Annotated in this window: 65 protein-coding genes and 1 tRNA gene (2 of these 66 cut by a window edge); 21 read left to right on the forward strand and 45 right to left on the reverse strand. The window is 34.2% G+C overall.

What is annotated here, in order from left to right; translation table 11 throughout:
- From MTX13_RS09080 to MTX13_RS09090, 3 genes are all read right to left on the reverse strand, one after another.
- A protein-coding gene (locus tag MTX13_RS09080; protein ID WP_250434279.1) for a ParB/RepB/Spo0J family partition protein crosses the window boundary here: on the reverse strand, positions 1-307 show its 5' portion. It extends 599 nt beyond the left edge of the window; the window shows 307 of its 906 coding nt (coding positions 1-307); its start codon is at positions 305-307; the stop codon falls past the left edge of the window.
- A 2-nt stretch (positions 308-309) separates the two neighbouring features.
- Positions 310-1,074 carry a ParA family protein gene (locus tag MTX13_RS09085; RefSeq protein WP_223034052.1) on the reverse strand — a complete coding sequence of 255 codons (765 nt, stop codon included), beginning with the start codon at positions 1,072-1,074 and terminating at the stop codon, positions 310-312.
- A gap of 114 nt (positions 1,075-1,188) precedes the next feature.
- Positions 1,189-2,070 (reverse strand): SDR family oxidoreductase, encoded by an 882-nt coding sequence (locus MTX13_RS09090; RefSeq protein WP_250434280.1) that lies wholly within the window; start codon positions 2,068-2,070, stop codon positions 1,189-1,191.
- 113 nt (positions 2,071-2,183) lie between these two features.
- On the opposite strand from MTX13_RS09090, the gene MTX13_RS09095 reads away from it, so the two are divergent.
- Positions 2,184-4,952 (forward strand): M16 family metallopeptidase, encoded by a 2,769-nt coding sequence (locus tag MTX13_RS09095; protein WP_250434281.1) that lies wholly within the window; start codon positions 2,184-2,186, stop codon positions 4,950-4,952.
- Between the two features lie 154 nt (positions 4,953-5,106).
- On the opposite strand, the gene MTX13_RS09100 is transcribed toward MTX13_RS09095, so the two are convergent.
- From MTX13_RS09100 to MTX13_RS09145, 10 genes are all read right to left on the reverse strand, one after another.
- Positions 5,107-5,844 carry an acetolactate decarboxylase gene (locus tag MTX13_RS09100; RefSeq protein ID WP_250434282.1) on the reverse strand — a complete coding sequence of 246 codons (738 nt, stop codon included), beginning with the start codon at positions 5,842-5,844 and terminating at the stop codon, positions 5,107-5,109.
- A 95-nt stretch (positions 5,845-5,939) separates the two neighbouring features.
- Positions 5,940-6,497, reverse strand: coding sequence for a hypothetical protein (locus MTX13_RS09105; RefSeq protein WP_250434283.1), 558 nt, complete (start codon positions 6,495-6,497; stop codon positions 5,940-5,942).
- 67 nt (positions 6,498-6,564) lie between these two features.
- Positions 6,565-7,125, reverse strand: coding sequence for a hypothetical protein (locus MTX13_RS09110; RefSeq protein WP_250434285.1), 561 nt, complete (start codon positions 7,123-7,125; stop codon positions 6,565-6,567).
- Positions 7,126-7,329: 204 nt separating this feature from the next.
- Entirely contained in the window at positions 7,330-9,453 is a 2,124-nt protein-coding gene (scpA, locus tag MTX13_RS09115; protein ID WP_250434287.1) for a methylmalonyl-CoA mutase, read from the reverse strand.
- On the reverse strand, positions 9,453-10,097 hold the full coding sequence (locus tag MTX13_RS09120) for a hypothetical protein (protein ID WP_250434288.1): 645 nt from the start codon (positions 10,095-10,097) through the stop codon (positions 9,453-9,455). Before MTX13_RS09120 ends, scpA begins: the two co-directional genes overlap by 1 nt.
- Before the next feature lie 17 nt (positions 10,098-10,114).
- A complete protein-coding gene (locus tag MTX13_RS09125; protein WP_250434289.1) occupies positions 10,115-10,855 on the reverse strand; it encodes a hypothetical protein in 741 nt (246 codons plus the stop codon).
- A gap of 19 nt (positions 10,856-10,874) precedes the next feature.
- A complete protein-coding gene (locus tag MTX13_RS09130) occupies positions 10,875-12,236 on the reverse strand; it encodes a methylmalonyl-CoA mutase subunit beta (RefSeq protein ID WP_250434290.1) in 1,362 nt (453 codons plus the stop codon).
- Positions 12,229-12,555 (reverse strand): FtsB family cell division protein, encoded by a 327-nt coding sequence (locus MTX13_RS09135; protein ID WP_250434291.1) that lies wholly within the window; start codon positions 12,553-12,555, stop codon positions 12,229-12,231. Before MTX13_RS09135 ends, MTX13_RS09130 begins: the two co-directional genes overlap by 8 nt.
- A 3-nt stretch (positions 12,556-12,558) precedes the next feature.
- Positions 12,559-13,164, reverse strand: a complete 606-nt coding sequence (udk, locus tag MTX13_RS09140) for a uridine kinase (protein ID WP_250434292.1) — start codon at positions 13,162-13,164, stop codon at positions 12,559-12,561.
- A 77-nt stretch (positions 13,165-13,241) separates the two neighbouring features.
- Complete coding sequence (locus tag MTX13_RS09145) at positions 13,242-14,333, reverse strand: PQQ-dependent sugar dehydrogenase (RefSeq protein WP_250434293.1); 1,092 nt, start codon at positions 14,331-14,333, stop codon at positions 13,242-13,244.
- 93 nt (positions 14,334-14,426) lie between these two features.
- Here MTX13_RS09145 and MTX13_RS09150 point away from each other — a divergent pair.
- The 8 genes from MTX13_RS09150 (at position 14,427) to MTX13_RS09185 (ending at position 19,420) form a co-directional block, all read left to right on the forward strand.
- A tRNA-Pro gene (locus MTX13_RS09150) sits at positions 14,427-14,501 on the forward strand.
- 147 nt (positions 14,502-14,648) lie between these two features.
- Positions 14,649-14,978 (forward strand): YtxH domain-containing protein, encoded by a 330-nt coding sequence (locus tag MTX13_RS09155; protein ID WP_250434294.1) that lies wholly within the window; start codon positions 14,649-14,651, stop codon positions 14,976-14,978.
- Positions 14,979-14,984: 6 nt separating this feature from the next.
- A complete protein-coding gene (locus tag MTX13_RS09160; protein WP_250434295.1) occupies positions 14,985-15,335 on the forward strand; it encodes a hypothetical protein in 351 nt (116 codons plus the stop codon).
- Positions 15,336-15,337: 2 nt separating this feature from the next.
- A complete protein-coding gene (locus tag MTX13_RS09165; RefSeq protein WP_250434297.1) occupies positions 15,338-15,538 on the forward strand; it encodes a DUF6327 family protein in 201 nt (66 codons plus the stop codon).
- A 141-nt stretch (positions 15,539-15,679) separates the two neighbouring features.
- Positions 15,680-16,660, forward strand: coding sequence for a thioredoxin-disulfide reductase (gene trxB, locus MTX13_RS09170; RefSeq protein ID WP_250434299.1), 981 nt, complete (start codon positions 15,680-15,682; stop codon positions 16,658-16,660).
- 146 nt (positions 16,661-16,806) lie between these two features.
- Positions 16,807-17,394, forward strand: coding sequence for a YceI family protein (locus MTX13_RS09175; protein ID WP_250434301.1), 588 nt, complete (start codon positions 16,807-16,809; stop codon positions 17,392-17,394).
- Between the two features lie 27 nt (positions 17,395-17,421).
- Positions 17,422-18,720 carry a hypothetical protein gene (locus MTX13_RS09180; protein WP_250434303.1) on the forward strand — a complete coding sequence of 433 codons (1,299 nt, stop codon included), beginning with the start codon at positions 17,422-17,424 and terminating at the stop codon, positions 18,718-18,720.
- A 163-nt stretch (positions 18,721-18,883) separates the two neighbouring features.
- Complete coding sequence (locus MTX13_RS09185) at positions 18,884-19,420, forward strand: YceI family protein (RefSeq protein WP_250434305.1); 537 nt, start codon at positions 18,884-18,886, stop codon at positions 19,418-19,420.
- Between the two features lie 119 nt (positions 19,421-19,539).
- Here MTX13_RS09185 and MTX13_RS09190 read toward each other — a convergent pair whose 3' ends face one another.
- From MTX13_RS09190 to MTX13_RS09205, 4 genes are all read right to left on the reverse strand, one after another.
- The gene (locus tag MTX13_RS09190) at positions 19,540-20,268 is read right to left on the reverse strand and encodes a head GIN domain-containing protein (RefSeq protein WP_250434307.1); all 729 of its coding nucleotides are present in this window, start codon (positions 20,266-20,268) and stop codon (positions 19,540-19,542) included.
- A gap of 38 nt (positions 20,269-20,306) precedes the next feature.
- Positions 20,307-22,133: a PspC domain-containing protein gene (locus MTX13_RS09195; protein WP_250434309.1), complete on the reverse strand. Its 1,827-nt coding sequence runs from the start codon at positions 22,131-22,133 to the stop codon at positions 20,307-20,309.
- Positions 22,133-22,471 (reverse strand): PadR family transcriptional regulator, encoded by a 339-nt coding sequence (locus MTX13_RS09200; protein ID WP_223034113.1) that lies wholly within the window; start codon positions 22,469-22,471, stop codon positions 22,133-22,135. Before MTX13_RS09200 ends, MTX13_RS09195 begins: the two co-directional genes overlap by 1 nt.
- A gap of 83 nt (positions 22,472-22,554) precedes the next feature.
- Positions 22,555-23,001, reverse strand: coding sequence for a DUF4870 domain-containing protein (locus MTX13_RS09205; RefSeq protein ID WP_250434311.1), 447 nt, complete (start codon positions 22,999-23,001; stop codon positions 22,555-22,557).
- A 145-nt stretch (positions 23,002-23,146) separates the two neighbouring features.
- Here MTX13_RS09205 and MTX13_RS09210 point away from each other — a divergent pair, with 145 nt between their 5' ends.
- The 3 genes from MTX13_RS09210 (at position 23,147) to MTX13_RS09220 (ending at position 24,878) form a co-directional block, all read left to right on the forward strand.
- Complete coding sequence (locus MTX13_RS09210; RefSeq protein ID WP_250434312.1) at positions 23,147-23,602, forward strand: DUF4442 domain-containing protein; 456 nt, start codon at positions 23,147-23,149, stop codon at positions 23,600-23,602.
- A gap of 67 nt (positions 23,603-23,669) precedes the next feature.
- On the forward strand, positions 23,670-24,470 hold the full coding sequence (locus tag MTX13_RS09215; protein ID WP_250434314.1) for a TIGR00266 family protein: 801 nt from the start codon (positions 23,670-23,672) through the stop codon (positions 24,468-24,470).
- Positions 24,471-24,680: 210 nt separating this feature from the next.
- Entirely contained in the window at positions 24,681-24,878 is a 198-nt protein-coding gene (locus MTX13_RS09220; RefSeq protein ID WP_250434316.1) for a hypothetical protein, read from the forward strand.
- 26 nt (positions 24,879-24,904) lie between these two features.
- Here the strand turns inward: MTX13_RS09220 and MTX13_RS09225 are convergent, their stop codons facing one another.
- On the reverse strand, positions 24,905-25,843 hold the full coding sequence (locus tag MTX13_RS09225; protein WP_250434317.1) for a hydrogen peroxide-inducible genes activator: 939 nt from the start codon (positions 25,841-25,843) through the stop codon (positions 24,905-24,907).
- Between the two features lie 104 nt (positions 25,844-25,947).
- Between MTX13_RS09225 and MTX13_RS09230 the strand changes: the two genes are divergently transcribed.
- Complete coding sequence (locus MTX13_RS09230; protein WP_250434318.1) at positions 25,948-26,427, forward strand: Dps family protein; 480 nt, start codon at positions 25,948-25,950, stop codon at positions 26,425-26,427.
- 49 nt (positions 26,428-26,476) lie between these two features.
- Here MTX13_RS09230 and MTX13_RS09235 read toward each other — a convergent pair whose 3' ends face one another.
- From MTX13_RS09235 to MTX13_RS09270, 8 genes are all read right to left on the reverse strand, one after another.
- On the reverse strand, positions 26,477-26,965 hold the full coding sequence (locus MTX13_RS09235; protein WP_250434319.1) for an RDD family protein: 489 nt from the start codon (positions 26,963-26,965) through the stop codon (positions 26,477-26,479).
- 1 nt (position 26,966) lies between these two features.
- Positions 26,967-27,377, reverse strand: coding sequence for a DUF2141 domain-containing protein (locus MTX13_RS09240; RefSeq protein WP_250434320.1), 411 nt, complete (start codon positions 27,375-27,377; stop codon positions 26,967-26,969).
- A 142-nt stretch (positions 27,378-27,519) separates the two neighbouring features.
- Complete coding sequence (locus tag MTX13_RS09245; RefSeq protein WP_250434321.1) at positions 27,520-28,851, reverse strand: DUF58 domain-containing protein; 1,332 nt, start codon at positions 28,849-28,851, stop codon at positions 27,520-27,522.
- Complete coding sequence (locus MTX13_RS09250; protein ID WP_250434322.1) at positions 28,851-29,849, reverse strand: AAA family ATPase; 999 nt, start codon at positions 29,847-29,849, stop codon at positions 28,851-28,853. The genes MTX13_RS09245 and MTX13_RS09250 overlap by 1 nt, the downstream gene beginning before the upstream one ends.
- Before the next feature lie 3 nt (positions 29,850-29,852).
- Complete coding sequence (locus tag MTX13_RS09255; RefSeq protein ID WP_250434323.1) at positions 29,853-31,046, reverse strand: DUF4350 domain-containing protein; 1,194 nt, start codon at positions 31,044-31,046, stop codon at positions 29,853-29,855.
- Complete coding sequence (locus MTX13_RS09260) at positions 31,039-31,767, reverse strand: hypothetical protein (RefSeq protein WP_250434324.1); 729 nt, start codon at positions 31,765-31,767, stop codon at positions 31,039-31,041. Before MTX13_RS09260 ends, MTX13_RS09255 begins: the two co-directional genes overlap by 8 nt.
- The gene (locus MTX13_RS09265; protein WP_250434325.1) at positions 31,760-32,680 is read right to left on the reverse strand and encodes a hypothetical protein; all 921 of its coding nucleotides are present in this window, start codon (positions 32,678-32,680) and stop codon (positions 31,760-31,762) included. The genes MTX13_RS09260 and MTX13_RS09265 overlap by 8 nt, the downstream gene beginning before the upstream one ends.
- Positions 32,681-32,688: 8 nt before the next feature.
- Positions 32,689-33,654: a stage II sporulation protein M gene (locus MTX13_RS09270; protein WP_250434327.1), complete on the reverse strand. Its 966-nt coding sequence runs from the start codon at positions 33,652-33,654 to the stop codon at positions 32,689-32,691.
- A 34-nt stretch (positions 33,655-33,688) separates the two neighbouring features.
- Between MTX13_RS09270 and MTX13_RS09275 the strand changes: the two genes are divergently transcribed.
- The 3 genes from MTX13_RS09275 to MTX13_RS09285 all read left to right on the forward strand — a co-directional run bounded on the left by MTX13_RS09275 (position 33,689) and on the right by MTX13_RS09285 (position 35,624).
- Positions 33,689-34,414 (forward strand): RDD family protein, encoded by a 726-nt coding sequence (locus MTX13_RS09275; protein WP_250434329.1) that lies wholly within the window; start codon positions 33,689-33,691, stop codon positions 34,412-34,414.
- 171 nt (positions 34,415-34,585) lie between these two features.
- On the forward strand, positions 34,586-34,999 hold the full coding sequence (locus MTX13_RS09280) for a hypothetical protein (protein ID WP_250434331.1): 414 nt from the start codon (positions 34,586-34,588) through the stop codon (positions 34,997-34,999).
- Between the two features lie 19 nt (positions 35,000-35,018).
- Positions 35,019-35,624 (forward strand): trimeric intracellular cation channel family protein, encoded by a 606-nt coding sequence (locus MTX13_RS09285; protein WP_250434332.1) that lies wholly within the window; start codon positions 35,019-35,021, stop codon positions 35,622-35,624.
- Between the two features lie 138 nt (positions 35,625-35,762).
- On the opposite strand, the gene MTX13_RS09290 is transcribed toward MTX13_RS09285, so the two are convergent.
- Positions 35,763-36,464 (reverse strand): peptidylprolyl isomerase, encoded by a 702-nt coding sequence (locus MTX13_RS09290; RefSeq protein WP_250434334.1) that lies wholly within the window; start codon positions 36,462-36,464, stop codon positions 35,763-35,765.
- Between the two features lie 2 nt (positions 36,465-36,466).
- Here MTX13_RS09290 and MTX13_RS09295 point away from each other — a divergent pair, with 2 nt between their 5' ends.
- Together MTX13_RS09295 and MTX13_RS09300 are read left to right on the forward strand one after the other, a co-directional pair.
- Complete coding sequence (locus MTX13_RS09295; RefSeq protein ID WP_250434336.1) at positions 36,467-37,108, forward strand: NUDIX hydrolase; 642 nt, start codon at positions 36,467-36,469, stop codon at positions 37,106-37,108.
- A gap of 47 nt (positions 37,109-37,155) precedes the next feature.
- Positions 37,156-37,968, forward strand: coding sequence for a lysophospholipid acyltransferase family protein (locus tag MTX13_RS09300; RefSeq protein ID WP_250434338.1), 813 nt, complete (start codon positions 37,156-37,158; stop codon positions 37,966-37,968).
- Here MTX13_RS09300 and MTX13_RS09305 read toward each other — a convergent pair whose 3' ends face one another.
- Both MTX13_RS09305 and MTX13_RS09310 read right to left on the reverse strand, forming a co-directional pair.
- The gene (locus tag MTX13_RS09305) at positions 37,969-38,610 is read right to left on the reverse strand and encodes a cytochrome P450 (protein ID WP_250434340.1); all 642 of its coding nucleotides are present in this window, start codon (positions 38,608-38,610) and stop codon (positions 37,969-37,971) included.
- A 4-nt stretch (positions 38,611-38,614) separates the two neighbouring features.
- Positions 38,615-39,109, reverse strand: a complete 495-nt coding sequence (locus MTX13_RS09310; RefSeq protein ID WP_223034134.1) for an RNA polymerase sigma factor — start codon at positions 39,107-39,109, stop codon at positions 38,615-38,617.
- Between the two features lie 130 nt (positions 39,110-39,239).
- Here MTX13_RS09310 and MTX13_RS09315 point away from each other — a divergent pair, with 130 nt between their 5' ends.
- Complete coding sequence (locus MTX13_RS09315; protein ID WP_250434342.1) at positions 39,240-40,520, forward strand: NAD(P)/FAD-dependent oxidoreductase; 1,281 nt, start codon at positions 39,240-39,242, stop codon at positions 40,518-40,520.
- 65 nt (positions 40,521-40,585) lie between these two features.
- Here the strand turns inward: MTX13_RS09315 and MTX13_RS09320 are convergent, their stop codons facing one another.
- Entirely contained in the window at positions 40,586-41,245 is a 660-nt protein-coding gene (locus MTX13_RS09320; RefSeq protein ID WP_250434343.1) for a lysoplasmalogenase, read from the reverse strand.
- A gap of 134 nt (positions 41,246-41,379) precedes the next feature.
- Here MTX13_RS09320 and MTX13_RS09325 point away from each other — a divergent pair, with 134 nt between their 5' ends.
- A complete protein-coding gene (locus MTX13_RS09325; protein ID WP_250434344.1) occupies positions 41,380-43,533 on the forward strand; it encodes a TonB-dependent receptor in 2,154 nt (717 codons plus the stop codon).
- On the opposite strand, the gene MTX13_RS09330 is transcribed toward MTX13_RS09325, so the two are convergent.
- From MTX13_RS09330 to MTX13_RS09400, 15 genes are all read right to left on the reverse strand, one after another.
- Positions 43,528-44,271 carry a sulfite exporter TauE/SafE family protein gene (locus tag MTX13_RS09330; protein ID WP_250434345.1) on the reverse strand — a complete coding sequence of 248 codons (744 nt, stop codon included), beginning with the start codon at positions 44,269-44,271 and terminating at the stop codon, positions 43,528-43,530. The genes MTX13_RS09325 and MTX13_RS09330 overlap by 6 nt on opposite strands.
- Positions 44,272-44,275: 4 nt before the next feature.
- Positions 44,276-46,345: a prolyl oligopeptidase family serine peptidase gene (locus MTX13_RS09335; RefSeq protein WP_250434346.1), complete on the reverse strand. Its 2,070-nt coding sequence runs from the start codon at positions 46,343-46,345 to the stop codon at positions 44,276-44,278.
- A gap of 227 nt (positions 46,346-46,572) precedes the next feature.
- Positions 46,573-46,980 carry a putative quinol monooxygenase gene (locus MTX13_RS09340; RefSeq protein ID WP_250434347.1) on the reverse strand — a complete coding sequence of 136 codons (408 nt, stop codon included), beginning with the start codon at positions 46,978-46,980 and terminating at the stop codon, positions 46,573-46,575.
- 129 nt (positions 46,981-47,109) lie between these two features.
- Entirely contained in the window at positions 47,110-47,616 is a 507-nt protein-coding gene (locus MTX13_RS09345; RefSeq protein ID WP_250434348.1) for a cupin domain-containing protein, read from the reverse strand.
- 152 nt (positions 47,617-47,768) lie between these two features.
- Complete coding sequence (locus MTX13_RS09350; protein ID WP_250434349.1) at positions 47,769-48,779, reverse strand: hypothetical protein; 1,011 nt, start codon at positions 48,777-48,779, stop codon at positions 47,769-47,771.
- Positions 48,780-48,912: 133 nt separating this feature from the next.
- Complete coding sequence (locus MTX13_RS09355) at positions 48,913-49,677, reverse strand: DUF6090 family protein (RefSeq protein WP_250434351.1); 765 nt, start codon at positions 49,675-49,677, stop codon at positions 48,913-48,915.
- A gap of 224 nt (positions 49,678-49,901) precedes the next feature.
- The gene (locus MTX13_RS09360) at positions 49,902-50,312 is read right to left on the reverse strand and encodes an STM3941 family protein (protein ID WP_250434353.1); all 411 of its coding nucleotides are present in this window, start codon (positions 50,310-50,312) and stop codon (positions 49,902-49,904) included.
- A 166-nt stretch (positions 50,313-50,478) separates the two neighbouring features.
- On the reverse strand, positions 50,479-50,997 hold the full coding sequence (locus MTX13_RS09365; protein ID WP_250434354.1) for a RidA family protein: 519 nt from the start codon (positions 50,995-50,997) through the stop codon (positions 50,479-50,481).
- A gap of 218 nt (positions 50,998-51,215) precedes the next feature.
- Positions 51,216-51,707, reverse strand: coding sequence for a VOC family protein (locus MTX13_RS09370; RefSeq protein ID WP_250434355.1), 492 nt, complete (start codon positions 51,705-51,707; stop codon positions 51,216-51,218).
- 189 nt (positions 51,708-51,896) lie between these two features.
- The gene (locus tag MTX13_RS09375; protein WP_250434356.1) at positions 51,897-52,844 is read right to left on the reverse strand and encodes a hypothetical protein; all 948 of its coding nucleotides are present in this window, start codon (positions 52,842-52,844) and stop codon (positions 51,897-51,899) included.
- A 252-nt stretch (positions 52,845-53,096) separates the two neighbouring features.
- Positions 53,097-53,534: a c-type cytochrome gene (locus MTX13_RS09380; RefSeq protein ID WP_250434357.1), complete on the reverse strand. Its 438-nt coding sequence runs from the start codon at positions 53,532-53,534 to the stop codon at positions 53,097-53,099.
- A gap of 577 nt (positions 53,535-54,111) precedes the next feature.
- Positions 54,112-54,399 carry a type II toxin-antitoxin system RelE/ParE family toxin gene (locus tag MTX13_RS09385; RefSeq protein WP_250434358.1) on the reverse strand — a complete coding sequence of 96 codons (288 nt, stop codon included), beginning with the start codon at positions 54,397-54,399 and terminating at the stop codon, positions 54,112-54,114.
- A complete protein-coding gene (locus MTX13_RS09390; protein ID WP_250434359.1) occupies positions 54,392-54,631 on the reverse strand; it encodes a ribbon-helix-helix domain-containing protein in 240 nt (79 codons plus the stop codon). Before MTX13_RS09390 ends, MTX13_RS09385 begins: the two co-directional genes overlap by 8 nt.
- Before the next feature lie 157 nt (positions 54,632-54,788).
- Positions 54,789-55,355, reverse strand: a complete 567-nt coding sequence (locus tag MTX13_RS09395; protein WP_250434360.1) for a hypothetical protein — start codon at positions 55,353-55,355, stop codon at positions 54,789-54,791.
- Between the two features lie 640 nt (positions 55,356-55,995).
- Positions 55,996-56,397, reverse strand: a complete 402-nt coding sequence (locus MTX13_RS09400; RefSeq protein WP_250434362.1) for a hypothetical protein — start codon at positions 56,395-56,397, stop codon at positions 55,996-55,998.
- A 154-nt stretch (positions 56,398-56,551) separates the two neighbouring features.
- Here MTX13_RS09400 and MTX13_RS09405 point away from each other — a divergent pair, with 154 nt between their 5' ends.
- On the forward strand, positions 56,552-56,956 hold the 5' portion of the coding sequence (locus tag MTX13_RS09405; protein ID WP_250434363.1) for an energy transducer TonB. The gene runs 324 nt beyond the window's last position; only the first 405 of its 729 coding nucleotides appear in the window; it begins with the start codon at positions 56,552-56,554; its stop codon lies off the right edge, out of view.

Consider the following 56,956-nt stretch of genomic DNA (forward strand, 5'->3'; position numbering starts at 1 on the left):
TTGAAGCCCTAAAACGACGCTCTCCAGATACCAATTGAAATTTATTGAACTCTAGTTTTCTTACCGTTATAGGTTGAATGACTCCCAATTCTTTAATTGAAGACGCTAATTCCCTTAAGGTTTCTTCATTAAAATTTGTTCGTGGTTGAAACGGATTTATCTCAATACTATCAATGTCTAACTCAACAATATTGCCAACAACCTTGTCGGCATTTTTGTCTTGGGCAGAATTTATATCGTTAGATGGGTCTTTTAATAACGCTGAAAGTCCACGTCCTAATGCTTGTTTCTTCGTTGCCTTCGCCATAATTAGGAGTTTTTATTAATAATTTCTTTAGCCAAACTTAAATAATTACTGGCACCTTTACTACTGGCATCGTAATTAATAATGTTTTCACCATAACTTGGTGCTTCGCTTAAACGCACATTACGCTGAATTATGGTTTGAAAAACCATATCGTTAAAATGCTTTTGTACTTCTTCTACAACTTGATTAGAAAGGCGTAATCGCGAATCGTACATGGTTAACAAAAGCCCTTCAATATCTAACTTTGGATTATGGACTTTTTGTACACTTTTTATGGTGTTTAATAATTTACCTAATCCTTCCAAAGCAAAATACTCACATTGAATGGGTATAATTACCGCATCAGAAGCTGTCAAAGCATTTAAGGTTAATAAACCTAAAGAAGGAGCACAATCAATTAATACATAATCGTAATCTTCTTTTATATCTTCCAATGCTTTTTTCAGCATATACTCACGTTCGTCTTTATCTACAAGCTCAATTTCAATAGCTACTAAATCTATATGAGCAGGTATAATATCTAGATTTGGAGTAGAGGTTTGTACAATGGCTTCTTTGGCATTATTGGTATGTTCCAGTAACTGGTAGGTTCCAATTTCAACGGTTTCTACATCTATGCCCAAACCCGATGTGGCATTGGCTTGAGGATCGGCATCTATTAGTAATACTTTTTGTTCGAGTACACCTAGTGAAGCAGCTAAATTTACAGAAGTCGTGGTCTTTCCAACACCTCCTTTTTGATTAGCAATTGCTATAATTTTACCCATTAATCGATTTGGTTTAAATACGCGTAAAAATACAATTATTTGTGGGTTTAGAAAACGTAAGTTGTTAACAAACGTTAAACATTTGTAACGTAATATTTAGCTGGTTTTAAACTGCTATTTTTTCTTGTTACTGCGTATCATTTGTTCCAACTCATCCCACATGTTTTGTGGTATGTCTTCTAGCAAGTTAAACTCGCCAGCGCCTTTAAGCCATTCGCCGCCATCAATAGTAATAACCTCGCCATTGATGTAGCTTGAAAAGTCGGAAACGAGATAGGCCGCCAAATTGGCCAATTCTTGATGGTCACCAACACGATTTAAGGGTACCTTTTTGGCCATATCAAACTTATCTTTCAAATTACCAGGTAATAATCTATCCCATGCCCCTTTTGTAGGAAAGGGCCCTGGTGCAATAGCATTAAAGCGCATGCCGTATTTTGCCCATTCAACAGCTAAACTTCTGGTCATGGCTAAAACACCTGCTTTTGCTGCAGCACTTGGCACGACGTAAGCAGAACCTGTCCAAGAATATGTAGTAACGATATTAAGTACAGTTGTGTTTGTATATTTTTTATCAATCCAATGCTTACCAATAGCAAGCGTGCAGTTTTTTGTACCCTTTAAAACTATGTCTATAATAGTATCAAAAGCATTGGCCGATAAGCGTTCTGTTGGCGATATAAAATTTCCGGCTGCATTATTTAAAAGCACATCAATTTTTCCAAATTGTGCGATAACTGCATCTCGCATACTTTCAACTTCATTGTAATGTCTAACATCACATTGCAACGGTAGGCAAACTCCACCCGTTTCTTTTTCTAATTCCGCAGCAGTGTTTTCAAGTTTCTCCAGATTTCTGCTCGTAATGGCAACTTGTGCACCAAGCTCCAAAAAATATTTGGTCATGGCTTTTCCCAATCCGCTACCTCCACCTGTAACAATAATGGCTTTTCCCTTTAAGGCATCATCACGTAGCATTTTTCCTTTGTAATCCATAAGTTTTCAATTTATGTAAATGTAATATTTATTGGCTAAAAAAGATTGTTTTTAAAATTCAAAAAAATAAAAGCTAGATGTTTTATCTTTATAGCCTTAATCAATAATCTATTATGAAAAAATTAAACAATCTATTCAAAAGCTTACTAATTGTTCTGTTGTTGGTTGGTGTTTCTGTTGATGGAAATGCTCAAATTAAACAAACTGCGAGTGTAGAAGGTATTACTGAATATATGATGGATAACGGTTTAAAAGTTTTACTGTTTCCTGATAATTCAGCACAAACAATTACGGTAAACATTACCTACAAAGTAGGGTCAAGACATGAAGGTTATGGCGAAAAAGGTATGGCTCACTTGTTGGAGCACATGGTTTTTAAAGGCACGCCTAACCATCCTAACATCCCAGAAGAATTAACCGCACATGGAGCCAGGCCTAATGGTACCACCTGGTATGACAGAACCAATTATTATGAGACTTTTAATGCCACCGATGAAAATTTAGAGTGGGCATTAGATTTGGAAGCAGATAGAATGTTAAATTCTTACATTGCCAATGAAGATTTGCAATCAGAATTTACAGTAGTACGAAACGAGTTTGAAAGTGGAGAAAACTCGCCATCTGGAGTTTTAATGAAAAATGTAATTAGTTCGGCGTATTTATGGCATAATTACGGACAATCTACCATTGGAAACCGTTCAGATATCGAGCGTGTGCCAATAGAAAATTTACAGGCTTTTTACAAAAAATATTATCGCCCAGATAATGCCGTTCTTATGGTTACGGGTAAGTTTGACAAGGATAAGACTTTAGCCTTAATTCAAGAAAAATTTAGTGGGTTAGAAAACCCTGATGTAGAATTAAGAGATATTCCAACTATTGAACCACCACAAGATGGTGAAAGGCGTGTGGAGTTAAGCCGTGTTGGAGATTTACAAATTGCCTCGGCATTATACCATATACCAGCAGGATCTCATGAAGATTTCGCTGCTATGGCTATTGCAGAAGAAGTATTGACCGATAACCCTTCAGGGCGTTTGTACAAGGCTTTAGTTGATGAGAAAAAGGCATCTGGATTATACTCTTTCTCACCCTTTACTAAAGAACCATCGTTTCTTTATATTAACGTAAATGTACCTTCAGATAAGTCCTTACAAGTTGCCGAAGAAACATTATTAGGTGTTCTTGATAATTTTTCAAAAGAACCTGTAACAGAAGATGAACTTAAGCGTGCGAAGGCCAACTTGTTAAAACAAATCGATCAGATTTCAAGAAATTCTTCATATTTAGGAACATACACAAGTGAGTTTATTGGTGCTGGAGATTGGAGATTAATGTTTATACATCGTGATCGTATTGAGAACATGACTGTAGATAAAGTTAATGCAGCAGTACAACGTTACTTAATTAATACAAACCGAACGGTAGGCCTATTCAAACCTACTAAAAAACCTATTCGTGTAGCTATTGAGCATACTGAAGGATTAGATGAGTTAGTTGCCAATTATAAAGGCAAAGAAGGTTTAGATGCTGGTGAAGCTTTTGATGTGTCTTACGAAAACATTCAAAATCGTTTAGACTCTGGAGTTCTTGAAAAATTACCAATTGAATATGGCTTTATTAAAAAGAACAATCGTGGCGAAACGGTTACATTAAATTTTACCATTAGAAATGGTAATGTAAACGACTTTATGAACAAAGGAAAAATTGCGAGTTATGTTGGGCGTATGCTCAATAAAGGTACAACTAATATGTCTCGACAAGATATTGAAGATAAGTTAAGCGAATTAAAATCGTCTGCTTTTGTAAGTAGTGGAAATGGACGTGTAAGTGCATCTGTAAATTCAACTGCGGAAAACCTAATGGCAACTTTAGATGTTATGACCGATATGCTAAAGAACCCTGTGTTTGATGAAGCTGAATTAGAGAAACTAAAAACTCAAGATTTAGCGAACATCGAGCAAAGCAAAACAGATCCACAATTTTTAGCGATTCGTGAAATGGGATTGTTAAACCAGACTTTCCCTAAAGGTCATCCGTTATACAACATGACTATTGATGAAGAAATTGAAGCTATAAAAGCAGTTACTGTAGACGATTTAAAAGCGTATCATAAAGAATATTTTGGTATTTCAGATAATGCTTCGGTAGTATCAATTGGTAATATTGATGAGCAAGAGCTGAAAACTTATTTCAATACAAACTTTAGCGACTTTAGAAACAGCCATAATTATGAGCCTATTTTAGATGTATATACCAAGAATACCGCAGCCAATGAAAGTATAATAACACCAGATAAAAAGAATGCTATTTCGTTTGGTATGCTGGCTATGGAAGTAAGTAGAGAAGATAAAGATTATGCAGCACTTCAGGTTGCTGGTGAAATTTTAGGTGGCGGATTCTTATCGTCTAGAATCGCCAACAGATTACGCCAACAAGATGGTGTAAGTTATGGAGCAGGAGGCGCTGTAAATGTAGACAACAATAGTAAAGAGAAAAACTCGTCAGCGTTTGTGTATGCTATTTATGCGCCTGAAAATGCAGCCAAAGTGCAGCAAGGTTTTAAAGAGGAAATTGCTCGCTTTATAGCAGAAGGTATTACACAAGAAGAATTGGAAACAACAGTTAAAGGTTGGGTAGAAGCACAAAGTGTATCGCGTGCTAAAGACAATGAGCTTGCTGGTTTAATAGGTAGTAATTTATATTACGATCGTGATATGACCTTCCAAAAAAATATTGAAGAACAAGTAAAAAACTTAACTGTAGATGATGTAAATGCAGCTATTAAAAAGTACTTTAAAAATTATGAAGAGTGGACAGTTGTGAATGCTGGAGACTTTGAAAGTTTAGAAATTAAAAAAGAAGATAAGAAAGTAGATTAAAGTTCTTTTTACAATTTTAAAAAGCCAACACGTTAATAACGCGTTGGCTTTTTTATGTCTAAATGGTAATCTATTGGCTTTAAGTTCTAGCTAAAATAGCTAGCAAATAAAATCATCAAAGCTCTAAAAAATAAATATGCTCTAGTGAGATTTTTTATTTTTCAGGTAAGTATAATTTCATATTGTCAATTTCTAGTTCGTCTAGATGTCCCATTTTACGTTCGTCGGCTGTAATTAAATGCATATGTAAAAATGAATCGTGATGTGTGAAAACACCTTTGTGTTCGGTTGAGAAAAAACCGACTATTTCTACAGTTTCATCTTTTAATTTATAATTGGTTTGCCCTTGGTGAGCTTCATCTGGTGAAGATACTTTTGTTCCCTCTGGAAGGTTTTGGATATGTATAATAGCACTAATAGCTTGTCCTGCTAATTTAAAAACAAAAGGTCTTTTAAAATCAGCTGTATTTGTATCAATAAAGTTTTCTAAATCTTGAATGGTTTTAATCGAAGCAGGCAAGTTAATTTCATTCCAATCGGTTACGTTACCATAAACAAAGAATGGTGCTGTAACATCAAACTGTTTTTTAACGATCATTGTAGAATCGGAAATTACTTTTGAAACATAACTTTTCCCTTCGTTAATTAACAACTCACCAGTAAGGTAGCTTTCGGGCCCTAGCCCATAAAGTCCATTTTTATTTGAAATTGTATCTAGGTTTATACTGGCTCCTAATTCGCCCTTCCACATTACATTTTTCATAGCACCTACAATTTTAATATCTGAGTAGGTTTCTGTGTTTTTGGTAGGGTTTTCTTTTTGTGTCGAGTTGCAGCTTAACAGCCCAATTGTTAGAAGCCCGAATACTATTCGCTTTATATTTGAAATCATTTTTTTAATCGTTAAATAGTGGCTGACAATTTAGGTTTCAATACAGTGCCAAAGAATCCGCAAGATTAATTACAAAGGTTGTTATAGGTAGTTTTTTATTCCGATTTTTGATATTCCGAATAACTGTCCACAGTTGTTTTTCCGTTTATAACTAAAGTATTCATGATATCTGCATAGTTTATCTTTTGGTTTTCAAAATCCTTTTCGAAAGTTAGAAATAGAATATTATATAGATGCTTACCACTTACAAAACTTGAGTTTATTCCTTTAAATTTGTTTTCTCCTTTTGCTGTAGAAATGAAATGTCTTAAAGGTTTTATATTGTTATAAAAAACTAAATCAATTTCTGTTACTTCGCAGCCACAAGTTTCTTGGTAATAAGTTTCATATTTTCCATCCAAAAGGTTTCCCTTTTCAAATCCGTGATCAGTTATTTTGGATATCAATAGTGTGTATTTAAATTCATTTTCAGATGTTTTTACAAATACGTCAATTTTAGAATTGGGTTGATTCTGATTCGAGTATTTTAAGTCCGAGTCTGCTAAAAAAACATAATCTTCATTATTATCCACATAGAATTTTTTGTTAGTCTGCGAAAAGGACATATTCGAAAGAACTCCAAATAGTATTATTAATCTAAAAAGTTTTTTCATTTATGATTTAGTTTAATGACCAACGATATCGACTGTGCTTTCGTTGAGGAAAAATCCGCAGGATTAATTACACACGTTTTAAGTTTTTAATCTCAGTTCCAAAAAGTATCACAATATAGCTAATTAAGGTTAAAGAGTATCCAAAAACCAATCTAAAAGGGATTGGTATTATATGCCATAAAATTAGTGTAGCTATTAGAAGAATACATATTCCAATTTTTCGTTTGCTATAGTAATTAAGACTTAAAATTAACAAGCCAAGATTAAAGACTTTTGAACTTGGTCCTAAAGTAATAAATGTTTTCCAGATTGATGGAATTTGTATAATATGGCTTGTGAATTCGTTACGCATTTCTTGGTTTGGAAAACTCCAAAATATAAAATCTAGTACACACATTCCAATCATACAAGCTATTCCAATTAAGGTTAATGGAATTCCAATGCTGCTGTAAATTTTTTTAGGAAAGGATACAACCTGTGGAATAAGACAGACTACTCCAACTAACAAGAACCAATGAGCAAAATCAATAGGTTTCTGGTTGTATACAAAATCATTGCCTTGAGCTAACAATATTTGACCTGTTAAAAGGAAAACTAGTCCGATGATAAAAAAAATCTTATAAGTCATTTGAGTTCTATGTGATCAATTGTATTACTAAATTTCTTTATAAGATATCGATGACGATAGAATGTTACACTTTTTTGATGACAATAGTTTGCCAATTTAGTTAACTAAACTTCAATTTTAATGTGCTACAACTTATAGCTTAACAGTATACATGGTTAATAAACCGCTTGCTATTTTGGATAGGACTACACTTTAGTGTTACTATCAATCAATTAAAATCTCTAAAATTTTAATAGCGGCATCACTAATTTTTGTACCAGGACCAAAAACAGCTACAGCACCAGCATCAAATAAATATTGGTAATCTTGTTTGGGTATTACACCACCTACGATAACCATAATGTCATCGCGACCGTATTTTTTTAGCGCTTCAATAACTTGCGGTACCAAGGTTTTATGACCGGCTGCCAATGACGATACACCTAATATGTGGACATCGTTTTCCACAGCTTGTTTGGCGGCTTCTTGTGGTGTTTGGAATAAAGGACCAATATCAACATCAAAACCAACATCGGCATAACCAGTGGCAACTACCTTGGCGCCACGATCATGGCCGTCTTGTCCCATTTTGGCAATCATAATACGTGGTCTTCTACCATCTTGCTCGGCAAATTGGTCGGCTAAAGCCTTGGCTTTATTAAACGAATCGTCGTTTTTAATTTCTTTACTATACACGCCTGAAAACGATTTAATTTGTGCTTTATATCTTCCAAAAACAGCTTCAAGAGCATCGCTAATTTCACCCAAAGTGGCACGTTCTCTAGCTGCATTAACAGCTAAAGCTAATAAATTTTCTTCACCTGATTGTGCTGCTTCTGTTAAAGCCGATAATGCGTTTTTAACGTTTTCTGCATTACGTTCAGATTTTATTCTATTTAGACTATCAATTTGCTGATTACGAACGGTTTGATTATCGACTTCTAAAGTCTGTATTGGCGCTTCTTCCTCTAGTTGATACTTATTTACACCAACAATAATATCCTGACCAGAATCTATACGGGCTTGTTTTCTAGCAGCAGCTTCTTCAATACGTATTTTAGGAATACCAGCTTCAATGGCCTTGGTCATGCCACCCAATTCTTCAACTTCTTCAATCAACGACCATGCTTTTTGGGCAATATCATGCGTTAGCTTCTCAACATAATAACTGCCTGCCCAAGGGTCAACGGTTTTAGTAATGTGGGTTTCTTCTTGAAGATAAATTTGTGTGTTTCTAGCAATACGTGCCGAAAAATCGGTTGGTAGGGCAATGGCTTCGTCTAAAGCGTTGGTATGTAAACTTTGCGTACCACCAAAGGCAGCAGCAGCAGCTTCTATACAGGTTCGCGCTACATTATTAAAGGGGTCTTGCTCGGTTAGACTCCAACCAGATGTTTGACAATGTGTTCTTAAGGCTAAAGATTTTGGGTTCTTAGGATTAAACTGCTTTACTAGTTTAGCCCACAGCATACGTGCCGCACGCATTTTGGCAATTTCCATAAAATGATTCATACCAATAGCCCAGAAAAACGAAAGACGCGGCGCAAAAGTGTCAATATCCATTCCAGCTTCCAAACCTTTTCTAATATATTCTAAACCATCAGCTAGGGTGTAAGCCAATTCAATATCGCAGGTGGCACCCGCTTCCTGCATATGGTAACCAGAAATACTGATACTGTTGAATTTTGGCATGTTTTGGCTGGTATATTCAAAAATATCTGAAATGATTTTCATGGAAGGCGTAGGCGGATAAATGTAGGTGTTACGCACCATAAATTCCTTTAAAATATCATTCTGAATGGTTCCAGCCAATTGTTCAGGTTTTACGCCTTGCTCTTCGGCAGCTACAATATAAAAAGCCATGATAGGCAAAACAGCTCCATTCATGGTCATGGAGACCGACATTTTATCCAGAGGAATTTGGTCGAAAAGGATTTTCATGTCTTCAACCGAATCGATTGCTACACCTGCTTTTCCAACATCGCCAACAACACGATCATGGTCAGAATCATAACCTCTATGTGTTGCCAAATCGAAAGCTACGGAAAGTCCTTTTTGCCCAGCAGCCAAATTACGACGATAAAAAGCGTTACTTTCTTCTGCAGTAGAGAATCCAGCATATTGGCGAATGGTCCAAGGGCGACGTACATACATGGTGCTGTAAGGACCGCGAAGATTAGGCGCTATTCCAGCAACAAAACCGAGATGTTCAACAGTGTCTAAATCCGATTTCGAATAAGTGGATTTAACCTGTATATCCTCGGCTGTGTTATGAGAGTGGATACCGTTCTCTAATTCATGTTGTTTGCCATTTGCAAGGCTTATATGTTGCATGTTTTTTCTAGACATTATAATATCATTTTTTGTAGATATTCATCAAAATTAATCTGGTAAGGTGTAGATAAATTTATCAATACCGTTTTTTGTTTTGAAGATATAATATATGAATTACTAAAAACGGATGTTTTAATTTTAGGATTATCAATTCGAAAAACTGCTTTAAAGATTTGTACATCTTTATTCGAACTATATTTAGCTGTTATCTTATTAAAATCTAAATTTGAAAGGTGTGATGTTTGTTCATGGTTTTGACGTATCATACCTAATAAAAATTGGGCATCTCGCTTTTGAAGCGGCATGTATTTCACAGTGTTTATTGTGTAGGTGGATCGTGATAGCTCATCATAAAACAAATATAAATTCCCATCCATTTTTCTCATGTTATTTAGACGTGCTATTTCATATTTGTAAGCTTCTTCAGGAACAATAGAGTCCAACAGATTTTGATAATCAACTGTAGAGTATTTTTTAAATACTGAAGGGAGGTATATTTTAATACCATCATTTTCTAAAAAATGATATGACCCTTCTACCTCGTTAATATTATCAGACTCTATCCAAGTTATCACTTCTGTTGCAACAGAGTTTAAACAACTTGAAATAACAATAGAGCTTAATAAAACTAAAAGGAATATGCTTACTCTTTTTTTCACTGATTAATTACTAATTGTTAATGATTGTGACCTGCATGGTCATCTGTTTTTTCTGTAGCAGGCTTTTGTTTAATTAAAGGTTTGCCTGGTTCGGTGCGGTAGGTTGTTTTTTCTTGAATTTTTTTTTCTGTTACTTGTGTTGGGTCAACATCAAATAATTTAGAATAGTATAAATCTAAAGCTATAAATGCAGCCAGATAACGGTCTGTGTTTGCCGTTTTAACTTTATTCAATAAAGGTGCTCCAAAAATATCAGCACGCATACTGTTAACAGAAATTAGCGATTTGTAGGTGGTTGCTAATCCTTTGTCTTTCATATTGTCTCCAATACAAGTAAAGATGTCTGCCTTGTAATTAAGGGTGTTGTCAGCATTCCATAATTGAGATTGGTTTTTAAGCGCATTAAAAACTTCCATACTATGTGGTGTTACAACCTCTTGATACTTAACACCCTTTCTTTGGGTTGCCCTAAAAAAGTTGGTGTAGGCAACACGTAAATCAGAGCTTCGGGTATTGTAGGTTTTCATAATATCGTCTTCAAAAGACAAAAGCGCTTCATGAATTAATTTTGTGTCTACATCAGTACAATTTAATGCGTTTTCAGTTTCAGTATACTTATAATCAAAATCAACTGTTTGGGTTTCGTTTTTACAATTTAATACTGTTAATAATACGGTTAGAACAGCTAGTTTTAAAATGGATTTACTCATAGTTGTTAATTTTACTTTTAATAGGTTGTCTTTAATCTTCGATTTCATAGTTCGTAAAATTTAAAATTTATTCGTTGTGTAATCTTTGTTGTTCCAATGTTTCTGATAAACGCTTTTCTATAAGAGGTTCGATAAGTGTTTTGCGTGGTTTGGTTTTTACAAAAGGATATAATTCCAGTTCATTCTTCATGCGGTCTTCATTATTTGGATGCTTGTTAGAGCCTACTAAAATCAGTTTTCCAGAGTCAAATTGATCCTGTTCTTTTTGAGCCGATTCTTTAATTTTTCTTTGAATAACACCCTCTTTAAGTTGTGATAAAAATCCACCTTGCGTTTCTATATCCTTAAAAAGTGTTAAGGCTTTTTCGGCAAGTTGTTTGGTAAGCGTTTCTATATAATAAGCACCATCTGCAGGATTGTTTACCATATTGAAATAGCTTTCATGTTTCAAAATTAACAGCTGGTTTCTGGATATTCTGTCTCCAAATTCATTGTTTTTATGGTAAATGGCATCGTAAGGTAAATTACAAATACTATTGGCGCCTCCTAAAATAGCACTCATACATTCGGTTGTGGTTCGCAACATATTGGTATTGTAATCGTACAATGTTTTGTTGCGTTTGGTAGGAGTGGCAAAAATGTTGGTTTCCAGCTTACATTCGTAAGTGTCTGCAAAGAGTTCAATTAAAGTCCGTAGGGCACGAAGCTTCGCAATTTCAAAAAAGTAGTTAGATCCAACCGAAACGTTCAAAGTCAGGGTCAACTTTTTGTTTTTTAAAGACTTTTCAGAATGTAGATAATTTAAATATTCGTTACAATGGGCTAGGGTATATGCTAATTGCTGTACTGTATTAGCACCTGCATTTTGATATAAACTTGTATCAATGCTAAATTGTGATGTGTAATTTACAATATTGGAAAATTGCCCATGGTCTTCTTTTAGATTGTAATACCAGTTGCCCGAACGCGCTAAATGGCCAATAATATCTGTACAGATATAAACTCTTGCTTTTGTATCATGGTTTTGGATGGTTTTTACAAAATCATCATCGCAAAACAAACATTCAAAATACAGTGTTTCGGCAGTTATGTTATGTAGCAATTGGGTTATGGAAACGGTAGTGTTGGGTAAAATGAATTTAATGGTTTCTGCGCCACGATTAAGAGCGTAAACAGCTATGTTGTTTGCAATGGTAACATCGTCTACATAAATGGTTTGTGCAATGGTCCAAGAAGTTACTTTAGTTTCGGGAACTTCCTCTATAGATTCAAATGCTTCGGGATGATAAAAAGGCTTAACATCAATGCCTTCGTTTGTATGCCATATTAAGGTGTTATTGTAATCGGCACCTTTTAAATCGGCTTGAATTTTTTGTTTCCATTCATTGGCAGAAACGTTAGGAAATTCGTTAAATAATTTTTTAGTCATTTTTATCCTCTTTTGGAATGCTGTCTTCATATTCAATAATGAAGATTTCTTCATCGGCCTTTTTCATGTAATATTTTTCACGAGCTAACTTTTCAACACCTTCTTCGTTACTTAACTCTTTTATAGCCTTTTTGTCTTTTTGTATCTCACTTTTATAATATTCTTTTTCAGCTTCAAGATCATCAATTTCAGAATTTAATTCATGATGGATAAACCAAGAATTGGCATCTATAAATAACATCCAAATAGTAAAGCCTACAAAAATAAGTACAAAGATATTTTTGAAAGGTTTAACGTATTTGTTTTTAAGAAACTTCATTTATTATAAACGGTCATTTATTATGGTCTTAACAATATCAACTGCAACAGTGTTGTATTTATTATTAGGAATAATAATATCGGCATACTCCTTCATGGGTTCAATAAATTGCTGATGCATGGGTTTAAGTGTTGACTGATAGCGGTTTAGTACTTCATCTAAATCTCTTCCGCGTTCAGAAATATCACGCTTTAAACGTCTAATTAAACGCTCGTCACTATCGGCATGAACAAAGATTTTAATATCAAACATGTCCCGAAGTTCTGGATTTGTTAGAATTAAAATACCTTCAACAATCATAACCTTTCTAGGGTGTGTTAAAATAGTATCACCTGTTCGGTTGTGCTTGACAAAAGAATATACAGGTTGCGCAATAGTTTGCCCTGTTTTTAGTTTTTTAAGGTGCGATTCCAATAATTCAAAATCTATAGACCTTGGGTGGTCAAAATTTATTTTTACACGTTCATCAAAACTTAAATGCGATGTGTCTTTATAATACGAATCTTGCGAAATGACACCAACTTCACCTTCAGGTAATTGATTTAATATTTGATTAACAACGGTTGTTTTACCACAGCCTGTTCCGCCAGCAATTCCAATAATTAGCATGTAAACATTTTTTGTTGAACAAATTTAGTTATTTCGTATGGAATTTAAAGGGCATTCTAATTCTAATTTAAGACTAACTAGGGATTGATTTTAACAATGCCTAAATTTTCAATTCCAGCATAAATATAACCATCTGGACCTATTCCAATTGAACGCAAGCGACCTAAACCTTCCAATAGTTTTTCTTCTTTGGTTACCGTATTGTTTTTTAAGTAAATATTATCTAGATATTGAAATTTTAAGGAGCCAACTAATACGTTGCCTTTCCATTTCGGATAAATATCACTGCTAATAAACACCATGCCGCAAGGAGCAATAGAAGGATCCCAATAGTGCAAAGGTTGTTCCATGCCTGGCAAGGCTGTTTTATCTGTTATTTTAGAACCTGAGTAATTTCGGCCATAAGTAATTTTTGGCCAACCATAGTTTTTACCCTTGTTAATAATATTAATCTCGTCGCCACCTTTTGGGCCGTGCTCATGAGACCATAATTCACCTGTTTCAGGATGAATAGCCAAGCCTTGAGGGTTGCGATGGCCATAAGAGTATATGGCTTGTTTGGCATTGGGTGCGTTGTAAAACGGATTGTCTTTAGGGATGCGACCGTCATCATGTAGTCTATAAATCTTACCGCCATCGCGAGTTATATCTTGAGGATTAGTGTCTCGATCACCACGTTCGCCAATAGAGAAATATAAATAGCCATTATTGTCGAAAGCTAATCGAGAACCAAAATGCTGACCAGAAGTTGAATTTGGTGAAGCTTTGTAAAGTAACTGTTTGTCGGTGAATTGCGAATTTTTAATTTTTCCACGCATTATAGCAGTATGTCCACCTTTGCCATTACCTGCTGATGAGGCAAATGAGATATATACCCAACCGTTTTCGTTGTAGTTAGGGTGTAGAACGATATCCATTAAGCCGCCTTGGCCCCTTACATAAATTTCAGGTAGCCCAGAGATTTCTTTAGTAATGCCATTTTTAAAATGAAGAAGTTTACCTGCTTTTTCGGTTATCAATAACGAATTATCTGGTAAAAAAGTAAATCCCCAAGGGATGTTTAAATCAGGCACGATAATATTGTAACTTTTGTTTTTACTTGAATTTTGGGCACAAGTGGTAAGGTTCAAAAAGGCAAGGGTAAAAACAATTATTATTCGAATTTTCATAGGGAAAAATATTATGATATAAATTTAAGATAATACTTGTAAGAAATTAAAGAAAAGCTATATATTTGCAGTCCTAAAATGATAACCAAGTTTCGGGGTGTAGCGTAGCCCGGTTATCGCGCCGCGTTTGGGACGCGGAGGTCGCAGGTTCGAATCCTGCCACCCCGACTTTTAAAGCTCAACATATGTTGGGCTTTTTTATTTGTACCATAAGTGTTAATTAATTGCTAACCAACTTTGATTTTCTAATTAAAAAAGATATATTATATATCACAAATTAAACGAATTATAACAACTAAATAATTAGAAAGAAAGATGGGAAAAGAAAGCAGTACATTATTAGGAATATTGGCAGGAACCGCAATAGGAGCGACTTTAGGAATTTTGTTTGCTCCAGATAAAGGTTCTGTTACACGTCAAAAAATAGCAGATGAAGCTGCAGTTGCTCGCGATAAAGTCTCTGAAACCGCACATAATATGCGAGATAAAGTTGCCGAGAATGTAGCCAGTAAAAAAGAAACTTTAGACGAACAAATAGAGTCTATTGTTTCTGATGTAAGTCACAAGGCAGATGATGTTATAACAGCGCTTGAAAAGAAACTGGCAGAATTAAAAGCAAGGAATAAGCAGTACCAAAAAAAATAATTTTCAATGAAACTTTTTGAATCGATTAACGAAACATCTGGCAAGATGACAGATGCAGGAGAGGCTTATTTTAAAAAGTCTCAAGAATATCTTAAACTTAAAGTATTTCAGCAAATTAGTGTTTCCATTACTTTTGTTGCAAAGGCTTTAGTAATTGGAAGTTTATTATTTATTGGGTTGTTTTTTGCGTCCTTTGCTCTGGCAATGGCAATTGGTGAATGGCTGGACAATTTAGCTTTGGGTTATTTAATGCTTGGGGTAGTGTTTTTGTTGGGATGCGTTTTGGTGTATTACCAAAGACACACAATAGAACGTAAAGTAATAAAGAGTCTGTCTTCTAAATTTTTTAATTCTTAAAAATGAAACAATACGAGTCATTTGATGATATTGAAAAGGATCTAAAACGTTTAGATCTTGAACGAAATATTGCTTTGGAAGAAATGAAACTGGTTAAAAGTGAATTTCAAGATACTTTAAAGCCTATTAATTGGGTAAGCTCTATTTTTAGCGTCTTAGGGAAGTATGGTTTTTATACCCTTATAAAGCGATTTCTGAAGTAGATGAATGTACTTTGTTGCTTCATTTCTTTGGAAATAAACTACTATTATATTTTCCAATAGTTGCATAATAACTTTTAATAAGTTTCGTGAAAGTTTTTTGACAAAAACTCTACTTTTGTCATACTAAAAAGTAATCATATTATGTCAGATACAATTGAAAAAGTAAAATGTCTTATTATAGGCTCTGGTCCAGCAGGATATACTGCGGCAATTTATGCAGCTAGAGCAAACATGAATCCAGTATTATACCAAGGTAGTCAGCCTGGGGGTCAATTAACAACTACAAACGAAGTAGAGAATTTTCCTGGGTACCCTAATGGAATAACGGGACCTGAAATGATGATTGAGCTACAAAAACAAGCCGAGCGTTTTGATACTGATGTACGCGATGGTTGGATTACCAAAGTAGATTTTTCTGGAGAAGTCCATAAAGTATGGGTTAATGATACAAAAGAGATACACTGTGATACGGTTATTATTTCTACAGGTGCTTCAGCTAAATATTTAGGATTAGATTCTGAACAAAAGTACTTAAAGCTTGGTGGAGGTGTTTCTGCTTGTGCCGTTTGTGATGGGTTTTTCTACAGAAATCAAGAAGTGGTTATAGTAGGAGCAGGCGATAGTGCTTGCGAAGAGGCTCATTATTTATCTAAATTATGTAAAAAAGTGACTATGCTTGTGCGTCGCGATGAATTTAGAGCATCAAAAATTATGGCTGAACGTGTTAAGAAAACAGAAAATATTGAAATACTCTACAATACAGAAACCGATGAGGTTTTAGGTGATGGACAAGTAGTAACTGGTGTTCGCGTGTTTAACAACCAAACTAATGAGAAACATGAAATTCCTGCTACAGGATTTTTTGTAGCCATTGGTCACAAACCCAATACAGACATTTTTAAGGACTTTTTAGATTTAGATGAAACAGGATATATTATAAATGTTCCTGGTACTTCTAAAACGAATGTAGAGGGTGTGTTTGTTTCAGGTGATGCAGCAGATCATGTATATAGACAAGCAGTTACAGCCGCTGGAACAGGTTGTATGGCAGCTTTAGATGCTGAACGTTGGTTAGCAGCCAAAGATGCATCTTTTGAAGTAAGCACTTCGACGTATAATTAAGGAGTCAAATACAATATTTTAGAATCAAAAATCCGGGTGATCCCGGATTTTTTTGTTTTTAAAGTTAATTGGCTTCACATGATATAAATCATGTTTTAGGTTTCTAATAACCCCGAAATTTGTAACGTAAATTAAATATAACTGGTATGAGAATAATTAAACAAAACGGAATGATGTGGTTATTCACAATATTAACTGTAATCTTCGCAAGTCAAAATCTTTTAGCACAGGAATTTAATCTTAACAATACGAAATCAAGCATGTCAATTTTTGGAACATCCAGTTTGCATGATTGGGAAGAAACTGTAGAAGAACAATCTGGAAATATAGAATTGAACAACAATGGAGAGATAAACATATCAAACCTAAATGTAAGTATTGTTGCTGAAAGTATTAAAAGTGGAAAATCTGCAATGGATAAAAATACTTATAAAGCTTTGGATACAAAAAACCATAAGACCATAACTTTTAAGATGAATGAGTCTAAAAAAGTAACGGACTTGGGGAATTCTCAATATCAAGTAACAGTTTCTGGTAAATTGAGTGTTTCGGGAGTAACAAAAACAGTCGATTTGTCTTTCAAAATGACACTAGCATCTAATACAGTGACTTTAGAAGGTGAGAAAACCTTTAACATGAAAGATTTTGGTATTGAACCACCAAAAGCTTTGCTCGGAACAATAACAACTGGAGAAGACGTGACCATAAAATTTAAATCAATATTTACTAATTAAAAATAAATCTTTAAATACTAAAGCGTTATGAGAACTACTATCAAAAAAGCGATAATTTTTTCGCTAATGTTAATTGGGGTCAGTTTATATGCCCAGAATAAAAGAGACCTGGATAATTGGAGAGCTCCAGACCAAAGAGGTATCAATGTGTTTGAAGCACCAAAAGATACGGTGTCCACTTTTGAAAGAGTAAAAGTAAGGGTAGGTGGAGCATCTACGCTTCAATTCCAAGCATTATCCCATGAAAATGGTGTGCCTCAAGATTTGATTGATGATGGAACTGTTATGGAGCTTAAGAGTATTGGCTCTAACTTTAATTTAGCTACTGCAAACCTAGATTTAGATGTGGCTTTAGCTAAAGGGGTAAGAATGCACTTAAGAACATATTTATCTTCTCGTCACCACCCAGAACCTTATGTAAAAGGAGGGTATTTCCAAATTGACAATTTAGATTTTATTTCTGAAGGATTGTTGAACGATTTAATGAAATATACTACCCTTAAAGTTGGTCACATGGAAAACAACTATGGTGATGCGCACTTTAGAAGAACAGATAATGCGCAAGCTATATACAACCCATTTGTAGGAAACTTAATTATGGATTCTTTTACTACAGAGGTTGGTGCCGAGTTGTACTATCAACGTAATGGTTTTTTAGGTATGGTAGGGTTCACCAACGGTAAATTGAATCAATCTGTAGCTGAAGGTTCAAATGAGAAAACTGGAGGTGCTTCATTCATAGCTAAATTAGGATACGATAATCAGTTAACAGAAGACTTAAGATTGAGATTAACAGGTTCAATATATACAACAGGTTATGTTCCTAACAACTATCTTTACACAGCTGACAGAGCAGGTTCTAGATATTACTTTGTTATGGAAGATGTTGATGCTACTGCAAAGTCTCCATTCAGATCTGGACGTTTCGATCCTGGATTCAGAAATAGAATCACAGCGGTAATGTTCAATCCTTTTGTAAAATATAATGGTTTGGAATTCTTTGGTACAATCGAACTTGCAAATGGTAGAGCATCTACTGAAATGGAGAATCGTAGTACTACACAATTAGCAGGTGAAGTAATCTACCGTTTCGGGCAAGCTGAAAACTTCTACCTAGGTGGGCGTTATAATACGGTAAGTTCTGAACAATCATTTGGCGATGTAGATATCAATAGATTCCAATTTTCTGCTGGATACTTCTTGACAAAAAACATCTTGGCTAAACTAGAATATGTTAACCAAACTTATGATGGTTATCCAGAGGCTAATATTCTTTATGACGGTAAGTTCAATGGTTTAATGGTAGAAGCGGTAATTAGCTTCTAAACTAATTGTATAATTATTATTATTAAACATGCCTTTTGTCACAGATTTGTAATTTAAGATTTGTTTCATAAGGCATGTTTTTTATAAATTGATTACGTTATAATTTTTTACCATGAAAAGGTTTTTATTATTGACATTGTTTTTTGCTTTAACTCTTGTCACTATGTCTTTTTTAGTTGCAAAAAAGTCGTTAGAAGTTGTGGTTAAAAGTGATAGTGAGGTGTCTATTTCAGGAACTAGTAATGTGAATTCCTTTACATGTTGTTATAATATAGACAAATTAGAAGATCCTATTCCTGTAAGTTTTGAGTCCAATAATAAAAACATGGTTTTTCAGTCAACAGTATTAGAGTTGAAAAGTGACTGTTTTGATTGTGGCCATAAGGCTATAAATAAGGATTTTAATAAGCTTTTGAAAACTGAACTTTATCCTAGGATAAAATTAAATCTTCTAGCAATAAAAAAAACTTCTGAATTAAAGAACACTTACAATGCTAAAGTTGAGATTAATATTGCAGATGTTGTTAATTCTTATACTTTTCCAGTACAGGTAACAAAAAATGAAGGCATCCATATCATAGGTGATCTTTCTATAGATTTAAGGGATTACAAATTGGAAGCTCCAAAGAAAATGATGGGGCTAATAGTAGTACACCCTGATGTGATAGTTAATTTTAATCTTCATTTAAGACTATTATGATATGTTTAAAATATCTTGAGATCATGTCTCATAATGGTTAACATTTCTATAATAAAACAAAAAAACCATCGGACTACAAGGGTAGTTGATGGTTAATTTTTGGTTGATTATTTTTGAAGTTATCTTTTACCAATACCACCAGATACGCCTTCTGTTTTTTCTAATTTTTCTGGACTGCCATAATAGGTAATGTCTCCGCCGCTATTGGCTTTTGCAATAAGCTCTTTTGAAGTATTAACAGAGATACTAGCACCACTAGTTGCTCTAATTGTGGATTTTTCAGCTAATAAATCGCCTGCATCAATATCGCTGCCACTATTGGCTTCCGCTTTAAGTGTAGTGGCTCGTCCTGTTAATTCCAAATCGCTGCCACTAGTTGATAGGCAGTAAAGTTTTTGGGTATCAATCTCAAGCTCCATATCACTGCCGCTGTTGGTTTCTAACTCCAAGTCATCTGCTTTAATAGTATTGGTTGAATATACATCGCTACCACTGGTTGCCACAATTTTGTCAATATTTTTAAAAGTTACCAGTACCTTTTTTGAAGCGGCAGACCGTATGTTTTCTTCAGCGGTAATTTCTAAAACACCATTATTGATAGCTACCAGTATAATGTCATGTAGATTACCATCGGCTTCAATGGTTACTTTTTCAGAAGGTCCTTGTGTGACATACACATCGAGTCCGCGACTTACATGAATTTCATTGAATTCATTTTGTAGCCTTTGTTCTTTGGTTATTACATTACCGTCACCTGTTACTCCAGGACCCCAACCCGTGTTGAACTCGCATGATAATAGGAGTAAGGATAAAATAAATGATACAATTAGTTTTGTTAATGTTGTCATGATTTTGATTGATTTTATTTTTTGATTGATTTTTGTAATTAATTGTCTTCAGAAGTTATTTCAATACCGTTTTCGTCAATATTTACTTTTACCTCTTCGCCATTGGCTTTAACACCGTCTTCATTTATTTCTAGACTAGAGTCTGTTGATTTAATTTCAATACCCTTATCATTAATTTTAACACTTGCTCCATCCTTATCCACATCTACTTTTAAATGAAAATCTTCGTCAGGACAATCGGAACAAATAACATCATCATCAATAATTTTTAAATAATGTTCTTCCATACCATTGTCTAAAATGTCATTGTAATAACTGGAATTTCTGTGAAAACTATAAGTATTGTCATCGGCATATAATGTACTGCCTTCAGGCAAATACAAAATAATTTCAACCTCTTGATCACTAAATTTGTTTTCAATTTTTGTAGTTAAATAACCATCAAGTAATAATTCATTACCCTTTAATTCGTAGTTGTAATTAATATTATTTGCACGCTTTTTAGCTAATTGGTAATCACTACCTTCGGCATTTTTCTCGATGCTAATTGATGCCAATGAATCTTTTGTTGAGCGTACTATTAAGCGAATATCTGACGAATAAATAATTTTATCCTCGTTTTCATCACGTAATAATCTATAAGAAGTTCCATGTCTGTAAACACCTTTTCTATAGTTGTCGTTGCCAACCATTTTTAGGTTTAAGGTATCACTGGCGCTTATATTTAGTACTTCTTTTTTAGTAACACTGGCATCAAAAGCATGTTCGCTGGCTTGCCTAACGCCTATAACTACTAAACTTATAATAGAAACTAACCATACACCTAGTAATACAAATTTTGCAATGTTTCCGATAGACTTTAGATTGTTAATAAGGATTTTTAAGCCCAAATAAAACACAAAGAAAAAGGGTATACCTACAGCAAATAATGATAGCATAGATACAAGCCATACAGGTGTATTGGCTGCATTGGCAGCATCAACAAAATCAAAACCTGGCACATGGATTATATCGGATGCTCCAAATGTGAATAAGCCGATTATTAAGCCTATTAACGCCGAAGCTCCAGTAATGATTAGTATAACGCCTATAAACTTTGCCAATACCTTAAAGAAAAACATAAAAATGTCGCCTACGGCATCAAAAAATGATTGGGATCCAGATTTAATGCGATTGCCTTGTTTTTGAAAATCGACATTCTTTGCAGCATCAGAAACTGATTCTGAAACATTTTTTGCTACACCAGTTACAGAATCAGTAACATTTTTTGCTGCGTCTGAAACACTACCTAATCCGTCTTTAATTTTTTTTTCTATGTTACTAATGTTAACAGGTTCGCCTGTCATCATTAATTTATCTGCAGTCGTAACTGCCTCTGGGACTAAAATCCAAAGCAGTATATAAAGGAAGATACCAGTCCCTGCTCCAAAGATCAATACTATCCAGGCTAAACGAATCCAAATAGCGTCAATTCCAAAGTAGTGTGCTAAACCTGCAGAAACACCACCTACATAAGAGTTTTCGGTATCTCTAAATAGTTTTTTTGACGGACCAGTTTGTCTGTGATAGGATTGTTTTGGTTCATCTTCAAAAATTTCGTCATCAACCAAATAATCCTCTGGTTGTCCCATTATGGCAATAACTTCATCTACTTCTTTGTTGCCAATAACTTGTTTTTCGTGTTGTACGCGTTCGCTGAATAATTCGGCAATTCGTGCTTCGATATCCGATAGTATTTCAGATCGACCTTGAGAATCTGTAAATGAACGTTTTATAGCCTCAAGATAGCGTTGTAATTTTAAGTATGCATCTTCATCAATATGGAAGAATATACCTGCTAAATTTATGTTGACTGTTTTATTCATTATTTTTTGTTTTTTTGACTTGTTACTATATTAACTGCGTTTTGTAATTCATTCCAAGTTGTATTTAGTTCGTTTAAAAACAACTTGCCTGTTTCTGTTAGACCATAATACTTTCTAGGTGGTCCAGAAGTAGACTCCTCCCATCGGTAATTTAAAAGTCCTGCGTTCTTAAGCCTTGTAAGCAATGGGTAAATGGTACCCTCAACTACAAGCAACTTGGCATCCTTTAAAGTGTCCAGTATTTCTGCAACATAAGCATCATCATCCTTTAAAACCGAAAGGATGCAATACTCTAAAACACCTTTACGCATTTGTGCTTTTGTGTTTTCTATCTTCATATTCTAAAGCGTTTTAAATTTTTTAAACTGTTCATTTTTTGATTGATTGTGATTGATGAAATGCTGAAACTAATCAGCCTGATTTATTTTAAAAAGTTAATAGTTAACGGATAATTAAAGTATTCACCGTCTTTTGCTGCCAAACTGGCCCTAACAATGAATACCATTTCTAAAATAAAGCCCATAAGGGCTAAAAAGCCTAATCCACCAGTAATATATAATAGAGGAGATGGTTTTGTAACGTTTAAATGAATGCTGTCAAAAGCGTCAATATCTAAAAAATCGATACCATTAAATAAATTAAAGACAAAGAATGGAATGGTAATCATGCCAATTATTAAAGCGTATAGTAAGATGCTAATTTGGAAATTGATAATCTGTTTTCCATGGGCATCAACAAACTCCGATTTGTCTTTGTTTGCAATCCACAATACAAGTGGCCCAATAAAATTTCCAAATGGAATTACAAACCTGCTAAAGGTTGATAAGTGAATAAATGTGGCTATATTTTTTTGGTGATTATCTATCATGTTTAAAAAGTATATAATAGTTTCTTATGCAAATATATATCTAAAAGAAGGTATTATGCAATACAAAGTACTAAAAATTAACAAATAATTAACATATGATAACTCGTATATTTTCAATACTTTTAAGAAAAATTTATTCGGAAATATGGAACTTACCCCAAGTAAAATAAACCTTTTCAACTTGTTTAAACTTCCTGCAGCTTTCTTTACAGGTATTCGTGTTAAAGCTATTGATGAGGGGTCTTGTACAGTTTCAGTTAAACACAGGTGGGTAAATCAAAATCCATTTAAATCGATGTTTTGGGCTGTTCAGGGTATGGCAGCAGAATTAACCACTGGAGCTTTGGTTATGGCAAAGATTAAACAGAGCGGGAAAAATATTTCCATGTTGGTTTTAAGTAATAATGCGTCGTTTACCAAAAAAGCAACTGGTAGAATTACGTTTGTTTGTAATGATGGTGATAAGGTTGATGCTGCTATAGCAAAATCTATTGAAACAGGTGAGGGGCAAACAGTTTGGATGCAATCTGTTGGAACAAATTCTGATGGTGTGGAAGTATCTACTTTTAATTTTGAATGGACGCTTAAAGTAAAAGTGTAATTTGTAGTGTAACAAAAACGGTATTCTGTCAACGAATAAAAGTATCAATCAATAAAAATTTAAAAACATGAACGCACACGAAATAGATTATCAAATTTATGGTGAAGAAATGCAATATGTAGAAATAGAACTGGATCCAAATGAAGGTGTTGTAGCCGAAGCCGGAAGTTTCATGATGATGGACGATGGTATAAAGATGGAAACCATTTTTGGTGATGGTTCAGAAAAAAACAAAGGGTTTTTAGGATCCATCCTTGGAGCTGGGAAGCGCATACTTACAGGGGAAAGTTTGTTTATGACGGCGTTTTACAATGACTTAATGGGAAAGCGAAAAGTTAGCTTTGCTTCGCCTTATCCTGGGAAAATAGTAGCTATAGATTTAACGGCATTTGGTAATAAGTTTATTTGTCAAAAGGATGCGTTTTTATGTGCAGCCAAAGGCGTGAGTGTAGGCATTGAATTTAGCAAACGTTTAGGCAGGGGACTATTTGGTGGCGAAGGATTTATTATGCAAAAGTTGGAAGGTGATGGGTTGGCTTTTGTTCATGCAGGCGGAACATTGGCAAAACGTGAATTACAACGCGGTGAAACGTTACGAGTAGACACAGGATGCATTGTTGGATTTACACAAGAGGTAGATTATGACATAGAATTTGTTGGAGGAATAAAAAACACCATTTTTGGTGGCGAAGGATTGTTTTTTGCTAAACTTCAAGGCCCAGGAACGGTCTACATCCAATCCTTACCGTTTAGTCGCTTGGCAGGTCGTGTGTTGGCTTCTGCACCTCAAGGAGGTGGAAAGGATAAAGGAGAAGGAAGTATACTTGGAGGTCTTGGCGATTTGTTAGATGGTGATAATAGGTTTTAATAAATGTTATCAACAATTTCTAATAGTTGTAAAAGCTTTGTTTTACTTGGCTTTTATTGATTTTCGTTTCAATTAAGAACGACATTTGGGGTGTTAAAATTTTGTTTAAACACAAAAAGTAATTCTTTTTTTTAGTAAATTTAGAAAACCAAAAAATTATTACAGCCTATAGAACACATCTACTTTTTTTAACCTAAAACCTTAAAATTAATGGCAAGAGCAATGTTTGAGTACACCAAGACTGTACTGAATAAAGTGAGTTTTGATGCTACGTTGTTTTGCAAGGAAGTACAAAAAGCGCTTCAACGTTTATTACCCTACGAAATTGAAGAGTTAAAGATTTTTATTCAATCTTTGGTACTGCAAAACCCAGATTTAAATCAATGTTTAATATATTTAAAACCATAAAAAAAGCGACCAATTGGTCGCTTTTTTTATTTTGATATAGGACTGATTATATTGACATTTTGAAATGCAATAGCACCTCGTATTATCCCAGAAATAACACCTTGCATGGCCTCAATTATTTGCATCTTCAATTCGCTTTTATGATAAATTAAGCTGACTTCTCTTGCAGGAGCAGGATCATTAAAGTAATGTAAATTTTGTTTGGCTTTTTCGTTCAAATCCAATGTGTGTAAATAGGGTAGCAGCGTCATGCCTAACCCTTCATCTGATAATTTTATTAGCGTTTCTATACTGCCGCTTTCCAATTGAAACTGATCGTCAGTATGGTCTTTAAATGCTTTACATAGGTTAATAACACCATCTCTGAAACAATGCCCATCTTCTAAAAGCAGCATATCGTCAATTTCTAAATCCGATACATTTAATTTACCAGAACTATGCAGCCTATGATGCGGTGGTATATAACCTACAAAAGGCTCAAAATACAATACACGTTCTTTAATATGATCATGTTCCAAAGGTGTTGCTGCAATAGCAGCATCTAAATGACCGTCGTTAATACGTGAAATGACCTCCTCGGTTGTAAGCTCTTCGATTTTTAACTTTATTTTTGGATACTTTTTAATAAAAGTCTTCAAGAACATGGGCAAAAGAGTAGGCATAATAGTAGGTATAATACCTAATTTAAATTCACCACCAATAAATCCTTTTTGCTGATCAACAATATCTTGAATTCTATATGATTCGTTAACAATATTTTTGGCTTGGGTTACAATCTTTCGGCCTACATCAGTAAGTTCAATAGGTTTTTTACTCCTATCAAAAATCTGAATATCAAGTTCGTCTTCCAACTTTTGAATTTGCATACTTAAAGTCGGTTGGGTTACAAAACATTTTTCTGCCGCTTTGGTGAAATTTTGCTGTTCGGCTACAGCTAAAACATAGTATAGTTGTGTAATGGTCATCTCAATCAATTTAGGCTATAAAAATATAAAAACTATCAATAAAATTTATAGAAACACCTGTTAATTATAAATTAAATTTGTGGTAAGAAATTAAAACAGAAATTATGACACTAAATAGTATAGGTTTAGACGAAAATAAAACAAAGGATATTGCTAACGATTTAAACCAGTTGTTAGCCAACTTTCAAATTTATTATCAAAATTTAAGAGGTATTCATTGGAATATCAAGGGCAAAGCGTTCTTTGATTTACATGTGAAGTTTGAAGAGTTGTACAATGACACCAATGTAAAGGTTGATGAAATAGCCGAACGTATTCTAACATTAGGTATAACACCGCTTCATACATTTGAAGACTATACCCAAGCCGCAAAGGTGCCAGTAGGAAAAAATATTTCAAAAGATGAAAAGGCTGTTCAGTTAATAGTCGATTCGCTTTCAGAATTGTTAAAATTAGAACGCCATATTCTAGAAAAGGCTGGAGATGCTAATGATGAAGGTACAAATGCTATGATGAGTGATTTTATTACAGAACAAGAAAAAACAGTTTGGATGATGAAAGCTTGGTTAGGAGAAACAGTTTAATAGCTTTGGTTAGTAGTTAAAAAAGCGACCATTTTGGTCGCTTTTTTTGTCACGCTATGCTTGTGCGGGACATTTGATCATAAAGACTACTACTTCCCTTAGAATTGATAATACTAAAAAAGTATAATAAACCAACTATCTGAGGTAGAATCAATACTATCCAAACCCATAGTGGTACAGAATTGTTTTGCGATTCATAATAGTTTATCCAATGCACACCTAGATGGGCAATTTCCCATGGTAAAAACTTTAGAATGGTGCGTTTTAATACAGAACCGCCATTTGATTTCACCTGTATTTTTAAAGCTAATTTACCTAAAGACGCCTTTAGTTTACTACTTTCCATGATATAGAAATACAAAAAAACAGGAAGCGTAAGACTAAAAAAACCAATTAGCTGACCATAAGCAGGATCTGTTTTTTTAGGAAATTCATCAAATGGCACCAAGGTAATACTGATACTAAATAATATTGAGCCGTAAACCAGGATGATTAAATAATCTATTAAAGCTGCTAATAGGCGTTTTTTTAACAGCATTCTAGAATCGTATTTTCATTTCAGTGTCTTCGGTGAGTTCAAACTTCGCGTCGGCAAAAGTTGGAGGACCATATAACATAGGGTTGTTGGACATACCATACGATTCCATAGGCATGCCATTAGGTTCTAAATCCATGCGTTCGTTATCGTTTTCATCATGTAGTAACATAACCGCATAAATACCTGGCGCTACATCTTTAAAGGTCACTGAAATCTTGCCTTCATGTATTTCGGCTTTGGCATTTTTAATACCTTTACCTTTCATAAAGGTATCTTCGGTATGTAGGCCTACCAGTACATGACCGTTATTGTTTAAAACATTATCTACAGATACGGTTAACGTATACGTTTCTTGTGAGTAACTTAAAACTGTTGTTAATGCCATGGTGATGACTAATGCTAGTGTTTTCATAATATGGATTGATTTTATTGTTATGGTGTAAATATTATAACAATTAACATGTTTTCGAAATCCATTTTACTGAATTGTAGAATCGTACAGATGAAATGTTAATTTTGCTAGATGCTAGAAATGATTATTAATAAATCATAGACTAAATCAAGCCTCTAGCTTTAATTTCTAAATACTTATTAATGGTATTAATGGTAAGGTCTTCAGGAGCTGTTAAAATACTTTGAATGCCATGCTTTTGTAATTCGGTTACAATAAGTTTCTTTTCGAAAATAAATTTTTCGGCAATGGTTTTTTCAAATATTTCATTAGTCTTATGCGCTGGCTGTTTAATAAACTGCGAAAGCTCGGTATTTTCAAAGAAAATGACAACGAGTACATGATTTTTTGCAATAGCTTGTAAATAGGGAAGCTGCCTGTGAAGTGCATCTAAAGTTTCAAAATTTGTATAGAGTAATAGTAAGCTACGTTGGTTAAGACTGCGCTTAATGTCAATATATAGTCGGGAAAAGTCAGATTCAGCAAAATCAGTATTCAAATTATAAAGGGTTTCCATAATTTGATTCATTTGCGAAGGTCTACGTTCAGCAACTACTTTATCGGTTACTTTGCGGGAAAACGAAAACATACCCGCTTTATCCTGTTTTTTAAGCGCAACATTACTAATTACAAGCGTGGCATTTATTGCATAGTCTAAAAGGCTTAACCCGTTAAAAGGCATTTTCATGGCGCGACCCATATCAATTACGCTATAAATAGGTTGTGAGCGTTCATCTTGATACTGATTAACCATAAGCTGGTTGCGTTTGGCAGTGGCTTTCCAATTAATGTTCCTAATATCGTCGCCAGCAACATAATCTTTTATTTGCTCAAACTCCATGGTATGACCTATACGCCTAATTTTCTTTAACCCAAATTCAAAAATCTTATTTGAAAATGCAATGAGCATATATTTCTTGAGTTGCAAAAACGAGGGATAATTAGGAACCATAGCTTTGTTGCCAAACTGAAATCGTCTAGATAATAACCCTATTGGAGATGTGACATAAACGTTTAAGTTTCCAAAATGATATTCGCCACGCTCTAACGGTCTTAACGCATAGGTTATTTTTTTATCACCAGACTTATTGAGGCTTGTGGCAATCTCAAAATCCCGTTTTTGATATTGAAACGGTAATTCGTCAATAAGTTTTAGGTCGACATTAAAATTATAACTGTTTTTTAGGTTGATTTCTATAGGGTTATCATCGCCATTACTTAATTTTTCTGGTAGGATTCGGGTAGCCGATATCCCTTGCTGTTTGAACAGCAAAATAATATCGATTATTAAAATAGCGGTCAAAATAGCAGTTAACATGTTTGCAATTGCTAATAAACCTGTAAAAACAAACGCAAGGATATATATGGCTATAAGACCAATAACAGCTATAAAAAAGCGGAATTCTAAATATGTATTTTTAAGAAACTGCTTCACTAGCGTGGAATTTCTATAGTTTCAAGAATTTGATCGATTACTTTTTCTACGGTAAAGGCTTCCATTTCGCGTTCTGGTGTTAATACCAAACGGTGTTTTAAAACCGCTTTTGTACAGCGTTTAATATCGTCTGGTGTTACAAAATCCCGTCCGTGAATGGCAGCATTGGATTTTGCCGCATTTAGTATAGCAATAGATGCCCTTGGCGATGCACCTAAATACAAATTGGCATTCGTTCTGGTATTGTTTACAATGGCAGCTATATAGTTTAGTAAATGATCTTCAACAAGTACTTGCTTTATTAAGTTTTGATAAGCCATAATGTCTTCGGCTTTTAAAACTGAATTTATGGTGTTGAAATCTAATTTATCTTCACGCTTGTGGTTGTCTATTAAAATCTGAACCTCTTCATCTAGAGATGGATAATCAACATCAATCTTAAACAAAAACCTATCTAATTGGGCTTCTGGTAAACGGTAAGTGCCTTCCTGTTCAATGGGATTTTGGGTTGCAAATACCAAAAACGGACTGTTCATTACAAACCTATTGTTATCTATTGTAATTTGACGTTCTGCCATGACTTCAAACAGTGCGGCTTGTGTTTTGGCAGGCGCCCTATTTATTTCATCAATTAAAATAATATTTGAAAAAATAGGCCCTTTTTTATATTCAAAATCATTGGTTTTTACATTAAAAATAGATGTTCCCAAAATATCGCTAGGCATTAAGTCTGGAGTAAACTGAATGCGACTAAAATCAACATCCAAGGTTTTTGCCAATAATTTAGCGGTTATGGTTTTGGCAACTCCTGGCACACCTTCTATTAGGGTGTGGCCATTGGACAGTATAGATATAATAAGCAGTTCTATCATATCGTTTTGACCAACAATTATTTTGCCTATCTCGTTTTTTATTTGCTCTACATGCTCCTGTAGTGGTTTTAAATCTATCCTATTGGTGAAGTTTAAATCTTCAGCTTCTGGTTGTAAATCGTCCATTTATTAATGTTTTTTTAAAAATTCTTCTATTTTTTTATGTAATTCAATTAAATCGTTTTCTGTATGTGTTGATTTTGATTTGAGATAGGCAATAAAATCGATTAAAGCTTTGGTGTCCGTCTTGTTGTTTGTTGATTTTATGGCTAGCTTTTCTATAAAACGCTCACTTAATTCGTTGGTATCTAAATAATACGAGCTTCTAACGTGCTCTAAAAAGTAGGTTGTTTTTTTATGAATAATATTGGTGTAATCACCATGTTGGTAATATAAATCGCCAACCGTTTTGGTAAATTCTACCGTGGTATTTTTAAGCGGCTCAATAACCGGAATAACACGTTGTGTGCGTTTGCCTTTAAACAATATAAAAAGTATAAGCGATAGCAGTGCTATGTAAAACGCCCATTTTAATGCTGAATTTGTTAGTATAAAACGCAAAGGACTCGTTATAACCTTTCGTCCGCTTTTATAGTAATTGTCCCAAATTAAGGGATTGTTGGGTAAGTAGGACAAAACTGCTGCGGCATAATTTTCTTTATCATCTAGTAAATGATAATTAGTAAAGGCAAATGGATTTGTATGCAGATAAAAGGCACCATCCTTGTCGCCAAATGGCACTTTAATGAAATTGATTTCTTGTTTTGTCTTGTCTTCGTTTAAAACGTGTCCCAGTACTACTGTGTGTAATGTGTCTATTGAAGTGATAAAATAATTTTCAATAACATCCTCAAATAATGTATTATGCGATTTTAAACGCGGGTTGCTAAATGTACTGTATGATGAGCTCTTTAAAAACCCTTCGTAATCTTGATCGAAGTTAAGGTTTAACGTATCGGCTATTCTACCATAAAAATAATTTGTACTTATAAAAACGGTGTTGCCGCGTTCAACAAAATCAAGTAAGGATATGCTGCCTTCATCTTCAAGGCTTATGTAATCATTAATTAATAATAAGGTCTTTTTGTTAGAGCTATCAACGTGCTTAAGCGCTTCGTAAATACTTTTATTGGATGTTTCAATATCAAAGTCTGATGTGTTTTTCAATTCATTAAACAGCACATAACAGCCTAACGGAATTTTATCTGCGGCAGAGTAGGAGTCTCTCCAGTTTATAGCCTTCGGTTTTGTAACCTCTGCAACCATCAACAAAACGATAATGGCAGCAATGGCGTACAATGCTATTTTTGAGCGTTTATCCATTGGCGTTTGTGTTTAGGGTGTTAAAATCGGTTTGGTTACGCTTGAATTGGTTTTCGTCTATTTCAAATTCACCATACCAAACATAATCGTAGATATAGGAAATACGCTTAAAGCTGTTTCGCGTAGCTTCGTTGGTTATCTCGTTTATATAATCAGAGTTGGTTTTATCGTAATGCCAATCTATAATGCCCTTTTTAGATAAAATTTTTAAGGACTTTAAATACATGTAGCGCGTGGCCAAACGGTAATTGTTTTGTTTTAATGCTAAAGCAATAAGGTCTTCAAAATTAACCTCATTTATGTTTTCTTCAACATAACTAAAGCCTTCAATATCCTGCTCTTCAGTTTTAAATACTGCCCCTATTGGCGATTGAAACATAAATTTTAAAAATAAATAAAGCGACCCTAAGCCTAATAGACTGTAAATTATTATTTCTAAAGTTTGATAATCTACAAAGTCAATTTCTACGCCAAAAATATCACCAAGCCATCTGAAAAATTTTCTAAACAACCCTTGGATTAAGTTTACACCACCAGTGTCATTAATATCGTAATTAAACGCACGGTCTTGATAACGGTCTTTAATATTCTCCTTAAAGGGTTTTATAGCCACTTCAGCGCTATCGGTTTTTATGTTCTTGTCTTGACTATAATGGACTGATGTCAAGCTCATCAAAAAAACAAGCAAATAAAACCGTATATGTTTAGGGCCTTTAATCATTTATACCAATTTGTTCAATACGCTCACGTAAAAAGATGTTGTATTTTTCTTCGTGTAAATTAAAATAGAGAATGCCAAAAGCTATTTGTGAAAGGGCTTGTGTAAAAACAAAGCTCAAAATAAATAAGGCAAAACCAATAGTGTAAATAATAGTGGCAAAAACACTTGTGGTAATATCAATGCTGCTTTCTACAGAAAAGTAAGTGTAAATACCTAATATAAATGTTGGTATAGAAACAATTAAAAATGTAATCATTAAATTTAAAATCCCGATGATTAATCCATAGAAAACTACGCGTAAAAAATTAGAAAAAGTAAACGACCACCCTTCATTAAGGGCTTCTGTAACAGTATTTTTTCCTTTAAAGAGTGAGGTGAAGGCCAATCCAAAGAAAGCCGTTAAGGTAAAACTAATAGCGTATTGTGCAAGCATTCCTAGTAAAGGAATAAAGGCCAAAATAACGGACACTATTATATAGCCCACATAAATAAAGGCGCCAATAATAACAAATATAATAACGGCTCCTATCCGTTGTTTTATGGCATTTCCTACTTTTTTGGGTTCAACATCGCCTTCGTTTTTTACATACTCGATAATATAGGCGCTAGATACACTATAGTTTAAAATGGCTGTTAACCCCAAAATAATAATCAGCATAAAAAGGCCACCATACAAGTACAGTTCGTTGTCAATATTACTGCCCATACCAAATCTAAAATCTCTACTGGCCAATCCCATAAAACCGGTTACCAATAGATACGACCCTATGAGGGTTAGAATAATACTCACAGCATTGTACCGTAAATACAGATTGGTATAGGGTTTAAAATTGTATTTAAGCCATAAAAAATAAGTGTTAATAATATCACCAAAACTGTTTCGTGTTCGTAATTCTAAATAGGGCTTTTTCACGGTAAAGGTTAAGAGGTTTTTAGGTATTGTTTGTTAAGTTTAATGGGATATAAAATGTAATAGTAAATTATTAATGCCAACGAAGCTAGAATAATTCCGTAGGCTAAAACATTCGGCATTTGTTCTCCAAAGCGGGTAAAAAATCCTTCTATAAATCCAGCTATTATAAAAAATGGAATGGTACTAACTACTATTTTTAAGCCATCTTTGGCACCTTTCATAAAAGCAACACGCCTACTGAATGTTTTAGGGAATAAAAAACTGTTTCCCATAACCAATCCAGCACAACCAGCTATTACAATAACTGATATTTCAATGGTGCCATGTAACCAGATTGTTGAAGTTTTATCTAGAAGACCATAGTTGTAGAAAAAGGTTATAAAAGCACCAAGCATAATACCATTACTAAATAACACAAAAATGGTCCCTACACTAAATAAAACACCCATAGCAAATGCAATTATAGCAACGCGAATGTTATTGACGGTAATACCTAAAAACGTCCCTACTTGACTGCCGCTTTTGTAAACCGCCATGGGTTCACCGTTTTCAATATTTTCAATGGTCATATTGACATAACCATCTCCTAGAATCAATCGTACAAAGCTGTCGTCATTTAAAGTAGAAACAATACCAATCAAAACGGCAGCCATAAAAAACAAAAAGGTATAGAGTAAGGTTTTATGATACTGTTTAAAAAATAAAGGGAATTCATATTTCCAGAACGAAATAATCTTGTTCTTAGACTCCTTTTTAGTGATGTAAATTTTTTGATGTGCTTGCGAAGCCAACGAATTTAAATACAAAAGTGTCTTACTATCAGGATAGTAAGTTTGGGCGTATGAGAGGTCGTTAGTTAATTGTATATAATATGAAGCAAGGTCGTCTGGATTTATTTTTACATTATTGTGTAAAGCGGTTTCAAATCCTATCCATTTTTCCTTATTTTGCTTCACGAAAGATGCTTCGCGCATAGACAAATAAAAATTTAAACGAATATACATTTCCATGAGCAAATTAGCAATTAACACGGCGCAAAATGTCAATTTAGATTATAAGCTAATTGGACTAGGTGAACGTGTTGTTGCATTTTTGATTGACGGCCTTATTTTAACAGCATATATCACCATAGTTGAAAATTTGGTGGCTGTCTCTGAAATCTTTGATGTTGACGATTGGACACGTGTAGGGTTTTTAAGCTTGTTTTTGCTGCCAGCCTTTTTTTACTCTTTATTATGCCATATAATTTTTGGAGGGCAGACAGTTGGAAAAATAATCATGAAAATTAAAGTTGTTCGTTTTGATGGTACGCCAACACAATGGTATAATTTTCTGGTACGCTGGATGTTGCGAATTATCGATATTTGGATGTTTTTTGCATCTATTGGTGTTTTGAGTATTTTGTTGTCAGACAAAAAACAACGTGTTGGCGATGCGGCAGCGGGCACTATTGTAATTAGCGTTAAAAAGAAACACAAAATAACTAGTACCATTTTAGAAGATATTACAGACGATTACAACCCAAAATTTACTACAGTAACCCAGTTGAGCGATAAAGATGTACGCATTATTAAAGAAGCTTTTTTGATTGCCAAAAAGAACAACGATTTTAAAACGCTTACCGTATTAAAAAATAAAATTTGTGAAGTATTGAATATAGAGTCTGAATTGTACGACAAAGAGTTTATTGACACCATTTTAAAGGATTATAATTACTATACACAAAATATGTAAGCAGAGAACCAATTTTACAGAGTAAAATTGTGTGAATCGCTTACGTTGAGCTTGTCGAAGTGTCTTATAATTTTTTGTATAGAGTTCATTATAACTAATTTTATAATGTAAAAGTTATGTAGAAAAGTAATCGTGTTTAAAAGAGTTGTTTTTTATTTAATTTAAGGACTTATGCGAATAGAATTCAAAAAAAATCGTCTATATGTAAATCTTATCATTGGCATTTTGTGGATGTCATTAGGTGTTTATAAATTGATTTTTGGTAATCAACCGCATTGGTTTGAATATAGTTATTTCCTTTTAGGAGCTATATATCTTGGTATGGTATTTAATGAATTGATATATCCATACTTGAAGATTGATGGAGGGGTAGTAACAATGAATATATTATATGGAAATGGTAAATCTCTTCAGCTAAAAAATATTAAACGAATTAAAAAGTTTTCAAACCAATATATCTTGATGACCGATAATAATGAAATGAAAATCAATGTACGATTAATAGATAGTGAATCGCTCATTAAATTAGAAGCTATTTTAAAAGCGTTAAGTTTACCAGTTAGCCATACACCTTTTTACAATTAAGAGATTATAAACAGATAATATGTTTTACACCATTGACATTTTAGGAACTATTGCTTTTGCCATTTCGGGCGTATTGGTGGCTTTAAGTAAAAGAATGGATCCGTTTGGAATTCTAATAATTGCTTTTGTTACAGCTGTAGGAGGCGGTACACTTCGCGATGTGCTTATAGGAGAAACGCCAGTAAGTTGGATGCAAAACCTCACCTATACCTATGTTATAATTGTTTCGGCAATATTTACCGTAATCTTCAGATCTAAAATAGATTATTTAAGGCGGTCCTTGTTTTTGTTTGATACTATTGGAATTGGTCTATACACCGTTGTGGGTATCGAAATTGGTATCAGTGCGGGATTGAGTCCTATTATTTGTATTGCACTGGGTACTATTTCAGCCTGTTTTGGTGGTGTTATTCGTGATATATTGTGTAATGAAATCCCTGTTATTTTTAGAAAAGAGATTTATGCTACTGCATGTATTTTAGGAGGGCTTACCTATTTTTTGGTAAGGAAGTTGCCTATAGATAACGGGCTTGTTTTTATAATAGCAGGAGCGGTTGTCATAACTGTTAGGTTACTTGCAGTCCGGTTTAAAATAAGTTTACCAAGTTTGTATAAAGAGAAGTAGTTAGTTTATTTACAATTCCTAATTCCTAATTCCTAATTCCTAATTCCTAATTCCTAATTCCTAATTCCTAATTCCTAATTCCTAATTCACTTATCACTTATCACTTATCACTTATCACTTATCACACGTCACCTGTCATCATTCAATAATCTCAACTTTTTTAATATAAACGTTGCGTAACGGCCATTCGCCTTCGTCGGTTTCTTGGGCGGCTATTTCGTCAACAACATCCATGCCTTTAATAACTTCACCAAAAATAGTATAAGCACCGTCCAGATGATGGGCACCATGATCGGCCTGAACAATAAAAAATTCAAAAGGCGAGGCTAGTTTATAAGCATTCTCAATTTCACTGCTCGGCATGCTTACAACGCCTCGATTGTGCTTATAACCACGTTTGGTGTCAGGCGGTAATAAATAGTAGCCAATATCCTTGCGCTTACGTTTTACTTTGGGATCATCGGTATTTCCAGCCTGAATAATAAAGTTATTGACCACACGATAAAATTGGGTTTTATCAAAATAACCGCGTTTGGTCAAGTAAATGAAGTTGGCACGATGGAACTTCGTTTTATCGTAAAGCAAAATATCAATGTCACCAAATTTAGTAGTAATACGTACTTTATTTTCCTTGTTTTCCTTTTCGTATTCCAAAAAGAATTCCATGGCATTATCGCTTGTTAAAAAAGGAAATTCAGGTACGACTTCTTTTATACTGTCTTTCTTTTTGGTTTTTACAGTTTTTTGAATAGGTTTTGCGCTTGACTTTTTCGGCTGGGATTGTTTATCTTCACAACCTAAAAAAGTAAGTAAAACACTAATTATTACGATACGTTTCATAAATGAATTTTGACCAATTTTTATATGCTGTTTCAAAAATAGAAAATATCCCTCTTCCAGCCGAAACATCGCAGTTTAAAATGTCGCCACCCTTTAGATTAAAGCTTCAGGAAATGCAAAAAGACAAAATTAAACAGGCTAAAAGAGCAGGGGTCATGGCATTGTTTTATCCTAACTTTGAGAACCAAACAAACCTGGTGTTAATCTTGCGGAAAACATATAAAGGGGTGCATTCTGCCCAAGTGGGATTTCCAGGTGGAAAGTTGGAAAAACAGGATGCAACCATAAAAGATGCGGCCCTACGCGAAACGTATGAAGAAGTAGGTGTGCCGGTTCACGCCATTGAAGTATTAAAAGAATTGACGCAGGTTTATATTCCGCCAAGTAATTTTTTCGTCCAACCTTATGTCGGGATAACACCTAATACTCCAAAGTTTACAAAACAGGACGATGAGGTTGAAGCCATTATTGAGGTGGCTATTAGAGACCTGTTGGATGATGCCAATGTTATAACCGAAAGAGTATCAACCTCCTATAAGGTTAATGTGGATGTTCCGGCATTCAAACTTAACAATCATGTGGTTTGGGGAGCTACAGCTATGATGCTAAGCGAGATAAAAGACTTGTTAAAAGAAATGCTCTAAACTATCAGTTTTACTACATTTGTACTCTTAACTAACATTAGTATTTCATGGGATTGTTTAAAACGAATCCTTTCGGACATTATCTTTTCTTAAAAAAATGGGTTATTCGAATTATCGGAACACTAACCCATAGACGTTTTAGGGGTTTTAATGAATTGCAGATTGAGGGATCGGATATTATTAAAAACTTACCAGAAAGCAATGTGCTCTTTATCTCAAACCATCAAACCTATTTTGCGGATGTCGTGGCCATGTTTCACGTTTTTAACGCGAGTTTAAGTAATCGTGATGACAATATTAAAAACGTAGGGTATTTGTGGCACCCCAAATTGAATATTTATTATGTGGCAGCCAAAGAAACCATGAAATCGGGATTGCTGCCAAAAATATTGGCTTATGCAGGTTCTATAAGTATTGAGCGTACCTGGCGAGCTGATGGTAAGGATGTGCAGAGGCAGGTGAAAATGAGCGACATTTCAAACATAAAAAAGGCTTTAGACGATGGTTGGGTTATTACCTTTCCACAAGGTACTACTACGCCTTTTAAACCAATTAGAAAGGGTACGGCTCATATTATTAAGCACTACAAACCTATTGTGGTTCCTATTGTTATAGATGGGTTTAGACGTTCGTTTGACAAAAAAGGAATACGGGTTAAGAAAAAGAATATTCTGCAATCTATGGAAATAAAAGAGCCTTTGGAGATTGATTACGAAAACGAATCGATTGCCGAAATCGTTGAAAAAATTGAATATGCCATTGAGCAGCATCCTTCATTTTTAAAAGTTATTCCTCAGGAAGAATTGGAGGAACAAGAACGCTTAAACGAAAAACGCAGATGGAGCTATAAGGAAAGCTAATTATAACTCTAGTTTTTTCAGCTCTTTGTAGTTTTTGTTTAGTCTTCCTAATAATATGCCGTAAACTAACCAATAGAATAGTAATAATACGCCTATTGCAATAGCTAAAAACACCATGGTGGTTAGAATGACAATAACGTAGTATTTTACTAGTTCACCATCTGCCGATGCTTGTTGTATTTGTGCAATAAACTGTTCGTCTTGGTCAAATTGTATAAACAATACCAAAACCACAGAAACAGCCAAATAAATTAAATTAAACGCAACATAGTGTTTAACGGAACGCCTTGTTTTTAAAATATTTTCCATTAATATTTTAGCGTTGTCGGTTACCGATATATTGCGGTAATTTCTGTAGAATAAATAAAAGAAATAAGCAAGAACAACATAGCCAATAATCGATAAGGGTATAAAAATCCAATCGGCATCATAGGTTTGAAAGCGTTCCATGTTTTTGTTGTCTTTTAGTGCAAACGAAACTAAAAGCCACAAACCAAACTCTAGTAAGCTAATGATGAATATCCATTTCACTATAGAGGACGATTTTTTTAGAATCATCTTATAAATATCATTATAGGATAATTTAGGAAAATCATCTTCCGCTTTCTTCCAGTCCTTTTTTAATAAATCTAATTCATCCATAGTATTACGGATTTAAAATGGTTTTTAACTTCGTTTTCACTCTATTCATTTTCACGCGAGCATTTACTTCGCTAATACCCATTGTTTCACTTATTTCCCGGTAGTTCTTATCTTCTAAATACAAAAACACCAAGGCTTTTTCAATATCATTTAATTGATGTACAGCGCTGTATAACAATTTAAGCTGTTGTTCTTCTGTATCATCATATTCTTCGCTTTTTATTTTAAACTCAATATTGTCAAACTGCTGTGTGTCAATAGTGCGTTTTTTCTTCCTGTAAAGCGTAATGGCAGTGTTTAATCCCACCCTATACATCCAAGTGCTAAACTTGGCATCACCACGAAACTTTGGGTAGGCTTTCCAGAGTTGTATGGTAATCTCTTGAAAGAGATCGTTATGTGCATCTTGGTTGTTGGTGTACAGCCTACAGACCTTATGCACAATGTTTTGATGCTTTTCAAGTTGCTCGATAAAACTATGTTCTAATTCTTCGCTCAAATTGGTGGTTTAGTTACACTATAAGTAGCATAAATTTTAAAATGTTACAGACATTTGAAATATTCCATAAAAATAGTCTTTAAGATTGGTATGTTGTATCTTTGTAACACACTTTTTTTACGTCTTTAGTATGAATATTCCCAAGTCCAATTTCCCAAGACTAGTTATAGTTGGAGGTGGTTTTGCGGGCATTAATTTGGCAAAATCGCTTAAAAACAAACCCATTCAAGTGGTTTTAATAGATAAACATAATTACCATACCTTTCAACCCTTGTTGTATCAGGTGTCTAGTTCGGGATTAGAGCCAGATTCCATTGCCTATCCCTTGCGAAAGATTATTAAAAAATCTAATAACACATTTTTTCGTTTGGCCGAAGTTGAAGAAATTGAGCCAGACGATAACCGTATTAAAACTACAATAGGTGAAATAACGTATGATTATTTAGTGTTGGCCACAGGCACCAAAACTAATTTTTTTGGTAATACAGATGTTGAAAAATACAGTATGCCCATGAAAACGGTTCCTCAAGCCCTAAATATTAGAAGTTTAATTTTGCAGAATCTGGAAAAAGCGACCATAGCTAAAACAGAGGCGGAACGTAAAGCCTTTTTAAACTTCGTAATTGTTGGGGCTGGACCAACAGGAGTCGAGCTTGCGGGAGCTATTGCCGAACTAAAGAACCATATCGTGCCACGTGATTATCGCGATTTAAATGCAAATGACATGCAAATTCATTTGTTGGAAGGTGCTAATCGGGTGTTGCCACCAATGAGTGAAGAGGCTTCTGTTAAAGCCAAACAGTTTTTAATAGATTTAGGGGTTCATGTGCATTGTAATACCTTGGTTAAAGAATACAATGGAAAAAAAGTAGAAACCAATACCAATTTAGAGTTGGAATCCGAAACCTTAATTTGGGCTGCTGGTGTAACAGGAAGTCCGGTAAAAGGCTTGTCAGCAAATTCATTAATGGAACGTTCAAATAGGTATAAGGTTAACCGCTATAATCAGGTAGAAAATTATCCAAATGTTTTTGCTTTGGGAGACATCGCATATATGGAAACCGAAGCTTTTCCAAAGGGACATCCACAAGTTGCTCAACCGGCAATTCAACAGGGTCAATTATTGGGCAAAAATATCTTAAGATTAATAGCTGATAAACCGATGCAAAAATTCAAATATAACGATAAAGGTTCTATGGCTACAATTGGAAGGAATAAAGCCGTTGTCGATTTAGGGAAGGTAAAGTTCGGTGGTTTTTTTGCATGGTTCGTTTGGATGTTTATTCACCTCATGGCACTCGTAGGATTTCGAAATAGAGTGGTGGTTTTCTTTAATTGGGTGTACAATTATATTAATTTTGACAAAGCAGCACGCTTAATTATCCGTCCTTTTCACAAGGTAAACCAATAGTTTAATGTTTCGCATTTAAGTATTTGATAAACAATTGTTTGAATATAAACTATAAATAAAATCTATTATTGTTTTAGTAGTCCAAAAACGATAAATAGTTGTGCAAAGGCGTATGTAAACATAATACTTATATTTGAAAACGCCAAAGGGGTGTAAAATTTGTTGACAGCAAGTAAACTATCTGAAATTAAAAATAAAATAGCGCCCAAAAGCACAAAATAAAAACTGATTTTCGGTACACGGCCTTCACGTAAAAATGCTGTTGTTGCCATAGTTAGTATAACGAGCATATATAAAAATACCGGTAAAAGCATCGCCTCTAAATTGTCTTTTAAAAGCCAAAATAATCCAACGCCATACACTAATAAAATACTGGTAAAAAGCCATGGTGATTTGCTGCGATTTCTAGCTTTTAGAAATACAAAAATATAGAGGATATGCGCGATTAAAAATGACGCCAATCCAGCCGTAAAAAAGTGAGCTGATTGATTGACAAACATGAGTGCAATATCACCTAAAAGTGAAAAGAATAAAGCACCAATAGTGAGTCGTTTTAGAGCTAAAGGTATGGGCTTACTTTGGGTATAATAAAAGACCAACAAGGCTATAAGTAATGAGGGTTTTGCAAAATAGTGCAAAAAGGAATGATATTCAGCGGTTATCATTTCAAAACAAAGTAGAATGCAAAATAAAGCGGCAAATAGTTTTTCAATTTTGGTTAGCATGATGTATCTTTTCTATCAAAAATATGCAATTCAGTATTAAAATTTGACAGTTCGGTGTGTTTTAGTTTGGTGATTTAAGCCAATACCGCAATTTTGGGGCATCAATTGAAACGAACAGTAACAAACAATCAAAAATGAAAATACTAACCAACCTATTATGTGTGTTTTGCGTGGCTATGGGTATTGCCCAAACTGAAATATCAGGAGTTGTTGTCGATTCCAAAAATCTACCTATTGAAGGCGCTAATGTGTACTTAGAAGGCACTTACGATGGAGCCACTTCTGATGAAAAGGGCTCTTTTTCGTTTAAAACAGAAGAAACAGGAAACCAAACCCTTGTGGTTTCATTTTTGTCTTTTGAAACCTATCAGAAATTGGCAGATGTCAGTGTATTTAATAAGATAACAATTAAACTGCGCGATGATGTTAATGCTTTAGATACGGTAGTAATCTCGGCCGGAACATTTGAAGCGGGAGATAATAGTAAGGTTTCTGTTTTAAAACCCCTGGATGTTGTTACTACAGCAAGTGCTTTAGGTGATTTTGTAGGTGCCTTACAAACTTTGCCTGGAACAGCTACCGTAGCCGAGGATGGCCGATTGTTCGTACGTGGTGGTGATGCCAATGAAACCCAAATCTTTATCGATGGCATTCGTGTGTTTACACCATTCACACCAACAACCAACAATATACCAACACGGGGTAGGTATTCACCTTTTTTGTTCGATGGCATAACCTTTTCTACTGGTGGTTATTCGGCTGAATTCGGTCAGGCATTGTCCAGTGTCTTATTGCTGAATACCATTGAAGAACCCGATCAGGAGAAAACCGATATAGGTATTATGAGTGTTGGTGCAGCTTTAGGCCATACCGAAAAGTGGGAGAACAGCTCATTGAGTGTTAACGGCTCTTATATTAATCTAGCGCCTTACATTGCTTTGTTTCCCGATAGAAATGATTGGGATAAGCCCTTCTACGGAGGTTCTGGCGAAGCCGTTTTTAGACGAAAGTTCAATTCAGGGATGTTAAAACTCTATTCCGCTTTTGATGCTGGTGGATTTGCCTTAACACAAGAGGATATTAATTTTCCTGAAGGGGTATATACCAAATTAAACAATAGCAATCTGTATTTTAACGGCTCGTATCGTGGCATGTTAACAGATACGTGGTCTATTTTTGGAGGTATGAGCTATACATATGCCAAGACCGATACACAATATATTACGGATAATATTGTAGATACAGAAAACTCTATTCATGCCAAGCTCAAGCTTAAACGACGCTTTAGTAGCCGATTTAAGCTAAACTTTGGTGCCGAATATTTTGCAACCGATTTTAACGAAAACTACCGTAATCCATTTACCGAAGCTATTAATTACGGTTTTAATAACAACATTGCTGCAGGATACACCGAAGCCGATATAATTTTCTCGAAACAATTAGCTTTAAAGGCCGGTTTGCGCTTGGAGTATAGCCAATTATTTAAGCAGCTTACCCTATCACCACGCATGGCTTTGGCCTACAAAACAGGTCAAAACAGCCAAATATCCCTGGCCTATGGTAATTTCTACCAAAACCCGAATAGCAGTATTTTAAAGTTCAATCAAGATCTGGTTGCCGAAAATACCCAGCACTATATTCTAAATTACCAGTTAAATCGTGAAGGACAGATTTTTAGAGCCGAGGCCTACTATAAAAATTATGACGATTTGGTAAAATACGATACCGAGTTTACCATGTTTAATAGTAATTATACCAACAATGGCTCTGCATATGCTAAAGGTCTCGATTTGTTTTGGCGCGATAATAAAAGCATTAATAATGTGGACTATTGGGTAAGCTATAGCTATTTAGATACCGAACGTGATTACCAAAACTTCCCCGAAATGGCAACGCCAAGCTTTGCCAATACGCACAACCTATCTATTGTAGGGAAATATTGGATTGATGACTGGAAAAGTCAGGTAGGCATAAGCTATACTTTTGCAACTGGCCGCACGTATACCGATCCTAATTTGGGTGGTTTTTTAAACCAAACAACAAAAAACTACAACAGTATAAGCATGAACTGGGCTTATTTAATTACCCAGCAAAAAATATTGTATCTATCGGTTAACAATGTCTTGGGCACACAGAATATCAATGGATATCAATTTGCCAATATGCCAGATAGTAATGGGTATTACAACAGTCGAGCCTTAAAACCAGCAGCAGATAGCTTCTTCTTTATTGGCTTCTTTTGGACGATTAGCGAAAACAAAACCGATAACCAATTGGACAACTTATAGAACGTCATGCTTAATCACCAACTGACCTATAGTTACCAAGCCAATCAGAAGTATCAAAACCAATGAAATAACTCGGAATTTTGTTTGAGGGATATAGACCAAAATCTTTTTACCAATGTACGAGCCTACAAGCCCAATGACAAACAAAAAAGGCACATACGTCAAGAGGTCGCCTTGTATATAACCATTTTGGTAATAAACAAAAGTTCTGGAGAAGTCTATCATAAAATCTATAAAGGCCGACGTAGCAATAAACACACTCTTTTCCAAGTTAAAAGCGGCCATGGTCAAACCTCTTATCGCACCACCAGTACCTAACAAGCCTGCCGAAAATCCGGAAAGTGTACCACCAATAACAGCATTCTTTTTGTTGGGTAGTACAATCACTTTGCTTTTAATCAAAAAGTACAAACTAAAGACCACCAAAAACACACCTAGAAAAATTTCGAGGTACCTGCTATCTAAATACTTCGATAAAAACCCGCCTATTATAACAAACACCACTGATGGAATCCCAATGTTCACTAATAGTTTTTTGTCCAATCCTTTACGAAACAGGAAAATCTTACTCAAATTACTGGACAAGTGGAACAGGGCAGTAAGCCCTAAAACTGAATAAAAATCGAAATAGAAATTGGCAACAGGTACAAAAAACACCGATGAACCAAAACCACCAATAGTACCAACTATTTCAGCAATTAAAGCTAGAAACAGAAAGATGTAGCTTATGTCACGCACGCTATTATTTCAGTTTCATCAATAAGTATGATAATCCCATGGCACTCGATTTAGCACGTTGCTCATTGGTTGAAGAGCCGGCATGACCACCTTCGGTATTTTCATAATAGTATATAGGGTGGCCCATATCCAACATTTTGGCCGCCATTTTACGGGCATGTCCAGGGTGAACACGATCGTCGCGGGTTGAAGTATAGAAAAATACCTCGGGATAATCAGTGTCTTTGTGGACGTTTTGGTATGGTGAGTATTGCTTTATATAAGCCCATTCCTCTGGAATATCTGGATTCCCATATTCGCCCATCCAACTAGCACCAGCCAATAGTTTGTTATAGCGTTTCATATCCAATAGCGGTACTTGGCATACCACAGCATTATAAAGGTCTGGGCGTTGTGTAAAACCAACGCCTACCAATAGGCCACCGTTACTGCCACCCATAATGCCCAAATGTTCAGGAGAAGTCACCTTTCGGGCTATAAGGTCTTCGGCAACAGCATGAAAATCGTCATATACGCGTTGTCTGTTTTCCTTTAAGCCAGCTTGATGCCATTTAGGTCCAAACTCACCACCACCTCTAATATTGGCTAATACATATACGCCACCATTTTCTAGCCAGTTTTCACCCATAGAACCCAAATAGAAAGGCGTTCGCGATACCTCAAAACCACCATAGGCATTTAATAGGGTAGGATTACTACCATTAATAGGCATATCCTTGGCGCCTACCACAAAGTACGGTATTTTGGTGCCGTCTTTTGAGGTGGCCATAAATTGTTTCACTTTGTACTTATTACCATCAAAATAGGCTGGTAACGATTGGAAGGCTTTAACCGTATTGTCTTGGGCATTGGCACTGTAAAGGGTTTCAGGTGTTAGAAAATTTTCAAACTGAAAGAAATAAGCATCAGAGAGTTCATCAGTGTCTACTACCGATAAATTACCATAATCTGGTGCTTTAACCTGCTCACTAGTCCATGCTGTAGCATTAAACGAATAAATGTATAATTTGCTTGTTACATTGGTTAACAGGTTTAAAAGCAATTTGTTTTTGGTAGTAGAAATACCAGAAACACTGGAATAGGCATCGGGTTGATAAATTGCATGTACTGTGTGCTTACCATCCAATAAATCAGTCATGTTTAAGCTTATTATGGCACCTTGTTTAAAGGTTTGTCCAGCAACTGTCCAATCGGACTTTAAATCTAAAATCAACTGATTATTTAAAATACCACTGGGTGCGGCATCATCAGGAATATCTAGCGTCACCATGCTGTTATTGTGCCATACTTTTACACTTCGGGTGTAAAAGGTAATAGCTTGGTACGCCATAACATAGCTTTTCTCTCCATCGCGCATAACCGCTCCCCAAGAGCCTACATCGGTTGAGTTGCCTTCATGAATAAGCTTGGCATCTTTTAATGCTGTACCGCGTTTCCACAGTTTAATTTGGTTGGGGTATCCCGATGTGGTCATGGTATTGTCGCCAAAATTGGAAGCAACTAGTATAGTATTTTGGTGTACATATGCAGAATTCCCTTTGGCTTCCGGAATATAAAAACCGTCTTCAATAAATTGTTTGGTATTTGCGTCAAACTCTTTGGTAACCACAGCATCGCCACCACCTTTGGACAGGCGTACCAAAAATCGGTTATAGTCTGGGTGTAAACCGCTGGCACCTTTGTATACCCATTTTACATCATCTTGTTTCGAAAGCGCATCAATATCCAAAAGGGTTTCCCAGTTAGGGTTTCCGCTTAAATAATCGCTGCGTAAGGTTCTACGCCAAATACCTCGTACATGGTCTTTATCTTTCCAGAAATTGTATACATAATCACCATAGGTTGTTGGGTAAGCAATGCGGTCGGTAGAATTGTAAATGGCCAAGGCCTTATCGTAAATATCTTGATAATAGGATGTGCTGGTAAGCTTATCTATCGTTTTTTGGTTTTGGGTGCTTACAAAGTCAAGGGCTTTTTCGCCATCAACCTCTTCTAACCACAAATACGGGTCGTCTTGGGCATATAAACTCATACTCATACATAATAATAGTCCGGAAAGTAATAAGGATTTCATAAGGTGTTGGTTTTTAATGGATTTTAAAGATACGAATAAAAGGTGTAGGCAAAAACAAAAAAATAATTACACCAAATAGGGAGTTAATGAAAGAAATGTTTATAGTTTTATAAGCGACTTGTTTTATAAATCCTATACTCGCCAAGAGCTTTTATGTCCTGAAGGAAGGACCCTAAAACGTTGTCCTAAAATTGTTAAAAGGAGGAAAGCAAGAGCAAGATGTTTGTTTAGTTAAATACGTTCTCAAGCTTCCAAAAAGTAATTTCTGGCGGACCTGCTAAAAAGTTAACCGAATTAGCCATAAATGCTTTCATATAATCCGTTTCCATATGTTCAGTGTTATAATAATCCTGATCTTCCCACTCTTCGTAAAGTAAAATGTTTGTGTCGTCTTTGGAGTCCACATGAATCTTTATTTTAACAAAATGGGGTTCTTGTCTAACTTTTTCAATAAGACTGTTAAATTCTTCCAGAGCCTTTAAGCCTTTTTCTGGTTGAGTTTTAAATTTTAAAATAACAATAGTATTTTGATTAATACTGCTATCTCTGTTGTTTTCTGATGATTGACATCCTATTAGAACTAGGGTAAAAGCTAGTAACATTACAACAAGACGTTTAACTTTAATTATTTCCATATTTATCAATAAATTATTTGGTGTTGTGTTTTAAACTTTCTGCCAATGATGTGCTGATACCACCAGTTACGAATTTAATTTACGTAATTTTTGGTTAATAACATATGGTCAACATTGTTGGCACTATATTTAAAAATGGGTTAATCGAGATATAATCTCTTTATGGTCAGGGAACAAAGAAATCAAGTCGTCTCTCGATTTTAACTCAAAGTCTTCAAAACTAAATCCAGGCGAAACAGTACAACCAATAAGAGCATAAGCATTCTGGTTTATCGCTTCAGCAGCAAACCAACTTCCTCCAGGAACAACAAATTGCGGAACTTCTCCATTTTTAATATCTATTCCAATAACATGTTTATGATATACGCCTGATTCTGATATTACATGAAGGTCAATAGGCGAACCATCGTAAAAGTGCCAGATTTCATCTTGCTTGATTCTATGAAATGCCGAAAAATTATCTGAAGTCAATAAAAAATAAATGCATGTTGAATAGTTTCTTTTTCCTGTGTAAGAAGCACCTAAATGACTTTCGTCAATTACCCCTTTGCTTCTATAAGTCTCTTTAAAAAAACCACCTTCTGGGTGAGGTTTTAAATCTAATTTAGAAATTAAATCATGAATAGCGTTTTTCATCTTTAATGGTGTTTTCAAGAACCCTGAATATAATATGGGTTGAGTTAAGCCTCATAAGTTAGCAAATAAAACCGAATAGAAATCAGCTCTTGTCATGGCCTTTATAAGATTTTTAGAGACTGATGAGTGCTAGCAATGGCATACTACCAGTGTTATAAGTCCATTTTTAATCGGTTTACAAATTCATTTTTTTTATCAACGTGCAATGCTAGATTTTTGTATTGGCGTTTAATTCCATAGAGTCCAAATAGTATACTTTCTTGATGTAATTTAATAATAACATTATGGCTTTCCAGCTCTCCTAAAAACGATAACTTTCTAGTTTCCTTGTTTAATTCAATATCTGTTGATGAAACCGCTATGCTTTTAATATTTTTTAAATCAATAATTGTTTCGTTCATAATTCCATATCGAAGAAACAGTTTGCCTTTTTCAATTAAAATAGGTCTTTTGTACATTGATTTTAAGAATCCAAAAAGCTGGATTATAGAATATGTACTTAAGCACGTTAAAATCCAAGCGGCAACAATACTCCATTTAGCCAGAAGAATATGGAGCACCACTGTTTCTATTGTTATAATAAGCATTATTGCAATAAGCAAGCTTACTGTTCCGCTTTCTTTGTGGTAAGAGAATTCATTGTCATTTAGTCTTCTTTTTTTCCAATAAATAAATCCGTAGTAAAAAACGGCAATTTCTGTTACAAATGGAATAATTGCAATTTTAGGAAGTAGGTCTGCACAGGTGTCTTTTAATGTCGTGAAAAAATCAGCGCTTTCTTTTTTTACCAGTCTATATTGCTTTAGGGCTTTGCTAACATTGTAAATTATATACCATACTATTGCGATTTCTATAACAGGAAATACCCAAGTCTTAAAAAGTTCAAGATAGTATTGGTTTTGTGGTGGAATTATTAAAGCACAGACTATCATTCCAATAACTAAAAGCGGTACTACAGTTATCTTTGGAACACGTGTTTTTCTAATAAGCAGATAGTAAATAAAGGGTACGGTTAGCAACAAATCAAATGTAATTGCAGTCGATAGGCTCTTTGGGTATTCTTCAAAAACGGATGATTTTGTAATAAGTATCATCATACCAATAATCAACAGGGGTATTCCAATAATTAATACATTCTTATGTAACCTTATTAATTTGTCCATTAATTATTTAATATCTAATTCTTACTGTATATCTCGTTACGCGAAAATCTATTTTTGCTAAACTTCCAACATCTTGTAGAATTTTCGGCATAAAACCAACAAACCATAAAAAGTATATGCTGTTGTCCATTGGTTAGTTACACGCTTTACGGTTTAATAAAGCTATAGGTTCTTGCATTTCGGTCTTTAAATTAGCTAAATGCTGTTTCTGTCTTATCAGCATAGCTATATACACAACAAGATTATCCTGAAACTTTAAAAATATGGGATTATCAGGTTCATTTGTCCAATTGTTTTTTGGCAAAAGGGCAATATGTTTTTCGTCAAGCTCTCGCTGAAGATAATCAATATCTTGATATCCAAATTCAGATATTAACTCAAAATCACTCATTCGGTCAAGAATAACATCCCTATTTTCTTGAAGTAGATTTAAAATATTGTTCAAAAATGTACTATGCTGTATAAGCCTATTTTTAAGTTCTAAATCCTTTAACAGCTTTAATTGTCCTGAAGATGTTATATCTTCAAAAGCAATATTACTGGGTACAAAAACATCTTGTCTTAAGGCCAATACAAATTTGTTAAGGATGTCACTTCTGTTATTCGGTATGTTGTTTAAATCTAACAGCAACGCTTTACAAAGCTTAATTTTGTAAGTTGTGAGTTCGGTTGTTTCATCAATTAATTTTTCATTGAGTTCAAAATCGTCTAAAATTCTACAGTAGTAGTCTGCTTCTGTAATTCTATTTTTTCGGTTTTCATTCCAGTTATTAATCTGAAGGGCAATCAGTATTCCAATTACAACGAGCACAATCTCACCTAGGGCATATTTAAAATACTTACTGGTTTTTCCTTCTGATAGTAGTTGTTGGCGAATCTTTCTAAAGAACTTAATCATTGTTTAGTTGTTTCTCTAAAGTTAGAATAATTATTTAATTCCCATTTAGGATACCAGTGCAACGAACTGGCGAAGCAATTCAGTTGCAATGGGCTATGCAAGGTGTTGTACACCGTATTTATTTGATTCATTTCGAATTGTTTTTGCTAAATCAACCAAATCACCTTTAATAAAATTTGGAGAAACACATAATGGAGTGCCATAAAACTTATTATTTAATCGCATCAAAACCGTTTAAACCAATTTACATTGTCTAAATATTCTTTTGGGTTTTTGACAAATATTTGTATGAAGCTTGATCGATTAACAAGAGATAATTCATAACTGACAATATCTTTCCATTTGATTAATTGACCACCAATTACGCTAGAATTATCATAAATTCCATTGCGATTAATAATTAATCCAGGATTTGTATCAAATAATTTAATTATTCCGAAAGCACCAGTCATTCCAAAAAAAAGAATAGCTAATATTCCGATTGATTGTGGTAAGAGAGTACTGAAATTAAATTTTAATCCACAAGCATATAGCATTCCAATTCCTCCTAAAACAAATAGTAACGAACCTATTGTTACAAAGAAGATTTTTAGTTTGTTGAGTTTGAAGATTATATTTTCAGATTGAGTGCTCATAATAGTGTTCCCAACGTTCTCGTATAACCGTCAGTAGCGGGAATAAAGTTATTATTTTTTTGGTCAGACTTTAGCAAATTTTCAGGATTAGGCAAGAACAAGCAATTAGCCCGAAAGAGTCGTTCTCTGGCAGGTTACTTGTAGCTATTGTTTTGTGTTCGTACTTTTATTCCGATTTATGTACCTCAAGTTCTATTTCTACCATAAATTCAGGCAATGCTAATCCTTTTACTTCAAGCCAAGTACCAGTTGGAAATCCGTTTTTATAAATTTCAGCTCGATAAGCTGATTTTTCGAGCATTTGGGCCATATCTGTTGTAAAAATATCTTCTTTTACCACATCGTCAAATGTGCAACCAAAGTGTTTTAATATGCTTTCCAAATCTGCGTAGCAGTTTTTCATCTGCTGTTCTATATCGCCAACCGCAGTTGGATTTCCGTCATCGTCCATACTTACTGCTCCAGAAATTTTAATGCTATTTCCAATTTTCACAGCGTGGGAATATCCGTAAGCTTTTTCTACCTCTGGACGCAAGAGAAAATATTCAGGTTTTTCAGATTCAACTATTACTTTTTTTTTCACTTCTTTAGTTACTTCCTTTGGTTTTTGTTCACAGCTTTGAAATGCATAAATCAATACGCAGAGTGTTGCGAGAAAAGTTAATTGATTGGTTAGTTTTTTCATAATTCTGATTGTTTATTGCCTACATTGGTCGGTTTTCGGCTTTCCCGTTATTTATTGAGTTTCGTCTTTCTATATAAAGCACAATGGTCTTGGCTAAGAGTAGTTGCGTGTTTCAGCAACTAATTTAATTAAAAATTACAGGCAATAATTCAGCGCGAGGATTTTCTAATGATGAAAATCAGAAGCAATGAATTATGCACGTTGTTGGCACAGTATTTTTAATCAGATTTTTGTTCAATGAACTGTATTACATTTTCGTCTAAATCCTTAATTATAAAATACCTCAAATTAAATTCTTTGTCTTCTGTAATTCCTAAAACTTCTGTAACATTCATTTCTTTAATTTTTTTATAAATCGAAGCAATATCAGGAACAGAAAATGCGATTTTAGAAAATCCAATTAAAGGTTTGTTGTTTAGATTGTAATCAGCAACATATTCATCAATTATGAAAGATGTTTTTTTTTCCATTAATTCAAGCTGAAAATATTCTCCTTTCAGAAAGTTAATTTTTAGACTGTCATATTCAGGAAAAGCCATTTCTTTATAAAGTTTCAGTTCCAAAAGGTTTTCATACCAATCTGTGGATTTTTCAATATCGCTAACTACTATTCCAATTGTATGAGGCTTAATAGATTGTCCAAACGAATATGAAGAAGTAATGATTAGGCATAAAATGAATAATACATTCTTTTGCACTTTGTTTTTCATAAGTTCTTTTTATTGTTGCCAACGTGTTTCTATATGTTAGTTACGTGGTTTAAGAACGTAATTTAGTAAATAAAAACCGAATAGAAAATCCGCAAGACACGAGCACAAAGTGCGAACTGTACGCTGGCAAATTTTCTTAAGTAGGCTATAACTAGCAATAAATTATATACGCTGTTGCCAGTAGTTTTTTTATTCGAAAAATCCCTTTGATTTCAAAATAGTCTTTTTCATTATCTCTAAAATATCATTTGCATAGTAGCCATAGATAGCTTTAGCTTTAACTCCTTTAATTTGATAATATGGTTTTGGATATTTTCTCTCAAGCCATATTGAATCTGCTCCTCTGCCAAATTTAAATATAAGGTCTTTTTCAAATTCAATGATTTCTGGCTGTTTAATTTTTACAGAATCTAGTTTTCTATAATTGAGCTTTTTGAATGGTGTAGCCCATTTTCCATTTTTTGCTTTATATACTTCATTATCTAGGTATCTTAACTTAATTAGTTTTCCACAATATTCGGCAACGTATAGTATAACATACTCGTTTTCGGCAAAACTAGCATCTCCATTTCCTCCGTGCTCATATGCAACAAATTTCATTGTATCATTTTGATAGCCGCCATATAAATTTTCAATTATTTTATAATGAGCATTATATTTTGTGGACATTGATATTACATCACAATAATTATCACTGCCTCCATAGTTGACAGTTAACTTTTTCCCTATAAAAACATATAATTTAGGCTCATTATCTTCACAAGCAATATATTCTTTACAAGGCTCTGTTTTTAGTTGAATTATGATTTTATCTTTTGAAATCAAATCAGAAACAAGATATGATTCAGAAATTTGACTCGGCGAACTAAAAGTTAATGAGTCTGTGAGTTTTGCTCTTATTTTGAATTTGTTTTTTTTGTTTGTCCAAGTGTTATAATTTTTATCTAAAAATAAGGATTCGTATTTGTCTTGATTAAAATCCCTACTGTTATCATATTTGTTAATAGTATCATTCAATGTTACAAATACAGGGATTCTATTAATTTTAGAGTTAATAGCTGTTCCTTTTATGGTAATTTTTTGGCCAAAAATAATTGATGTAGTTAGCAGAAAATAAACTAATATTAGTTTTTTCATAGTTTAATTTATAGGTCAAACATAGAAATGAAGTTTTAAAATATAAAATTCAAATGAGTGAATAGTCCATTTGATTGAGTGAACACATAAAATTGTGGATTGGTCAAATTACTGGCAACGGTTTTGGCTATGGTTTCGTTGCGTGAAAATCCGCTAGGATTTTCCGCCGTGAACCGAAAGATAGCAAATTGCAATGAATTCCGATTAAGGAATTCAGCCGCAATGAGCAATACACGTTGTTCTACGCAGTTTTTATTTTAAATATTCTATTAATAAATTCAATTCATTTTCCGAGTATTTGAAATTATGACTGTTCGCTTGGTTTCCCCATTCTTCTTTAATTGCTAAAGCGTACTTGTCTTTATTTTCGGTTAACGAATCTTGTTTTGTTATGTATAATTTTAAATAATCAACTCCAACTTTATCTACAATTCCATCTAAATAATTATGAAGTCGTCCTTTTGTAACGTGACACTTTCGACAGTCATTTAGGAATATTTCTAAACCTTTTTCAAATTCAGGTGTTCGCTCATCGTCTTTGGAAACTAAAGGCTCGTATTTTGGTTTGTCTGAATCAAATTCAGTAATTCCGTTAACTTTTAGGATGTAAAGAATTCCGAAAATCAAGACACTCGCAAGGATAGAAAATCCGAGAATGATTTTCCATAATTTCTTGATTAGTTTATTCATTCTGATGCTCAAGTATTAATTCAATTTTGTTTTCCCCAATCAGTTTTTGAATATCGCTGAAATTCATTCTTTTTGTTTTTTCTATCTCTGTTTTTGGTCGATATACTTTTATGTTTGAATAGTAACTTGCCTTACTCGCAAATGTGTATAAATCGGTCCAAACTTTTTCTTTAGTCAAAACATTTAACCTTATCCAATTCTTTCCAACAATTCCGAATTCAGATGTTTCTTCATTTACGATTATATCCGAATTTTTTGACCTGTAATAAATGGTTTGATAATCTCCATAATGGTCTTAAATTTCCATTGAGTATAGTCCAAATCCAATAAATCCGACAACTGTAATTATTACAATTCCGAAAATCAGAAGTCCATATTTTAATCCTTTGTTCATTGGTTGGTCAAATTGCGTAGAACGGTTTCGTATAACCGTCAGTTGTGGATTAAAGTTAATATTTTTTGGTTAAGCACAGATGTTAGCAAATCGAACTTGTAAGATTCATGAGCTCATAAATTTAAAATAGCTTTTCCGCGGATAAATGCAGTTATAAATTGTTGTAGTGCGTTTTTATTTCCATTATAGTTTTTCATTCAAATCTTGTCTTCCAACTATTGTTACTATTTCAACAATATTTTCATTTACTTTATAGTAAATACTGTCAACTCCACATACGCAACGCCTATAACCTTTTTTTATATAGTCAACAGATTCAAAAGAAAAAGGTCGTTCAGCAATAATGTCAAAATATTCAAAAAAAGACTTAAAATATTTGTCCGCTTGGGGCATTCCGAATTTTTTAACTCCGTAATGGTGAATCCGAATCAAGTCATTTTTCGCTTCGTTTGTCAGTTTGTATTTAGCCATTTAGCAAAGACTTTGATTGAGCTAAAATATTTTCTTTGCTGTCATTCGTAAATCCGCTATTTTCAGCTTTTTCAATTTTAGCTCGAATCCAGTCAATTTGAACTTGCTGTTTTCGTGCTTGTCTAATCAAATCGTTAACTAACTCGCTTTTGCTTGAATATTCTTTATTATCTACTTGAGATTTTAGCCATTCATCGTTTGGCTTTGTAAATGATATACTTTGTCTCGACATAATCTAATAGTTTGATGTAAACATACACCAAATTCGCATCATTTCCAAATTGTAGCCTACGGTTTTGTGTATGGCTCGTTGCGGAAAATCCACGAGGATTTTCAGAAGTAGGCGAGAACAAGCAATTAGTTATAGCCATTGTTGCCAACAGTATTTTTTATTCAATAGTTATTTCAATATAATCAAATTCATTCTGTTTGTCAAAAATCTTCATCATAAATGAATTTTCAGTATTTGATTGATATATTTCTTGGATTGACCAATTTTTTGAATTGATACTACCAATATAGTTGAACTTTTTATCCAACTCATTTGTACTGCTCATTTTATAAACATCTATAATTGAGCGATACTCGTAGTATTTTTCAAAACTATCATCATAACAAGATGAGTAAAGAATCATATATCCTGGTAAAAAAATTGGATAAGAACCTCCATCAAATTCAGAAGCCACGGATAGAGTTGAGCCACTATATGAATCAATTAAATATAATTCGCATACATCTCTACATTTTGAAATTATATGAACTTCAGCATTTTCAGAATATCCATTGTATTGGTAGCACGCTCCAACAATTTTTTCTTTACATTCAAACTTAAAAATTGATTTTCTGTCACCCATATGCAATTCAAAATCCTTTTTATAGTCAGCAGTTAGCAAGTCTTCTTTAAGGGAATTTTCATAAAAATGTAATGAATCAATTATTTTAAAATCACATTTCAAATTATTATTTAGATTCAATTCAGTCGTAGCTAAAAGTTTTTTTTCAACAGTACTGAAATCAATTGTCCTAATTGAATCATTTTGAGAATAAATGTTCATAAAACAAAATAGATTGATTAAGAATACTGTCGGTTTTTTCATATTGATGGCAACAATTGGATAAACACAGTGGTGTTTATTCCCATTATATTTATCCCTATAAGAGTGCTTTTACACCCATATAGGGCGAATAAAGTTAATAACTTCAAAACTAACCATTTCTTGCTATTTAACCTATACGTACGGGTGCGTAATTTAGCTAATAGCTCTTTAAGGTCTGCGTTAGGTCTTATTAAGGCCTCCTTAAGGTTTCCTTCAGGCCAACCCGTGATAATTCCTACAAAATACGACCTAAAAATAAGGTGCGTGTATAGCTTAAGTATGGCTTAAGTATGGCTTAAGTATGGATAGTGTATGCAATAGCCTATTCAACAAAAATGATATAAAACGGCAAAAACAGCATAAAATGGCACAAACAAAAAAAGCAACTTTAAATAATACTAGGTGGTTGGGTTCATCGTAGGCTCTTTACCAACCTTCAGGTTAAACCCAAACCTATCTGTATCGGTTGCTAGGGGTAAAGGAGGTGTAATACGGTTCCTTAATGGTTTTTAACAGGATCCTGCCCATGCACCACCTGCCTAAAATCCTTGGGCTGTTTAGCGTTCAGTAGCTTTAACCCACCAGAGGCTTTAATTAACGCTTCAAAATGGGCTTCTCGGTTTTCATATTGCGTAGCATTGGCATAGGTGGTAATCAAAATAAAGGTGTAGGGTGTCACTTCACTGGGTTCAATTTCCAACAGTTGGTAACTGGCAATATAACCGTTTGTCAAAGCAGCCTCCCGTAAGGCTTTCCAATTGTTTTCATAGTAGTACAGGGTTTCTGCATGGTTGTTGTTAAGTACGGCAACAAAATCTACAGATGATAGCTTGGTGTCGTTTTGGGCAAAGCCGGTCATACTTAAACCCAAAGCAAAACAAATAAGTACAAAGTGTTTCATGGTTATACGTTTTTCGCTTACTAATGTATTAAAAGAACACACACCTTACCGTTAACAAAATACTAATACCCAAAGGCCTATAGGATAAACATGACTTATATCATAGTTTTTGGCTTAAATGCTAACTAACTTTAAGTCAGTAAATAGCAATATTATGGAAACTAAAAAGAATCCCAATCTGGAAATAGGTAGAAATAGCAGCATCTACTTTGCTATTGGCCTAAATATCATGCTGTTCTTTACATGGCGTGGTTTAGAATACAAATCCTACGAAAAAGACGATTTTGCAATGGAAATATTGGATATAGGCGAAGAAATTGAAGAAGATATTCCAATAACCAATTTAGAGGCACCACCGCCACCACCACCGCCACCAGCCGCTGCAGCTCCTGATGTTATAACTATTGTTGAAGATACCGAGGAAATAGAAGAAACGGTTATTGAAAGCTCTGAAACAGACCAAGACGATGAAATCGCCGACCCTATTGAAGTGTCTGATGTAGCAGTAGAAGAAGTGGAAGAAGAAGTGTCTGTACCGTTTTCTGTTGTAGAAAACGTA

The sequence above is a fragment of the Hanstruepera flava genome, assembly GCF_023634025.1.
Classification (GTDB): domain Bacteria; phylum Bacteroidota; class Bacteroidia; order Flavobacteriales; family Flavobacteriaceae; genus Hanstruepera; species Hanstruepera flava.

Coding starts and splice junctions, on each gene's coding strand:
- MTX13_RS09200 (WP_223034113.1), bottom strand. CDS start 22,471: ATGAAGATAGAAAACACAAAAGCACAAATGCGTAAAGGTGTTTTAGAG.
- MTX13_RS09285 (WP_250434332.1), top strand. CDS start 35,019: ATGTTTTACACCATTGACATTTTAGGAACTATTGCTTTTGCCATTTCG.
- MTX13_RS09295 (WP_250434336.1), top strand. CDS start 36,467: ATGAATTTTGACCAATTTTTATATGCTGTTTCAAAAATAGAAAATATC.
- MTX13_RS09390 (WP_250434359.1), bottom strand. CDS start 54,631: ATGTCGAGACAAAGTATATCATTTACAAAGCCAAACGATGAATGGCTA.
- MTX13_RS09205 (WP_250434311.1), bottom strand. CDS start 23,001: ATGATAGATAATCACCAAAAAAATATAGCCACATTTATTCACTTATCA.
- MTX13_RS09315 (WP_250434342.1), top strand. CDS start 39,240: ATGAATATTCCCAAGTCCAATTTCCCAAGACTAGTTATAGTTGGAGGT.
- MTX13_RS09125 (WP_250434289.1), bottom strand. CDS start 10,855: ATGAAATCGAAGATTAAAGACAACCTATTAAAAGTAAAATTAACAACT.
- MTX13_RS09355 (WP_250434351.1), bottom strand. CDS start 49,677: ATGATTAAGTTCTTTAGAAAGATTCGCCAACAACTACTATCAGAAGGA.
- MTX13_RS09190 (WP_250434307.1), bottom strand. CDS start 20,268: ATGACAACATTAACAAAACTAATTGTATCATTTATTTTATCCTTACTC.
- MTX13_RS09210 (WP_250434312.1), top strand. CDS start 23,147: ATGGAACTTACCCCAAGTAAAATAAACCTTTTCAACTTGTTTAAACTT.
- MTX13_RS09195 (WP_250434309.1), bottom strand. CDS start 22,133: ATGAATAAAACAGTCAACATAAATTTAGCAGGTATATTCTTCCATATT.
- MTX13_RS09345 (WP_250434348.1), bottom strand. CDS start 47,616: ATGAAAAACGCTATTCATGATTTAATTTCTAAATTAGATTTAAAACCT.
- udk (WP_250434292.1), bottom strand. CDS start 13,164: ATGCTAATTATTGGAATTGCTGGCGGAACAGGCTGTGGTAAAACAACC.
- MTX13_RS09090 (WP_250434280.1), bottom strand. CDS start 2,070: ATGGATTACAAAGGAAAAATGCTACGTGATGATGCCTTAAAGGGAAAA.
- MTX13_RS09215 (WP_250434314.1), top strand. CDS start 23,670: ATGAACGCACACGAAATAGATTATCAAATTTATGGTGAAGAAATGCAA.
- MTX13_RS09375 (WP_250434356.1), bottom strand. CDS start 52,844: ATGAAAAAACTAATATTAGTTTATTTTCTGCTAACTACATCAATTATT.
- MTX13_RS09275 (WP_250434329.1), top strand. CDS start 33,689: ATGAGCAAATTAGCAATTAACACGGCGCAAAATGTCAATTTAGATTAT.
- MTX13_RS09365 (WP_250434354.1), bottom strand. CDS start 50,997: ATGAAAAAACTAACCAATCAATTAACTTTTCTCGCAACACTCTGCGTA.
- MTX13_RS09220 (WP_250434316.1), top strand. CDS start 24,681: ATGGCAAGAGCAATGTTTGAGTACACCAAGACTGTACTGAATAAAGTG.
- MTX13_RS09130 (WP_250434290.1), bottom strand. CDS start 12,236: ATGACTAAAAAATTATTTAACGAATTTCCTAACGTTTCTGCCAATGAA.
- MTX13_RS09335 (WP_250434346.1), bottom strand. CDS start 46,345: ATGAAATCCTTATTACTTTCCGGACTATTATTATGTATGAGTATGAGT.
- MTX13_RS09240 (WP_250434320.1), bottom strand. CDS start 27,377: ATGAAAACACTAGCATTAGTCATCACCATGGCATTAACAACAGTTTTA.
- MTX13_RS09085 (WP_223034052.1), bottom strand. CDS start 1,074: ATGGGTAAAATTATAGCAATTGCTAATCAAAAAGGAGGTGTTGGAAAG.
- MTX13_RS09225 (WP_250434317.1), bottom strand. CDS start 25,843: ATGACCATTACACAACTATACTATGTTTTAGCTGTAGCCGAACAGCAA.
- MTX13_RS09165 (WP_250434297.1), top strand. CDS start 15,338: ATGAAACAATACGAGTCATTTGATGATATTGAAAAGGATCTAAAACGT.
- MTX13_RS09340 (WP_250434347.1), bottom strand. CDS start 46,980: ATGGAAATAATTAAAGTTAAACGTCTTGTTGTAATGTTACTAGCTTTT.
- MTX13_RS09175 (WP_250434301.1), top strand. CDS start 16,807: ATGAGAATAATTAAACAAAACGGAATGATGTGGTTATTCACAATATTA.
- MTX13_RS09290 (WP_250434334.1), bottom strand. CDS start 36,464: ATGAAACGTATCGTAATAATTAGTGTTTTACTTACTTTTTTAGGTTGT.
- MTX13_RS09250 (WP_250434322.1), bottom strand. CDS start 29,849: ATGGACGATTTACAACCAGAAGCTGAAGATTTAAACTTCACCAATAGG.
- MTX13_RS09325 (WP_250434344.1), top strand. CDS start 41,380: ATGAAAATACTAACCAACCTATTATGTGTGTTTTGCGTGGCTATGGGT.
- MTX13_RS09135 (WP_250434291.1), bottom strand. CDS start 12,555: ATGAAGTTTCTTAAAAACAAATACGTTAAACCTTTCAAAAATATCTTT.
- trxB (WP_250434299.1), top strand. CDS start 15,680: ATGTCAGATACAATTGAAAAAGTAAAATGTCTTATTATAGGCTCTGGT.
- MTX13_RS09185 (WP_250434305.1), top strand. CDS start 18,884: ATGTCTTTTTTAGTTGCAAAAAAGTCGTTAGAAGTTGTGGTTAAAAGT.
- MTX13_RS09385 (WP_250434358.1), bottom strand. CDS start 54,399: ATGGCTAAATACAAACTGACAAACGAAGCGAAAAATGACTTGATTCGG.
- MTX13_RS09260 (WP_250434324.1), bottom strand. CDS start 31,767: ATGATTAAAGGCCCTAAACATATACGGTTTTATTTGCTTGTTTTTTTG.
- MTX13_RS09270 (WP_250434327.1), bottom strand. CDS start 33,654: ATGCGCGAAGCATCTTTCGTGAAGCAAAATAAGGAAAAATGGATAGGA.
- MTX13_RS09105 (WP_250434283.1), bottom strand. CDS start 6,497: ATGAAAAAACTTTTTAGATTAATAATACTATTTGGAGTTCTTTCGAAT.
- MTX13_RS09255 (WP_250434323.1), bottom strand. CDS start 31,046: ATGGATAAACGCTCAAAAATAGCATTGTACGCCATTGCTGCCATTATC.
- MTX13_RS09145 (WP_250434293.1), bottom strand. CDS start 14,333: ATGAAAATTCGAATAATAATTGTTTTTACCCTTGCCTTTTTGAACCTT.
- MTX13_RS09235 (WP_250434319.1), bottom strand. CDS start 26,965: ATGCTGTTAAAAAAACGCCTATTAGCAGCTTTAATAGATTATTTAATC.
- MTX13_RS09370 (WP_250434355.1), bottom strand. CDS start 51,707: ATGAAAAACAAAGTGCAAAAGAATGTATTATTCATTTTATGCCTAATC.
- MTX13_RS09360 (WP_250434353.1), bottom strand. CDS start 50,312: ATGAGCACTCAATCTGAAAATATAATCTTCAAACTCAACAAACTAAAA.
- MTX13_RS09095 (WP_250434281.1), top strand. CDS start 2,184: ATGAAAAAATTAAACAATCTATTCAAAAGCTTACTAATTGTTCTGTTG.
- scpA (WP_250434287.1), bottom strand. CDS start 9,453: ATGTCTAGAAAAAACATGCAACATATAAGCCTTGCAAATGGCAAACAA.
- MTX13_RS09305 (WP_250434340.1), bottom strand. CDS start 38,610: ATGGATGAATTAGATTTATTAAAAAAGGACTGGAAGAAAGCGGAAGAT.
- MTX13_RS09155 (WP_250434294.1), top strand. CDS start 14,649: ATGGGAAAAGAAAGCAGTACATTATTAGGAATATTGGCAGGAACCGCA.
- MTX13_RS09380 (WP_250434357.1), bottom strand. CDS start 53,534: ATGAATAAACTAATCAAGAAATTATGGAAAATCATTCTCGGATTTTCT.
- MTX13_RS09180 (WP_250434303.1), top strand. CDS start 17,422: ATGAGAACTACTATCAAAAAAGCGATAATTTTTTCGCTAATGTTAATT.
- MTX13_RS09110 (WP_250434285.1), bottom strand. CDS start 7,125: ATGACTTATAAGATTTTTTTTATCATCGGACTAGTTTTCCTTTTAACA.
- MTX13_RS09350 (WP_250434349.1), bottom strand. CDS start 48,779: ATGGACAAATTAATAAGGTTACATAAGAATGTATTAATTATTGGAATA.
- MTX13_RS09300 (WP_250434338.1), top strand. CDS start 37,156: ATGGGATTGTTTAAAACGAATCCTTTCGGACATTATCTTTTCTTAAAA.
- MTX13_RS09280 (WP_250434331.1), top strand. CDS start 34,586: ATGCGAATAGAATTCAAAAAAAATCGTCTATATGTAAATCTTATCATT.
- MTX13_RS09160 (WP_250434295.1), top strand. CDS start 14,985: ATGAAACTTTTTGAATCGATTAACGAAACATCTGGCAAGATGACAGAT.
- MTX13_RS09100 (WP_250434282.1), bottom strand. CDS start 5,844: ATGATTTCAAATATAAAGCGAATAGTATTCGGGCTTCTAACAATTGGG.
- MTX13_RS09400 (WP_250434362.1), bottom strand. CDS start 56,397: ATGAAACACTTTGTACTTATTTGTTTTGCTTTGGGTTTAAGTATGACC.
- MTX13_RS09320 (WP_250434343.1), bottom strand. CDS start 41,245: ATGCTAACCAAAATTGAAAAACTATTTGCCGCTTTATTTTGCATTCTA.
- MTX13_RS09230 (WP_250434318.1), top strand. CDS start 25,948: ATGACACTAAATAGTATAGGTTTAGACGAAAATAAAACAAAGGATATT.